Source organism: Bacillus nitratireducens (assembly GCF_001884135.1).
Taxonomy (GTDB): Bacteria; Bacillota; Bacilli; order Bacillales; family Bacillaceae_G; genus Bacillus_A; species Bacillus_A nitratireducens.
The window spans coordinates 57,546-115,216 of the sequence record NZ_MAOC01000022.1 but is presented as its reverse complement, the minus strand read 5'-3'; the positions used below and the strand labels follow the sequence as shown (position 1 = coordinate 115,216).

The 57,671-nt window shown below is 33.8% G+C and carries 53 protein-coding genes, 4 pseudogenes, 1 riboswitch and 2 other annotated features (2 of these 60 cut by a window edge); of the genes and pseudogenes, 14 read left to right on the top strand and 43 right to left on the bottom strand.

The genetic code is table 11. The annotated features are described in order from the left end of the window. The 5 genes from BAU23_RS09185 to BAU23_RS09165 all read right to left on the bottom strand — a co-directional run. Positions 1–404, bottom strand: the 5' portion of a protein-coding gene (locus BAU23_RS09185) for an alpha/beta fold hydrolase (RefSeq protein WP_071734191.1). It extends 325 nt beyond the left edge of the window; only the first 404 of its 729 coding nucleotides appear in the window; it begins with the start codon at positions 402–404; the stop codon falls past the left edge of the window. Positions 405–516: 112 nt separating this feature from the next. Continuing rightward, positions 517–666 carry an aspartyl-phosphate phosphatase Spo0E family protein gene (locus BAU23_RS09180; RefSeq protein ID WP_000424364.1) on the bottom strand — a complete coding sequence of 50 codons (150 nt, stop codon included), beginning with the start codon at positions 664–666 and terminating at the stop codon, positions 517–519. A gap of 391 nt (positions 667–1,057) precedes the next feature. Then, the gene (locus tag BAU23_RS09175) at positions 1,058–2,008 is read right to left on the bottom strand and encodes a hypothetical protein (RefSeq protein WP_071734189.1); all 951 of its coding nucleotides are present in this window, start codon (positions 2,006–2,008) and stop codon (positions 1,058–1,060) included. Positions 2,009–2,053: 45 nt separating this feature from the next. Next, on the bottom strand, positions 2,054–2,344 hold the full coding sequence (locus BAU23_RS09170) for an ArsR/SmtB family transcription factor (protein ID WP_000153203.1): 291 nt from the start codon (positions 2,342–2,344) through the stop codon (positions 2,054–2,056). A 175-nt stretch (positions 2,345–2,519) separates the two neighbouring features. Further along, positions 2,520–3,137 (bottom strand): helix-turn-helix domain-containing protein, encoded by a 618-nt coding sequence (locus tag BAU23_RS09165; protein ID WP_001275930.1) that lies wholly within the window; start codon positions 3,135–3,137, stop codon positions 2,520–2,522. A 114-nt stretch (positions 3,138–3,251) separates the two neighbouring features. Here BAU23_RS09165 and BAU23_RS09160 point away from each other — a divergent pair, with 114 nt between their 5' ends. Next, a complete protein-coding gene (locus tag BAU23_RS09160; RefSeq protein WP_016129400.1) occupies positions 3,252–4,142 on the top strand; it encodes a DMT family transporter in 891 nt (296 codons plus the stop codon). Positions 4,143–4,293: 151 nt separating this feature from the next. Here BAU23_RS09160 and BAU23_RS09155 read toward each other — a convergent pair. From BAU23_RS09155 to BAU23_RS09120, 8 genes and pseudogenes are all read right to left on the bottom strand, one after another. Next, positions 4,294–4,434, bottom strand: a pseudogene (locus tag BAU23_RS09155) (DUF2935 domain-containing protein); the annotation flags it as partial. Positions 4,435–4,453: 19 nt separating this feature from the next. After that, on the bottom strand, positions 4,454–4,966 hold the full coding sequence (locus tag BAU23_RS09150) for a GNAT family N-acetyltransferase (protein WP_000405227.1): 513 nt from the start codon (positions 4,964–4,966) through the stop codon (positions 4,454–4,456). A gap of 189 nt (positions 4,967–5,155) precedes the next feature. Beyond that, the gene (locus tag BAU23_RS09145) at positions 5,156–6,082 is read right to left on the bottom strand and encodes a GNAT family N-acetyltransferase (RefSeq protein ID WP_071734185.1); all 927 of its coding nucleotides are present in this window, start codon (positions 6,080–6,082) and stop codon (positions 5,156–5,158) included. Between the two features lie 51 nt (positions 6,083–6,133). After that, positions 6,134–6,661 carry a GNAT family N-acetyltransferase gene (locus tag BAU23_RS09140; RefSeq protein ID WP_071734183.1) on the bottom strand — a complete coding sequence of 176 codons (528 nt, stop codon included), beginning with the start codon at positions 6,659–6,661 and terminating at the stop codon, positions 6,134–6,136. Between the two features lie 182 nt (positions 6,662–6,843). Further along, a pseudogene (locus BAU23_RS09135) lies at positions 6,844–8,049 on the bottom strand (Ger(x)C family spore germination protein). Beyond that, positions 8,033–9,136: a spore germination protein gene (locus BAU23_RS09130; protein WP_000605761.1), complete on the bottom strand. Its 1,104-nt coding sequence runs from the start codon at positions 9,134–9,136 to the stop codon at positions 8,033–8,035. Before BAU23_RS09130 ends, BAU23_RS09135 begins: the two are co-directional and overlap by 17 nt. Further along, positions 9,133–10,713, bottom strand: a complete 1,581-nt coding sequence (locus BAU23_RS09125; protein ID WP_016129395.1) for a spore germination protein — start codon at positions 10,711–10,713, stop codon at positions 9,133–9,135. Before BAU23_RS09125 ends, BAU23_RS09130 begins: the two co-directional genes overlap by 4 nt. Positions 10,714–11,149: 436 nt before the next feature. Beyond that, positions 11,150–13,384 carry an MMPL family transporter gene (locus BAU23_RS09120; protein WP_071734181.1) on the bottom strand — a complete coding sequence of 745 codons (2,235 nt, stop codon included), beginning with the start codon at positions 13,382–13,384 and terminating at the stop codon, positions 11,150–11,152. A 120-nt stretch (positions 13,385–13,504) separates the two neighbouring features. On the opposite strand from BAU23_RS09120, the gene BAU23_RS09115 reads away from it, so the two are divergent. Beyond that, the gene (locus BAU23_RS09115; RefSeq protein ID WP_000436009.1) at positions 13,505–14,122 is read left to right on the top strand and encodes a TetR/AcrR family transcriptional regulator; all 618 of its coding nucleotides are present in this window, start codon (positions 13,505–13,507) and stop codon (positions 14,120–14,122) included. Positions 14,123–14,254: 132 nt separating this feature from the next. On the opposite strand, the gene BAU23_RS09110 is transcribed toward BAU23_RS09115, so the two are convergent. Both BAU23_RS09110 and BAU23_RS09105 read right to left on the bottom strand, forming a co-directional pair. Then, positions 14,255–14,908: an MBL fold metallo-hydrolase gene (locus BAU23_RS09110; RefSeq protein ID WP_000401483.1), complete on the bottom strand. Its 654-nt coding sequence runs from the start codon at positions 14,906–14,908 to the stop codon at positions 14,255–14,257. Positions 14,909–14,974: 66 nt separating this feature from the next. After that, positions 14,975–15,382, bottom strand: a complete 408-nt coding sequence (locus BAU23_RS09105) for a GNAT family N-acetyltransferase (RefSeq protein ID WP_000850343.1) — start codon at positions 15,380–15,382, stop codon at positions 14,975–14,977. A 545-nt stretch (positions 15,383–15,927) separates the two neighbouring features. Between BAU23_RS09105 and BAU23_RS09100 the strand changes: the two genes are divergently transcribed. Together BAU23_RS09100 and BAU23_RS09095 are read left to right on the top strand one after the other, a co-directional pair. Continuing rightward, complete coding sequence (locus BAU23_RS09100) at positions 15,928–16,368, top strand: MarR family winged helix-turn-helix transcriptional regulator (protein WP_000182278.1); 441 nt, start codon at positions 15,928–15,930, stop codon at positions 16,366–16,368. 43 nt (positions 16,369–16,411) lie between these two features. Next, the gene (locus tag BAU23_RS09095; protein ID WP_071734179.1) at positions 16,412–17,233 is read left to right on the top strand and encodes a class I SAM-dependent methyltransferase; all 822 of its coding nucleotides are present in this window, start codon (positions 16,412–16,414) and stop codon (positions 17,231–17,233) included. A 157-nt stretch (positions 17,234–17,390) separates the two neighbouring features. On the opposite strand, the gene BAU23_RS09090 is transcribed toward BAU23_RS09095, so the two are convergent. Genes BAU23_RS09090 through BAU23_RS09080 form a run of 3 tightly spaced genes read right to left on the bottom strand, consistent with a single transcriptional unit; the run spans position 17,391 to position 19,196 of the window. Then, entirely contained in the window at positions 17,391–17,702 is a 312-nt protein-coding gene (locus tag BAU23_RS09090) for a hypothetical protein (RefSeq protein ID WP_071734177.1), read from the bottom strand. Then, positions 17,684–18,706: an anti-sigma factor gene (locus BAU23_RS09085; protein WP_071734175.1), complete on the bottom strand. Its 1,023-nt coding sequence runs from the start codon at positions 18,704–18,706 to the stop codon at positions 17,684–17,686. Before BAU23_RS09085 ends, BAU23_RS09090 begins: the two co-directional genes overlap by 19 nt. A 1-nt stretch (position 18,707) precedes the next feature. Continuing rightward, positions 18,708–19,196: a sigma-70 family RNA polymerase sigma factor gene (locus BAU23_RS09080; protein WP_071734173.1), complete on the bottom strand. Its 489-nt coding sequence runs from the start codon at positions 19,194–19,196 to the stop codon at positions 18,708–18,710. 637 nt (positions 19,197–19,833) lie between these two features. On the opposite strand from BAU23_RS09080, the gene BAU23_RS09075 reads away from it, so the two are divergent. Then, positions 19,834–20,304 carry a DinB family protein gene (locus tag BAU23_RS09075; RefSeq protein ID WP_001091989.1) on the top strand — a complete coding sequence of 157 codons (471 nt, stop codon included), beginning with the start codon at positions 19,834–19,836 and terminating at the stop codon, positions 20,302–20,304. A 447-nt stretch (positions 20,305–20,751) separates the two neighbouring features. Here BAU23_RS09075 and BAU23_RS09070 read toward each other — a convergent pair. The 6 genes and pseudogenes from BAU23_RS09070 to BAU23_RS09045 all read right to left on the bottom strand — a co-directional run. Continuing rightward, positions 20,752–21,068 (bottom strand): annotated as a pseudogene (locus BAU23_RS09070) (GNAT family N-acetyltransferase); the annotation flags it as partial. Between the two features lie 81 nt (positions 21,069–21,149). Further along, positions 21,150–21,323: pseudogene (locus BAU23_RS09065) on the bottom strand (alpha/beta fold hydrolase); the annotation flags it as partial. A gap of 91 nt (positions 21,324–21,414) precedes the next feature. Continuing rightward, a complete protein-coding gene (locus BAU23_RS09060; RefSeq protein WP_000579020.1) occupies positions 21,415–21,885 on the bottom strand; it encodes a DMT family transporter in 471 nt (156 codons plus the stop codon). A gap of 19 nt (positions 21,886–21,904) precedes the next feature. Beyond that, on the bottom strand, positions 21,905–22,597 hold the full coding sequence (locus tag BAU23_RS09055; RefSeq protein ID WP_000369001.1) for a Crp/Fnr family transcriptional regulator: 693 nt from the start codon (positions 22,595–22,597) through the stop codon (positions 21,905–21,907). A gap of 18 nt (positions 22,598–22,615) precedes the next feature. Next, complete coding sequence (locus BAU23_RS09050; protein WP_000676024.1) at positions 22,616–23,041, bottom strand: DMT family transporter; 426 nt, start codon at positions 23,039–23,041, stop codon at positions 22,616–22,618. Between the two features lie 178 nt (positions 23,042–23,219). Then, entirely contained in the window at positions 23,220–23,705 is a 486-nt protein-coding gene (locus BAU23_RS09045; RefSeq protein WP_071734171.1) for a DUF2798 domain-containing protein, read from the bottom strand. 229 nt (positions 23,706–23,934) lie between these two features. Between BAU23_RS09045 and BAU23_RS09040 the strand changes: the two genes are divergently transcribed. Continuing rightward, positions 23,935–24,537 carry a DUF2441 domain-containing protein gene (locus tag BAU23_RS09040; RefSeq protein ID WP_001005799.1) on the top strand — a complete coding sequence of 201 codons (603 nt, stop codon included), beginning with the start codon at positions 23,935–23,937 and terminating at the stop codon, positions 24,535–24,537. 15 nt (positions 24,538–24,552) lie between these two features. Further along, complete coding sequence (locus BAU23_RS09035; RefSeq protein WP_033656579.1) at positions 24,553–25,494, top strand: nucleoside hydrolase; 942 nt, start codon at positions 24,553–24,555, stop codon at positions 25,492–25,494. A 167-nt stretch (positions 25,495–25,661) separates the two neighbouring features. Here the strand turns inward: BAU23_RS09035 and BAU23_RS09030 are convergent, their stop codons facing one another. Continuing rightward, positions 25,662–26,528 carry an MBL fold metallo-hydrolase gene (locus BAU23_RS09030; RefSeq protein ID WP_001184094.1) on the bottom strand — a complete coding sequence of 289 codons (867 nt, stop codon included), beginning with the start codon at positions 26,526–26,528 and terminating at the stop codon, positions 25,662–25,664. Between the two features lie 154 nt (positions 26,529–26,682). Between BAU23_RS09030 and BAU23_RS09025 the strand changes: the two genes are divergently transcribed. Next, positions 26,683–27,420 (top strand): ZIP family metal transporter, encoded by a 738-nt coding sequence (locus tag BAU23_RS09025; protein ID WP_071734169.1) that lies wholly within the window; start codon positions 26,683–26,685, stop codon positions 27,418–27,420. Positions 27,421–27,501: 81 nt separating this feature from the next. Beyond that, positions 27,502–29,202, top strand: a complete 1,701-nt coding sequence (locus BAU23_RS09020; RefSeq protein WP_071734167.1) for a pyruvate oxidase — start codon at positions 27,502–27,504, stop codon at positions 29,200–29,202. A 44-nt stretch (positions 29,203–29,246) separates the two neighbouring features. Here BAU23_RS09020 and BAU23_RS09015 read toward each other — a convergent pair whose 3' ends face one another. From BAU23_RS09015 to BAU23_RS08995, 5 genes are all read right to left on the bottom strand, one after another. Next, positions 29,247–30,248, bottom strand: coding sequence for an ABC transporter permease (locus tag BAU23_RS09015; RefSeq protein WP_000267758.1), 1,002 nt, complete (start codon positions 30,246–30,248; stop codon positions 29,247–29,249). A 1-nt stretch (position 30,249) separates the two neighbouring features. Beyond that, positions 30,250–31,116, bottom strand: a complete 867-nt coding sequence (locus BAU23_RS09010) for an ABC transporter permease subunit (protein ID WP_033656737.1) — start codon at positions 31,114–31,116, stop codon at positions 30,250–30,252. Positions 31,117–31,172: 56 nt separating this feature from the next. Then, positions 31,173–32,435, bottom strand: coding sequence for an MFS transporter (locus BAU23_RS09005; RefSeq protein ID WP_000661736.1), 1,263 nt, complete (start codon positions 32,433–32,435; stop codon positions 31,173–31,175). 161 nt (positions 32,436–32,596) lie between these two features. Continuing rightward, positions 32,597–34,480, bottom strand: a complete 1,884-nt coding sequence (locus tag BAU23_RS09000; RefSeq protein WP_071734165.1) for an ABC transporter permease — start codon at positions 34,478–34,480, stop codon at positions 32,597–32,599. A gap of 11 nt (positions 34,481–34,491) precedes the next feature. Next, positions 34,492–35,259 carry an ABC transporter ATP-binding protein gene (locus BAU23_RS08995; protein WP_000106431.1) on the bottom strand — a complete coding sequence of 256 codons (768 nt, stop codon included), beginning with the start codon at positions 35,257–35,259 and terminating at the stop codon, positions 34,492–34,494. Between the two features lie 377 nt (positions 35,260–35,636). Here BAU23_RS08995 and BAU23_RS08990 point away from each other — a divergent pair, with 377 nt between their 5' ends. Together BAU23_RS08990 and BAU23_RS08985 are read left to right on the top strand one after the other, a co-directional pair. Then, a complete protein-coding gene (locus BAU23_RS08990; protein ID WP_000815885.1) occupies positions 35,637–36,119 on the top strand; it encodes a DUF2975 domain-containing protein in 483 nt (160 codons plus the stop codon). Between the two features lie 10 nt (positions 36,120–36,129). After that, a complete protein-coding gene (locus BAU23_RS08985; RefSeq protein WP_000974631.1) occupies positions 36,130–36,348 on the top strand; it encodes a helix-turn-helix domain-containing protein in 219 nt (72 codons plus the stop codon). Positions 36,349–36,512: 164 nt separating this feature from the next. Here BAU23_RS08985 and thrS read toward each other — a convergent pair whose 3' ends face one another. The 4 genes from thrS to BAU23_RS08965 all read right to left on the bottom strand — a co-directional run bounded on the left by thrS (position 36,513) and on the right by BAU23_RS08965 (position 41,671). Continuing rightward, positions 36,513–38,432 (bottom strand): threonine--tRNA ligase, encoded by a 1,920-nt coding sequence (thrS, locus tag BAU23_RS08980; protein WP_000663072.1) that lies wholly within the window; start codon positions 38,430–38,432, stop codon positions 36,513–36,515. A gap of 44 nt (positions 38,433–38,476) precedes the next feature. Next, positions 38,477–38,699 (bottom strand) — a binding site (T-box leader). Between the two features lie 37 nt (positions 38,700–38,736). Beyond that, positions 38,737–38,960: a binding site (T-box leader), on the bottom strand. 121 nt (positions 38,961–39,081) lie between these two features. Continuing rightward, entirely contained in the window at positions 39,082–39,789 is a 708-nt protein-coding gene (locus tag BAU23_RS08975; RefSeq protein ID WP_001222156.1) for a pseudouridine synthase, read from the bottom strand. Positions 39,790–39,975: 186 nt separating this feature from the next. After that, positions 39,976–40,596 carry a YdbC family protein gene (locus BAU23_RS08970; protein ID WP_071734163.1) on the bottom strand — a complete coding sequence of 207 codons (621 nt, stop codon included), beginning with the start codon at positions 40,594–40,596 and terminating at the stop codon, positions 39,976–39,978. Between the two features lie 262 nt (positions 40,597–40,858). Beyond that, positions 40,859–41,671 carry a hypothetical protein gene (locus tag BAU23_RS08965; RefSeq protein ID WP_001137355.1) on the bottom strand — a complete coding sequence of 271 codons (813 nt, stop codon included), beginning with the start codon at positions 41,669–41,671 and terminating at the stop codon, positions 40,859–40,861. 229 nt (positions 41,672–41,900) lie between these two features. Between BAU23_RS08965 and BAU23_RS08960 the strand changes: the two genes are divergently transcribed. Both BAU23_RS08960 and BAU23_RS08955 read left to right on the top strand, forming a co-directional pair. Then, complete coding sequence (locus BAU23_RS08960) at positions 41,901–42,476, top strand: hypothetical protein (RefSeq protein ID WP_071734161.1); 576 nt, start codon at positions 41,901–41,903, stop codon at positions 42,474–42,476. 226 nt (positions 42,477–42,702) lie between these two features. Continuing rightward, positions 42,703–42,822, top strand: a riboswitch (glycine riboswitch). Positions 42,823–42,929: 107 nt separating this feature from the next. Further along, positions 42,930–44,297: an alanine/glycine:cation symporter family protein gene (locus tag BAU23_RS08955; RefSeq protein ID WP_000451031.1), complete on the top strand. Its 1,368-nt coding sequence runs from the start codon at positions 42,930–42,932 to the stop codon at positions 44,295–44,297. A gap of 49 nt (positions 44,298–44,346) precedes the next feature. On the opposite strand, the gene BAU23_RS08950 is transcribed toward BAU23_RS08955, so the two are convergent. Continuing rightward, positions 44,347–44,877: a DinB family protein gene (locus tag BAU23_RS08950; protein WP_000656392.1), complete on the bottom strand. Its 531-nt coding sequence runs from the start codon at positions 44,875–44,877 to the stop codon at positions 44,347–44,349. Positions 44,878–44,891: 14 nt separating this feature from the next. Continuing rightward, the gene (locus BAU23_RS08945; RefSeq protein ID WP_000577306.1) at positions 44,892–45,659 is read right to left on the bottom strand and encodes a DUF3891 family protein; all 768 of its coding nucleotides are present in this window, start codon (positions 45,657–45,659) and stop codon (positions 44,892–44,894) included. 205 nt (positions 45,660–45,864) lie between these two features. Between BAU23_RS08945 and BAU23_RS08940 the strand changes: the two genes are divergently transcribed. Beyond that, a complete protein-coding gene (locus BAU23_RS08940; RefSeq protein ID WP_071734158.1) occupies positions 45,865–46,137 on the top strand; it encodes an HU family DNA-binding protein in 273 nt (90 codons plus the stop codon). Between the two features lie 37 nt (positions 46,138–46,174). On the opposite strand, the gene BAU23_RS08935 is transcribed toward BAU23_RS08940, so the two are convergent. The 7 genes from BAU23_RS08935 to BAU23_RS08905 all read right to left on the bottom strand — a co-directional run. Beyond that, positions 46,175–46,717, bottom strand: a complete 543-nt coding sequence (locus BAU23_RS08935; protein ID WP_000959130.1) for a hypothetical protein — start codon at positions 46,715–46,717, stop codon at positions 46,175–46,177. A gap of 35 nt (positions 46,718–46,752) precedes the next feature. Continuing rightward, entirely contained in the window at positions 46,753–47,502 is a 750-nt protein-coding gene (gene sfp / locus BAU23_RS08930) for a 4'-phosphopantetheinyl transferase Sfp (RefSeq protein ID WP_000970683.1), read from the bottom strand. A gap of 64 nt (positions 47,503–47,566) precedes the next feature. Next, positions 47,567–49,009, bottom strand: a complete 1,443-nt coding sequence (locus BAU23_RS08925; RefSeq protein WP_000644786.1) for an MDR family MFS transporter — start codon at positions 49,007–49,009, stop codon at positions 47,567–47,569. Further along, a complete protein-coding gene (locus BAU23_RS08920; RefSeq protein ID WP_000184071.1) occupies positions 49,009–49,233 on the bottom strand; it encodes an MbtH family protein in 225 nt (74 codons plus the stop codon). Before BAU23_RS08920 ends, BAU23_RS08925 begins: the two co-directional genes overlap by 1 nt. Then, on the bottom strand, positions 49,230–56,387 hold the full coding sequence (locus BAU23_RS08915) for an amino acid adenylation domain-containing protein (RefSeq protein WP_071734156.1): 7,158 nt from the start codon (positions 56,385–56,387) through the stop codon (positions 49,230–49,232). The genes BAU23_RS08920 and BAU23_RS08915 overlap by 4 nt, the downstream gene beginning before the upstream one ends. A gap of 33 nt (positions 56,388–56,420) precedes the next feature. After that, entirely contained in the window at positions 56,421–57,314 is an 894-nt protein-coding gene (locus tag BAU23_RS08910) for an isochorismatase family protein (protein ID WP_071734154.1), read from the bottom strand. Positions 57,315–57,344: 30 nt separating this feature from the next. Beyond that, a protein-coding gene (locus BAU23_RS08905; RefSeq protein ID WP_071734152.1) for a (2,3-dihydroxybenzoyl)adenylate synthase crosses the window boundary here: on the bottom strand, positions 57,345–57,671 show its end. 1,290 nt of this gene lie beyond the right edge of the window; 327 of the gene's 1,617 nt are visible here — the last part of the coding sequence; its start codon lies beyond the right edge, outside the window; it ends in the stop codon at positions 57,345–57,347.

The window sequence follows — 57,671 nt, the reverse complement described above, 5'->3', positions numbered from 1 at the left end:
TCCATCAACTGTTGATGACACTTTGCTTCATACTCCTGAGACTCTTCCCAATTATCTCGCTTAACTGGAAAAACACCTGAAAAGGTTAATGTCCTCACTTTATCTGGATATTTTTTTGCAAATAATAAAGCGGCTAATCCCCCTAGTGAAACACCCGCTATATGACAACTATTAATTTGCAAATGTTCTAGCGTATCATTTAAATCATCTGCAGAGCAAAGAAAATAATTATCTAATGTACCTCCTGATTCGCCATGTCCTCTTAAATCAGGACGAATTACTTTAAAATGCTTTTCTGTAAAAAATTCTACCTGCTCTTCAAACTCTACTAAACCTGTCATCCCACCAGAATGTAAAAGCACAATTGGTTCCCCTTCGCCTGAAATGTGCGTATGTAAAATCATTTATTCTCCTCCTACTATAATGAATATTCTGTTTATTGATTGTATATCGAGTACCTTTCTATTACTAAATAATAAAGAACTATAACATATTCAAATCACGTCATAGTTCTTTCTATTTTAAAAACATAAACCAGTTAATTAATTTGTCAATTTCTTGGCTGAGCTCTATTACTTTTTCATGTTGAAGTCCATAATTTGAGACTAGATTCAATAATTCTTCTTTTTTCAATTCAATTACTTTTTCTAACTTTACTAATTCCATGTCGTCTATATTCGCTCCAATTTCAAAATATATGTATTTTAGTATAGCCTACTTACATAATAAGTAAAAGCCTCATACTCATGTAAAATCTTACATATTTGAAAAAATAATATACTACTAACAAAAAAGAGACTTATACTAAGTCCCTTCTTGCAAATCACACCAATTATCTACCATACTTACTATGCAATACTTCCTTACAATTATCCCATTTAGGAATCGTATCCTGCTTTTTCCCTTTAGACGCATTCTAGTAACAGAAATAAACATATTCTACATCCTCTCACGTAAAATATAATAAGTTATTACCAAAAACTTTCGTATTTTTATAAATATGTTACTGAAGCTTATGAATATGTACCAATTACTATTAATTTAAAGTTAGACACTTTTACTCATTAATAATAAAACAGAAGTTCTCAATTGTTTTATTTTTATATTCCGGAACCCTTGTTAAGTGATCAAAATAACTATATGAAAATTTAAATATGTGCCCAAAATCCCAATTAAATTCACTATAGTCTTTAAGCCAGAATGCATTATCTAGCGGAAGTGTATCAACTTGTTTTGCATTTGTGAGAGGTAAACGATCTACAGGAGAATTCAATATTATTTGAGCATTCGACATTAAATTGCGACTTTCTCTAAGTACATAAACTAGCTTTAATAGTGGTTTTATTCCTCGTTGAAATAATTCTATATGCCCTAAGTCATATAATATATTAACCGCATGTGAAAAGGTAAGCATATGGCCAATTAAATCGTGATGTGATTCCGCCTTATATATAACATGAAATTTTGATAACTCATTTAAAATAAATTTAGATAATTGCTTTGGGTTTTTAATTTCACTTTGAATCTCATCATAACTTATACTTAATTGTTTTACTTCTTTAGTTGTAAAACCAATCCAAGACCTACCGGGAATTGTTTTTTGAAACGATAAGATAAGGTTTGCTATATTATTAATATCTTGATTACTCCCCCAATGACTCAACTCCTTAATGGCTAATAAACTTAAAGAAGCGTAAATTACATTGTGACCGACCCAATGGAGTTCATCAATCGTTTGTTTCAAAGATTTGATTATCATTTTTTCAGCACTTTGAAAATCGATACCTTGTTTATTATCAATTGTTTCTCCTAACATTTGCTTATGGAGCATCATTTTCGCTTGAGAATAAATGTTACATGTTGTTTCTTCATCAATGCTATTATCTTTAGCAAAAAAATAACTAGCAATTGCAGCTGCTCCAAAATGCGCATGCCAAATATCATTTGTTTCTTTTTTACATTGAGATATAATTGAAAGCCCACCTTTTAATACACTTATATTTTCCATCTCTATTATCCTCTCTAACCCCTAATAAAAATGGATTTTTAGCATCTATAAAGTTGCCAAAAAGTCCGGTAAAAATTCTTGAAACATTTCTTCCTTTACTGTTATAAATTTAAGTTGCCCCTGTCGTTCTACAAGAATTAAATCTGCTTCTAACAATATTTTGAGATGATACGATCGATTTGACTTATTCGTTCCTAATGCACTCTCAATTTTTCCACAAGTATGTTTGTTTTGATTACGAAATAAATAACGAACAATCTCGATTCGTTTCCCCTCTGCCAAAGCCTTAAAAATTTTCACTCTTTCTTCATCTGAATTATTTTGTTTGATAGTCATGGAACTACCATATTTTTGTTTTTTCTTTTGTCAAATCTCTCATCTTATTTAACATAAATAGTGAAAATCAAATGTGTATGTATTTATAGAAAGGCTTTTATTATACGCGCGAATCTTTACGTAATTCATATTTTCTATTATGTTACCACTTAGTATGTATTCTTAAGTTACTCTCTTAGCTTAAGGAAGGTGTTAGCACAAATAAGATATGATTCATCTCATCACTCTTATTCAAAAATCTATGCTTCACATTCGGTGGAATACGCACAACGTCTCCTTCTTCTAAAAAGTATTCACGCCCTTCTAATTCCACATACACTTCCCCCTTCATTACAACCGCAATTTCTTCTTTATTTTCGTGAGAATAATGACTTTCTGTTGTATTTGCGTGTTCATTTAAATCCATCATTAGCATTTCAATGCGAGCTTTCATAAAATCTGGTGTTAGCACATCATAAACAATATGATCATTATTTTCTCGATATACTTTTTTTCGATCTTTCTTCTTAGAAATAAGTGAGTCTGTATCAATATCATTAATAAAAAGAGTAAATAGCGGGACATTTAATGCTTTCGCAATTAATTCCAATACATTTAAAGAAGGATTGGCATTTCCTCTTTCAATTTGACTAATAAGTGAAGTACTAATTCCTGCATAATCAGCAAATTCACGAATTGTCATATTATTTTTCTTACGATAACTTAAAACAGTTTGACCCAGTCGATAATGAATCATTGTTACAACTTCCTTTCGTCCATCATAATACATCTTTTGTTCCTTTTGTGCTGACATACTAAACAGGAGCAATAAATCCTTCCTTATTTCACCTAAGGCTTATATACTAACTCTTGTACATTATATTATATATTTTTCATTATAATAAACAACATAACGGAGGGACAAACTTTGAAATCACCTATTCTTTCATATTTCACCTTATTTTTCGGCGTGTTCGCCTTATCTACTTCAGCTATCTTTGTAAAAATAGCTGATGCCCCTGCAGCAATCACTGCTTTTTATCGATTATTGTTTGCTACGGCAATTCTTTTACCATTTCTAATATTTAATACAAGTAATCGAACCGAACTTCGCTCATTATCAAAAAAACAATGGGGATTTGGACTCTTATCTGGATTATTTCTAGCAGGTCATTATGTCCTCTGGTTTGAATCATTACAGTATACTTCTGTAGCAAGTTCTACAGTTATCGTAACGTTGCAACCTTTATTTTCAATGGTCGGTGGTTATTTTTTATTTAAGGAACGGTTTACAAAAGGTGCGATTATAGGCTGCCTTATTGCAATTTCAGGAAGTGTCGTGATCGGGTGGCAAGATTTTCAGATTAGCGGAGAAGCTTTATACGGCGATATTTTAGCTTTTATTGCTGCTGGCGTTATAACAGCTTACTTTTTGATTAGTCAACATGTTCGTAAAGACCTCTCCCTAATACCGTACTCGGTAATTAGTTATGGCAGTAGTTCTTTATTTCTCGGCATATTTGCTTACACACAGCAATCATCTTTCTTACATTACACTTCACAAACATGGTGGTCCTTTATAGGTCTGGCATTCATTGCAACGATTTTAGGACAAACAATTTTCAATTGGTTATTGAAATGGATGAGCGCTACGGTTATCTCGATGAGTATTTTAGGAGAAACAATTGGAACTTGCATTCTAGCCTACTTCATTTTAGATGAAACAATTTCTTTACAGCAAGGATTAGGAATTCTACTTATTTTCAGTGGATTAGCATTATTTTTATTACAACCGAAACAATTGGATCACAATTTATAAAGTGAAACTTTAATCAGTAGGTTTTTTGTTCACCTCCCGCTGATTATTAGGCCTCACCAATCGGGCGTTTACAGGCAGTAAAACTCCCACAAATAGCGGGATAAACAAGAAAAGCATGACAAACTAATGTCATGCTTTTCTTGTTTATTTATTATTGCGGAGATTGTTCTACCTGCTTTTGCTTTAGCCTTTGCTCCAATACATGAATCATGAAGAGGAAATGCTCTGCCTCTCTTGTAACATGATCAGCAAGCAACGGATTAATAACATTCCGAATTTGGCATGTCGATATTTCCGTTCAATTTACACCTCTATTTATTATGTACAATCAAACCATTTGGTCTAAAACGACTCATTATGATTTCGTTAACAAATTTCCCATGCGCCTTCAAATTCCCAACCTTTACACCCTCTTCGATAAATCCAAATTTTTCATATAATACTTTGGCTCTAGGATTCGTTTCTAATACACCAAGTTCCACTCGTTCTAACATTAGCCAATTATCAGCTAAATCCAGCATTTTTGTAAGAAGTGCTTTTCCAATTCCCTTATTGTGATATTCACTATCTACTCCGATGAATAAATCACCCGAGTGAGATCTTCGTCCTGGGCTTTGGGTTAAACCGACAAATCCAACAACTTCTCCATCATATTCTGCTACAAATTCAAATTGATTCTGCGCTAAATTTCGAATTCTATTCTCCATTGCATCTACACGCATACTAGGTAGAAAAACCATATATGGTAAAACATCATTTTGAATGCATATACGATGAATTGCTCTAGCATCTTGTATTTCTACTGCTCTAACGTTAATCTCCATCTTTCTCTCCTCCATTCAAGTATCATTATTCTAATATCCAACCGGAAAATCCTACCTACCCTTATTTCTTTATGTTATTTTTATATAATTATTCCGATATAATATCCATTTTTGAACATCATCTCTTATTCATTATTCATACTCGTTCAAAATAAAAAATCACTTAGAAGACACTAAGTGATTTTTTATTTAACTTTTTACTTGATTATACAATTCAAGCAGCTCTTCTACTGGAATACCGTTTATTTTCATACCAGTTATATTACAATTTTCTATTTCCGCGTTTTCAAGATTACTATTACTTATTATACATCCTTCCAAATCACATCGTTCAAATGAAATAGGCTCCTTTTCAGTTCCAAGATTTGTATTCTTGAATTGCACTCCACCTAATGTCACCAAGTTAAATTTACTACCTGAAAGATTTAAATCTGTATATGAGGAGTTCCTCAAATTTATATTTTTAAACTTTGATTGACTTAAATTACAATTGCTCAAATTAATATTCATTACATTGCTATAAACAAATGAACTACCTTTTAAATTCACTTGATAATACTCTGTATTTACCAAATTACAGTTTTCGTATTGCCCATTTTTCATATCATTATTATTAACTAAGTTTTCTTCGCTTGAAGCTTTCTTTATTCTTTTCACATAACAATATTCATCTTCCGTTTCAAAAATTGTTTCAAAGCCCATTTTTTTATAAAAATGGTGGTTATTTATTTGTCTACTAGATGTCTCAAGATCCCAAATTCTTACGCTCGGAAACTCTTCTTCTATAAAATCGATAACCTGTGATCCGATCCCTTTTCCTTGATGTTTGGGATTTACAAAAATACGATCAATTCTGCCGTAAGACTTACCAGAAATCGTAACTATAATTCCACCGACAATTTCTTCGTCCATTATCACTTTAAAATAATCTAATTCTTCGATCGAATATATAGTCATCTCAACTGAAGAATACCCTGGTGGTTGAATGTTATAATCAATTACCCCCTCTTGGTCACACAACCATCGTTTTGCTTCTTCATCGAATGTCCTTTTCATTATTTCTGTTAACTTTTCAGCATCTAAAATTGTAGCTTTTTCAATAGATATTATCGTCATTTTGTTTTCCCCTTAAATGTTATAAACCAATAACTTATATGTACAACAAAGTTATTTATTCACTTTTGTCTTTAATACTTTTCCCATTATTACATAAGGAACATCATCTTTACTTGGATGAAATGGTTCCAATACATTTACCCAATCTAATTTTCCATATAAAGAACGCGCTTTTTCATTGTTTATTTGTGTAGTTAAAACACTTGTTCTATTTGGAACCCATTCTAATAATTCATTATGTAATTTCGTTCCAAGACCCTCATTTCGATATTCCGGATGAACTGCTAACTCTACAAATTCAAAACAATCTTCTAACCATTGGTCTACTTGTTCCAAATTCAATGATTTTCTCATTAATTGATTATAGTAGTATCCTTCCAAAGAACGATAACCATAAGTAAAACCAATAACTTCATTTTCATCATTTATTGCTAATACTCCTTTAAAATCTGTATATCCCATATGTCTTGTAATTCGTTCTACCATTTCATCAAAATTTCTTTTATCAAACACTTTACAATATAGTTTTGCCATATTAATAATTATGGCCTCATCTTTTCGTATAGGTAATATTGTCATTTCATCACTCCTATTTTTAGTGATTATATTTACTAACACTTATAAATAATTATAAAATAAAGAATATTAAAACGGAATATATATCTTCTTATTCATTTACTAAGTACAATAAAAAGCTCTGGAGCATTTTTATAAAAAAATTCATGCTTCAGAGCTTTTGTATATTTTTTGTTGTTTCTTTGTTATGCACCTTCCGTACCATAATCTTCAATTGTTAACTTTACATTATATTTAATTGGAGTCTTACTAAATACTTTATCCCAATCTTTTTCAACTTTTTTCCATACTTTTGGATACTCGATTTTCAAACTAGTGTTAAAGCCAGCAACGTCAGTTTTATATTCCTTTTGAATTTTTTGCAATGTATGTTTCACTAATCGCCTCACTTCTTGTTGGGCAGATTGCTCCACTCTTTTGAGAAATGCATTTTTAAAAGCTTCCTCTGACTCAGACCAGTTTTCGGATAACCGGCCCACAGACTGAACATTGACATCGAAAGAGAGCTTATCCCCTTTAACATGAGGCGTAATTTTACTTTTCATAGATTTCACTTCATACATAACTAATTTTCCCGTCTTTTTATCATAACTTTTCACCAAGCCACTTTTCCCTTTTGCAGTTATCCACATTCAGCCCTCTAATTCATTCTCGTTCAAAAAGCCACGGAGTTTTTTTGTACTTCCTTTCATAACAGCAGCACCTACATATTTCACTTCTCCGTCTATAGAAATCACGTTTGGCAAAAGAAAACTCGCTCCAGATTTCACCTTTCCTGGTAGTTTTGCAAGTGGCATCGGCGGTAAAATTCGTGAGGATCTATATTGGTTATCTTCGATTTCAATCAAGCGAAATGCTGGAATCTCCCCTGATTCTTTTGATTTTAACACATCACTAGCTACCCCTTTACTAACCATAATAAAGCAACTAGGTCTCATTTCATTATCACGAACATAAATGTCCAATAACTGCGTTAAATTATATGTTCGTGCAATACTTTCACTAACAACTATTACTTTTGTATGGTGAAAAATGATAGGCCTTTGCCTTCTTAATGCAACTTCACGTATTGATTGATGAACAGAATCTCCTGTTTCTGCAACATTCATATAAGCCTTTTGTTGTGATACTCCACCTTTTCCTCCGTCTGATGATGATTGTGCTTTAACAAACTGATAGGTGGTTGTTATTAAATTCTTCTTTTTATATCCGCCGCCCTTTTCTACAATCTCTTTCTCAATCTTAGTTTCTTTTCCTTTATCTATCGCTAAACCTACGGCGAAACCTAACTCCTCGATTTCATGACTACTCCAGCATCCTGTAAGTAATAAGAGAAAAACTATTGACGTTATTCTTATAATAAATTTTTTACCTTTAACATTTTGATTCATGCCTGTTTTTCCTCCCCTTTGCTATCATAAGGAGAAGAAACGGGAGAATACCAAATAATATAATCGCTGCGTTACTAATCAAATTTCCAAGTTCAAATAATTCATTTATGTTTTTAGGAATTGCCGCAACGATATATATTACCGGAAGTAATCCATATAAAAAGGAATGAATATTTTTATTAAAGAGCTGCGCTAACCCTAAAGCAGCTGCATAATAACAAATTGTATATGTTGCAAAGATTTGCATAATCCATATCACTAGTAACAAAGATTCAAACCGTTCAAAAATTAAGCCTTGAATTTCAAAACTTCTCATAAGGTCAATTGTAGGCCATGTTCTCACCAACACACCATCGATAGAAAACGCTCCTATAACCATTACAACTGTAATGACATAAAAAAGTAAAGGAATCATAGTGCTAATTATTACAACCCTTACACCTTGAGATGGCTTCTTCATAAAGGCTAAAAGTATTAACATAATTTCAGCACCCGAATATGCCATAGTTGTTGTTTTTAAGCCTTTTAATACCGGAACAATCCCTAATCCTAATACAGGACGAAGATTATCCAGTTCAAATATTCCAATACTCATAAAAGATGTCACTAAAAAAATAAAAACTGTAATTGGAAAAATAATTTCAAATAAACGTGCTATCGCATTTATTCCGCCTAGATTTAAATAAAGACTTATCCACATGAATGGTATAAGAATAGCCCAGTCAGGCGTACCTTCTAATAGAAAGAAACTTGTTATACATTCCAACGTTCTAAGTTCAAAGGAAGAAAGTGTTAAAAAGTAACCGATAATCAACAAACTAATTAACACTCCAAGCCATTTCCCTACAAGTTCTTGGCTATATTGATAAAATGTTTTTTCAGGAAATTGTTGACTTAACTTCACGATAATTATACCTGCAACTATCGCAATTAATCCTCCTAAAATAACCGTTATCCAAACATCAGGAGTTTGCACTTTCTCAGCTGCTGTTCTAGGTAAAGTGAGGATTCCGATAGCAAGTATATAATTGATAAGAATCACAGCTGCCTGTGAAGTCGGAATTTTGTCCTTTGAGTTCATAATCATTCCTCTTCACTTCCTTTCCGTACATAGTCTTTTAAATTCAACATTTTCGGACGTCGCTTCATCATCTGAATTGGCATACGAACAATAAAATCCTTCCAATCGGTAACTTGATATAAGACAGCCGGGCTAGCATAAGGTACACCAAAACTTTTAAGCCTTGCAATATGACTGCATATAAATAAGAAAAATAGAATAACTCCATATAATCCGAATATAGAAGCGGAAAACATAGCTACAAAGCGAAGAATACGTAATGGAATTGCTGTACTATAATGAGAAAGTGCAAAAGAAGAAATAGCCGTGGCCGCCACAACAATTACCATGATTGGACTCACAATTCCAGCTGATACAGCTGCTTGCCCAATGATTAATCCTCCTACAATTCCCATCGCTGAACCAATCGGCTTAGGTAGTCGTAGCCCTGCTTCTCGTAAAATTTCAATAGCAATTTCCATAAATAATCCTTCTATAATTGCAGGAAACGGAACGCCTTCTCGCCCTCCTATAATTGAAATGGCTAACTTAGTTGGAATCAGTCCAGGATGGAATGAAATAAATGAAATGTACAGAGCGGGAGCAAATAGAGAAATAATAGCTGTTCCAAAACGCAATAAACGAATCAGTGTACCTGGTATCCAACGCTCATAATAATCTTCAGGCGATTGCATCATCATGCTAAATGTAACTGGAACAATTAATGCAAAAGGTGTTCCATCTAATAAAATTGCAACCCTTCCTTCCATTAATGCAGCGATAACTTTATCAGGACGTTCCGTACTCTGTACTTGGGGGAAAGGACTAAGATAATTATCTTCAATAAGTTGTTCTATATAACCTGACTCTGGCACATTATCAATATTAATTTTCTCAATTCTTTTCTTAACTTCTTCTACTAACTCTGGATCAGCAATCTCTTTCATAAAGGCAACAACCAAGTCTTTCTTAGCCCGTTCTCCTACATGAAATTTCACTAATGATAATCCTTCATTTTCACCGTGTAACCGCAACAAAGCAGTATTGTCCGACAAAACTTCTGTGAAACCTACCCGTGGACCCCTAACCGATCCCTCTGATATTGGCTCTTCAACATTACGTGTTTTTCCTTTTTTTGTATTAAGTATTAATACATCTGATAATCCATCAATTAATAATGCCGTTGAACCCATTAACACTTTTGGCATCATTTTTTGTATGGATTGTACTTCATCGATTCCACTAATAGAAAGAACCTGATTTCTAATATACTCTTTTGAAATACTCTCTTTCGCACTAGATGATTCATCTTTATACTCATCAAAAAAATTACCCATTAATGATTTCAAAATGTGCGTATCAATAAGATCTTTATCTGAAAGCCCTTCTACAAAAACAAGAACTGCCCGGATGCTAGTCCCACCGATATTAAACTCTCGACAATAAACGTCCGAGTTATCAAGAGCTTCTTTTTTTATAACCTCTAGATCTAAGTTGAAATCACCTGTAAAATAATCTTCAGAAACTGTTGTTGCGTTATTCTCATATGTATTTCCTTGTTCTTGGCTTTGGTTAACGATTGAATCCTGCGCTTTCACCTTCATCACTCTTTCTCAAAAAACTTCCTATACTAATCTTCTTAACATATCAATATTTATCCTCACTTAAGTCCTCCGTATGGTTCGTTATATTATTCTTTTTCTAGTGCGCGAATCCAACTAAAAAATCTTGAAATTATAAATGGAATGAAAAGTACGAAAAAGGCGTGTATAAAAACTTTCCACTCAGGTACATAAGAAACAATCGTGCCCCACATTTTCATCATCCTATTACAATACATAATTTTAGAAATTCCTCACTCAATTGGAATTTCTTACGAATTATTATGTCTGATAAGAAAAATTTTGATGCACTTAGAACCTCATGTTACATTTCCTCTATATTTTTCGTTGCATATTCAAAATGGTCATTCTTTATCAAGCAAACAAAAAAGAAGGCTGCCTAAAAATCAGTTTTACTGACTTTATCGGCAACCTTCTTTTATAAAGTATCTTCTTTTTGTAATTGCTTTTCTTCTTTCCAAAGCTTTCCTGGCCAAAAAGCAAATCGTCCTAAAACGACCGTAATCGCAGGCACAAGTAGTGGTCTTACAATAAATGTGTCTAGCAATACACCAATTGCTGTCACAATACCGAATTGAACTAAAACTTGAATTGGTAACGTACCTAATACTGCAAATGTTCCTGCTAAAATTAAACCTGCTGATGTAATGACACTACCTGTTTGTATAACACCATTTTTCACTGCATCTAGATGATTTTGTTTCTTTCTGTTTTTCCATATTTCTGAAACCATAAAAATATTATAATCTTCCCCTAAGGCAACTAAAAATACGAATGCATATAACGGTATCGCACCTTGTATTGCTGGAGCTCCCATACCAAAATGAAGTAATATCCATCCAGCTCCTAATGCAGAGAAGAATGATAAAACGACAGTTACAATTAAGTAAATCATCGCAACGATTGAACGTAAATACACAAGTAAAAGTAATGCGATAATACTAATCATAACCGGAATAATAACCGCTTCATCACGTTCAGTAATTTGCTTGGTATCATATAATGACGCTGTTTCTCCGCCAATCCACAATTGATTTTCAGCATTACTAATCCCAGCATCTTTTAGTACTTTTTCTACACTACTTTTCAATTTAGGGATTTGATCTAATGCTTCAATTGAGTAAGGATTCTCCGCTAAAGAAACTTCATACATTTGTATCTGTTTATTGTCTTTTCCCTCTTTTGGCTCTTTCACTGTATTTACAAAAGAAAATTTCTCAATTTCTTGCTTAATAGGAAGCTCTTTTCCTTTCGTATCAACAACAATTTTTACAGGTGCTAGTTCACCAGCCGAAAAATGATCACTAATCAACGTAAACCCTTCACGTGAAGGCATATCTTTTGGAAATGATTCTAATAGGTCATAAGTGTATTGAATGCGCGGTACGAATGAAGCTAATCCACCTAATACAAATACGGTTAGCATTATAATTGTCCACGGTCTTCGTACTACAATATCTCCAAGCTTTTTACTAAATAGGCCTTTTGATTTTTTGACTTTTACTACTTTCTTTTTCTTTCTTGCAAACTCTTCATTCATCGAAGTCGTTCTCGGTATAAACGGGAAGAATGCAACTCTGCCGAAAATTAATAAAAATGCCGGAAGAATTGTTAAAGCAGCAATCCCCATTATGAATACAGCAACACTAAATGGTACTGCAAATCGATGAAAGGCACCATACTGAGCAAGTAATAATGTTCCTAATCCAAGTACAACAGTTAAGGCACTCATTATAATTGCCCCGCCAGATGCTTTAATCGCAAGTTGCAGCGCTTTATATTTACTTTCTTCTTCTAACAAGTAATCTCTATATCTCGAAATTAAAAATAAACAATAGTCCGTTCCAGCACCAAACAATAATACTGTCATGATTGATATCGCTTGGGCATCTACTTTAATCCATCCGTGATCGGCTAAAAAACCAAGTGTAGGACTAATAATACCGTATGCAAAGCCCACAACAAGTAAAGGTAAAATTGCTAAAATTGGTGAACGATACAATAAAATTAATAAACCTAATACGAGTAATACGGTAGCAACTAATAATTTCACATCTGCTTGACTAAATAAACTAACCGCATCCGTTTGAATACCTACAGGTCCAGATAATCGAACATGTAAACCAGAGCTGGTAATCTTTTGTTTAAAAGGATCTCCGTCCACTTTGCTATTCACTATTTTTCGTAACTCTTCTAAATTACCTTTTAATATATCCGTTCCAGCAGATTTATTAAAGAATACCGGTGTAACAAATGATGTACCATCCTTTGATGCGCTTTTTGATAATACTTGCTCTGGAATTGTATCAAATGGTGGTAATGTTGATTGTTCTTTTAAAGGACTGGCCTTTAATTCTTTATAAACGTCTTGTATGAGTTTATAATCCTTTGACTGTAATCCACCATCTCTATGCCATACTACTAACAACGGATTTCCTGCATTATTAGGAAATTCTTTTTTCATAAGTGTTTCAGCTTGCTGTGACATAGCTGTTTCAGGTAAATTTTTCGGATTCGGTTCTTTCATACTGTTTACTTGTGGCAACGTAAATGAAAGTACCAATGTAATAAGAATCCATACCGATAATGTTATCCATTGCGTATTCTTCCCTGCTACAATCTTCCCTAACATATGTAACGGGTGCTTTTTCATAAAAACCCACCTTCCTTTTCCCTCCAATATTAATTATATATACTGGTCAGTTAATTAATCAAGTATGATTAAAAATTATGTTATAATTATCTCAATCATAAATGTCAGGAGCGAATGTAGTTGGAACAAAAACAACGTCCTCTCGGAAGGCCTCGTCAAAATAAAAATACAAAATCTACAAAAGAAATCATTTTAGAAGTTGCAACTAGGTTATTTCTCACTCAAAATTATCAAGTTGTTTCGATGGATGAGGTCGCGAAAGAATGTGGTGTTACAAAAGCAACCGTCTACTATTACTATTCAACAAAAGCGGATTTATTTACCGCTACTATGATTCAAATGATGGTACGAATAAGAGAAAATATGGAGCAAATCCTCTCTACAAATAAGAATTTGGAAGAAAGATTATTGGACTTTGCTACAGTATACTTACACGCAACGATGGATATTGATATGAAGAACTTTATGAAAGATGCAAAACTATCTTTATCTGCAGAGCAATTAAAGGAACTAAAAAATGCCGAAGATAACATGTATGAAGTATTGGAAAAATCAATTGCTAATGCGATGCATATTGAAGAAATACCTAATGGGAATCCAAAATTAGCTGCCCATGCTTTCGTAGCTTTATTATCAATCGGGAATTTTAAAGATGAGAATAACAATCCTATTCTTGCAAATATAGATGAATTAGCAAAAGAAATCGTTTCTTTTTATTGGAATGGGTTAAGTCATTAAAATTAAATTGATTATATTTAATAAAGAGCATGTTTGAAATTTCTTCAAACATGCTCTTTTATAATTTAAGGGTTTTATTTATATACTAGCAATTAGATTGTACGTTAGCACTGATTAACAATACATTCTTGTCTACAGCTTTTGAATTTGTGCATTTATATCTCCCTTACTTAATCCCCCATGGTAACAAACTACTGATTCAATATCTAGATTTGAATACTTCTTCAAAGACTGCTGTGCTTCCTTAACATTTAAAGTTGTTGGGGCATGAATTCCTCCTAACATTCCATTCACACTGTACATTGAATCCCCGGCAACAAGAGTTTTACTTTGTTTCAAAAATAAACTGATATGACCCGGAGTGTGCCCTGGGGTATGGAGAATACGAATGCCACCGCAATACGGAAGTTCTTGACCGTCAATCAAAGTATCACTCACCTTTCCTTTCGGAGGATTCTGTACTTGTGCATCCTTCAATAAAGGTAACTCCCCCTCGATATATGGCTTATCTAGTTCGTGAGCATAAACTTTTATATTACTTCCAAGGTTTTGTAATATTTCAGGAAGACTACCTATATGATCTATATCCTGATGCGTCAAAATTAGGACTTTTAGCTTATCAAATGATACCCCAACCCTCTCCATCTCTACTTGTATATCTTCAAATTGTCCAGGGAAACCAGTATCTATTAAAACTGCCATTTCATCATCCCATAAAAGAATTGGGTGAATAATAAATTCTTGAAATTCAAGGTGTAGCATTTCTACTCCTTTAGCAATCTCCATACAGCAATTCTCCTTTATAATGAAGTTTGAAAATATGTACGAGTACACAGAAAATATAAAGCCCGGCTATCTTATAATATGTTTTGTCATTCCAATAGAGAATGCCTCAAACCCTATAGATTCATAGTAAGATTGCAGATTTTCTACACACATAAGTTGGGGAATAACTTTGTTTTGTTCACAGTGCTGGATTAATCGTCCCACTATTTCTTTTCCAATGCCAATGGACTGATATTCTTGCAATACACATACACCGCAAATAACCCCCGTTATTACACCATCGGATATAACACGCCCCATACCTATTAATTGGTTCTCTTTAAAAACATATATTACATACCAACTTTGTTTACACATTTGTTCCAATTCATTAACCGTTAATTTTAGAGAATTCCATCCTAAAGATTCATATAAAGCTAATAATTCATTGAATTTTGTTGGATGTTCAATTGTGTAGCTTATTTTAGTTTTCATAAACCCTCCCTATTCTCCTATTTATTTGTATCTTCTTTTACATTACTCTATTAAAAATTTCAGACCGTCATCAACTTAACTTGAACAAACTTCAATAACAAAAATAGAATTCCTTCTTAACATAAAAAAAAGTTACCTCACCTGAGATAACTTCTTTTATATAAAACTATCATTATATTATCAACCAAAAATCATACAGCTACATACGATAAGAATAAATAAAACTAATAAACTATTTGAGAAATAACCCATAGTATACTACCCCTTTATTTAATTATGTAAAAGATTTTACCATAAAATTATTAATAGTATAATGACTGAAAAAGACATTGGCTTCATTAGTTTTTTATGTATAAAGTAATATTTTATAATCTTTCTATTCACCTCTCATAAAAAAACTTTAATTTTTTCTCTACTGTATCTCTCACGATTTAAATAACATTGATATTAGTAAATGAATATTTACTAATATCAATGTTATTATTTGATTTTAAGTGAAAATAGTAATAAAATAATTACTAAACCGATAAAGGACGCCGAAAATAATGACTAATAAAGAATTAATAAACGAATACATGAATTTATTACTAAATATGTCAGGTACTTTCAAATTATTATCAGAGAAATCCACTGAATTTACACATTTAGAGCAACACATAGTTGAGTATATTGCCCAGCAAAAAGTCGCTGTAAATTTAAAAATGATTGCTAGTTATTTAAACATACCTAAACAACAATTAAGTGTAACCGTTCGTAATTTAGAGCAAAACGGATACATTATAAAAAAACAAGATACAGTAGATAAACGAGCTGTTTTAATCTCCCTAACAGATAAAGCTGAAAAAGCACATTATGAAAGATGGAAACAAATTTATAATAATTTCACTAGTAATCTTGAAAAACTCAATGAAGAAGATCAACGTGATTTAACTTACGGACTGTATAAAACAAATAAAATGCTATCAAAAATGCTAAATAACGACTAATCATATATAAAAATATTTTTTATTATTAAACGGAGGACATTTCATGGTTAAAGAAATAGATTTCCAATCAGTTCAAGGTACTATGCTTATCCCCCTATGGGGACGAGCATATGGTAGTGAGAAAAATAAGGATATTTTAAATGATACGGAAGCAATTCGTATTATTAATGAATGCGACTTTGATTTCTCTAAAATAGCAGATACATTTGGCGAATACGGATGTATCACTTACATTACCCGTGCAAGAAAAATAGACGATACTATTAAACAATTTATTATAAAATATCCGAATGCTACTATAGTAAATATCGGTTCTGGACTAGACACTACTTTTTCAAGAGTTGATAACGGTACAATACAGTGGTATAACCTTGATTTGCCTGATGCGATCGCTTTTCGCAAAACATTAATTGAAGATACACCACGAAATATAAGCATTGCCAAATCATTTTTTGATACTTCTTGGTTTGACGATATTAAGTTTAACGAAATGAATGGTATCCTTTTTATATCTGCCGGTGTTTTTTATTACTTTAAAGAAGAAGATCTGAAGGAGATAATTGTCGCTATGGCAAAACGTTTTCCTGGAGGAGAGTTATATTTTGATGCTGAATCAAAGTTCGCGCTGACACTTTCGAATGCTACTGTAAAAAAATCTGGTAATAACGGCGCTATGATGTATTTTCACGTAAATAATCCAAAGGCAATAGAAAAGTGGTCTTCTAACATAAAAATATTAAGCTGCTCCCCTTTCTTTAAACATATACCTACAAATAAAGATTGGGATGGAAGTACACGAATTATGATGCGGATTGTAAATTTAATAAAGATGTTGAAATTCGTTCATTTGCGGTTTGAAAAATGATAAATCTATAGCTTATACGTGAGCGGAAAACATATCAACAAAACCACAGCCTAGATGCATAGTGCTCTCCTTTCAAATTTGATAGGTTCTTCTCTTATCTATTTTACTTTTTACACATTAAAAAAGAGCGAATCTACATTCGCTCTTTTCCACATATTTATGGCGTAAAGCTTATCATCCAACCTAACATAAATCCAAATACAGCAAACAGTATCATAAAAACAAATAAACTACATGCCCACAATGCATATTTTCGACTTTTGCTTTTTGTGAGCATGCCTACGACTGAACACATCAATCCAGCTCCAACTATTTCTCGAAAACCTTCGCCAATAAATATTTCTTGAATAAGCAATGTAATGTTCAAATACAATAACGCTAGAAAGGCAATAATTAATGAAATAATCCCCATCCACGTTTCCTGTTTATAAATATGACTCTTTCTTTTTTTTAAGAATGCCAATTCCATAATCTCGCTTCACCTACTTTCAAGTTTCTAACTTTTTCATGGCTCATCAATTTTTCAACTTCTCCTTTAGGTCCAGTTACAACTGCCCCGTATGTTTTTACCCCATTTTTTTCAAGGAAAGAAATACGCTTTGACAACTCTAATGTTTTCGCTCTAGATAGCTTCGCCGCTAAATCTTCATGCTTCCGTAATGACTTTAACACATCAATAAATTGTTCCTCATGAGGTGAGTCACTTAAAAAAGGACCACTTAGACTTGAAATCAGATCTGCTGGAAAGCCAATTGGGGCAACATACTGACCCTCATCATTCTTTTGCTTCTCCTCTAATCCTGTATTCACGGCATACCAAACAATATCAATAGTAGGAAACATGTTCTTTACCTCTTGTACACTTAATAATTCTCTAAAAGATACAAATGCTTCTACAACAGATTCTTGTGGAAGACCTTTTAATACCTGAGCTTCCTCGCTACTATTATAAGACACATTATAATTATTAGGATGAGATAATACTTCATTATCTATATATAGGACTTCTGGAATTTTTTCATCTATTGTATATTCACGGCTTACTTTCGTTGCTTTACTTAATAAATAATATGTTTTCTCTTCGCCTATTCGAATATCTTTCTTTCCTACCCTTTTATACAAATCAAAATGCAATTGTAAACTAAGCGGTAACAATGTTTGCTCCATGTCCCTTTCTTTCATAAATACATTTGGTTCCGTTACACTTAACGTTTGTTTTACTACATTCCGTATCTCCATTGCGTTTGTAGGTGCAAATGCATAGTATGCGAGTGTAGATACATATAAAATAGGTTGGATAAGTAATAAAAAAGTAACTACAATCAAAACATTCGTGATACGTGCTCTTTTTTTTCCTATTTTCAACACTTGCTCCTGTTTTCCATCAGGAAGAGAAGCAGGCCTTTGATGAAGAGCTTCTTGTAACAATTCTTTATAACCTTCTTCTTCAGAATGAGGTTTATCATTTGTCATTTTAACTCTTTTCCTCCTTTAACAATTGTTTTAATCTCTTTCTCCCACGAAGTATGTGACTTTTATATGTGTTTAACTTTAAATCTAATACAGAAGCACCCTCTTCGTACGTTAATTGATGTACGTCATATAATAAAATAGCTTGTGCCTCTACCTCAGGTAAAGTATGAATAATCTGAATTAATTTTTCGTAACTATTTTTTGCGACTACGTACTCTTCTGTAGATTCACCTGCTTGTATTTTCTCTAATTCCTCCGTTCCTACAAAAGCTACTTTTTTCTCTTTCCTAACAAAATCAATAAACGTATGATATGCCACTTTAAAAAGCCATGATTTTACCTTTTGGTTTTCATAGTCTTCTAGATAAAGATACGCCCGATAAAAAGTCTCCTGCATCAAGTCCTCCGCTACGTGATGGCTACGAGAAAGGGAAAATAAATACCGGTACACATCGTTTATATAAACCTTATATATTTCTTCAATTTCCATCCCCCTCCTCCTTTCATATATAACACGAATAAGCGCGTTATAAAGTTGCATTATTTTTCCTTTTTATATTTTTTATTTATTAAAAAAGAAATAACATTTATACATCTTGATAACTATTTACAATTATAAACAAAATATGAGATGTTATAACTGTAAATTCCTTAAAAAAGAAAAACGACCGCGAAGTTAAAGATATAAAACTACAATTAAGTATTATAAGTAAAAGCCTCTATCGAAAATTACTAAGTAACTTTCGATAGAGGCTCCTATTATTTAAGTCGCTCTATATTCATCAAAAAAATTGAATACTACTTTACAGGGTTCATCCAGTATTTAGGGAAAAATCCACGCTAAGAGCATGCAAGATTTTATACATTTTTACGGCTCATTCAGTAACAAACGAGAACCCTAAAACCGCACCATGATAGGAATGTATAAAAAGATGAATAGGGTTATAGAAAAAGAAAAAGGCGAATTCCTCTTGAAAGTAGGGATTCGCCTTTTTCTTGCTACCGATAATGTTGCGTTATGTTAACCTTATATGAATACTATATTCATGGGTAAGAACAAATGTTTGTCATTCGTTTAGAAAATTTAGTAAACTTGTTTATGAGGCTAAGTGAGAGGAGAAATATAAATGAATACAATTGATTTATTGTTATTAAACTTAACAGAAGTTAGAAGACGGAGTATAAAAATATGGAAAACGATTCCTAGCGATAAATTGGATTGGAAACCAGATGAAAAAGCTATGACTTGTTTAGAGATGATTCGGCATGTACTGGAATCAGAGCATTATTATCATCTGGCTATTGAAAATAGGGGAAGTCTGAAAGAGTATAATTCTCCATTTGAAAACAGACCTTTTTTATCTGTCGAAGATGAACTGGATTTTGCTGAGATATATCACAAACAATTTTTAGATACTGTTCGTTCTTTTTCTAATGAAGATCTAAATACAATTAAAATTGATCGTTCAAATGTAGGGTATATTCGTTCTTTAGGGGATATGTTAATGCGTATAGCATATCATGAGGGTGTTCATACAGGACAAATGTTAGATTATATGAGAACAATGAAAATTGAACGACCAAATATATGGGATTAATAATTTCACTACCAATAACGAGAATTATGTAAATAAGCTGTCCATACGGACAGCTTATTGTATTTTTGTCTTAGCGAAGAGGTTTTCAATCGCCTCTTGTTTCTTAACAAATTGTAGGTCTGGAATATTTGACGCTTACGCTTATACAAATAAGATCTCATATAAAAAAGGGCTTTTTGTTCCTATTTTTTAACTAAGCTGCTTGCTAACTCACGTTTGTATCGAATAGATGTGAAATCTTCGTTTACAGGAAGCCCATATGAAGGTCTTTCATTTCATCTTGATATATAAAACCAACTGCTTCATAAAGTGAAACTTTAATCAGTGGGGGTTTTGTTCATCCCCCACTGATTATTAGTTGAACCAATCGGGCGTTTACGGGCAGTTGATCTCCCACCTAACTTCTTTGTTCCAGCCGAATTTTGAGGTGGGAGTTTTACTGCCCGTTAATGCGGGATAAAACGGGATTCCCATAAAATTATCTTTTGCAACTGAAACCCATTGTTCCTTTGCACCCCGTTCAATTTGATCATTTGTAATAATAGAAAGTAATTCTGTGCCAATACCTTCTCTTTTTCTATTTGGATTTAAATATATTACAAATAACTCTGCTGTTTCTTTACCAGTGAAGCCACCTCCACCAGCACCTAGTATTTCTCCATTATCACTTGCAACAAACCTGGGTATGTATTTCTATAGCCATCTGAACACACTTTAATAATCCCCTGCATATCTTCTAGTCTTGCTTTTCTATATTCAATCATATTGCATCCTCCCCATCTATAAATAATTCACACCTTATATAACTCAATATTCCAATAATTAATCCTCTCTTTGTTTTTATACTATATTTCTAAAAACTCTATAATCGCTTCACATACATTATCTGTTTCTTCGATATCTGGAAAATGTGCACTATTTTCAAATATAATAAGTTTACTATTTTTCATATGACTCGTTATCCTTTTACTCATTTCCACACCAGTATTATAGTCATACGCTCCAACAATGACACGTGTACTGAATCACTTATTTTCTCTCCTTATCGCTCATTTACTACTATCTAAATGTATATGTTCTAATTATTAACACCTATTTCCTTTAAATTCTTTAGGCCCTATCCTCACTTATAGTACTAACTTTCTTATCCGAAAAAAGATTTTTAAAAATTCCAACCCCTACAATTAATAGACCTATACCAATTAATTTATTTATTTGTATAGGTACTCTCTCCATTCCAAACAATCCTAATGTATCAATGCATAACGCAACAACTAATTGAGTAATAAGGCTAATGAGCACCGTATAAGCTGGACCTAAACTCTTTATTGCACCCATTATACAAATAATTAATCCGATACCAAACAATCCACTTATATAAAATAAATAATTTGTAGTATAAAAGTTAACTCTTATACTTTTCTCTGTAATGATATAAAATAAAACAGAACTTATGAGACCTATTCCAAGAACACATGTAGTTGTTAACCACTGTCCTACATTTTCATTCACTTTCGTATTAAAAACAGATTGTAAGCTAATTAATATTCCAGCTAATATAGCTAAACTAAATCCAATCATAATCCTTCTCTCCCCTTCATTACTCATATATATTATCTTTAGCAACTTCCTTCATTCTAGAAAAATCTTTAATTACAATAACTCCATTATTCTTTTCAATTAATTTTTCACTATAAAATTTTTGTAAAACTCGAATTACATGCCTATAACTTACCCCTATAAAATCTGCAATACTTGATACAGAAGTTGAATCTAAATCCTCTTTATACATATTCCCATTACTATCCGTTGAAATCGAAAGTAAATAACTAGCTACACGTACTTCTACCGGATAAAGTAAATTTAGAGCTGTAAAACGAGTCGATATTTTTAACGTGTTCGCAATGTTTTCAAGCAAGAACATCATAAATATAGGATCATGTAATAACTTATTTCTAATAACTGTATTAGTAATGGAGATTGCTACAACATCTGAACAAGCTTCAACAACATTATGTGCTTTGCTATTTTGTATTAATTCAATATCACCAACAATTGCTAATGGATTGATAAAGCGAAGGATTAGTTTCTTTCCTTCTGGTGTAATCGTGTAAACTTTTACTTTGCCTTTAACAACAAAATATAAACGATTAATTTCATCATCTTTATCGCAAATAAGCTTGCCTTTTTCAAAATGATTTACTTGAAAATTGTCAGTACTTATTCCTGAAAAAATTCCAAGCATATTATAAGCTTTCAAATATTGAATTATTAAGTCTAATTTATTATCCACTTACAGTCCCTTCTTTCCTTACATATTAAACACAACAATACCTAAAATCATTACTATTGTTCCCACAATATGGTGTCTCTCCATTTGTATCTTTTTTATATGAAATAATCCTTTCATTTCAATAACAGTAGCTGTTAATAATTGAGCAACCATAAGTGTTCCAGCTGTTAATGTAACTCCCATTGAATATATCGCCATTGTTTCTGCACAAATAATCAAGCCACCTAGTGCACCAGCTGCTAAATATACTTTTTTTACACTCTTTAAATCCGTTACTTTCTCTTCTTTCTTTAGCAAAAATATAGTTGTTGCAATGAGAAATCCAATTAAATGCGTCATAATACTCGTCGACCATATACCTATATCTGAACTAAGTTTCGCATTAAAGGTTCCTTGAAGTGTTATAAATACACCCGCAAAAACAGCAAATATAATACCTTTCAAAAAATCATCTCCTAATCTTTTATTTCTGACTTAATTAAAAGCTATAATCCTATAAAGGCAAAAGGACAAATGTCACATCAGTTTGAAAATAACTAGAATCAACAAGAAAAAACACATCTCAAAATATGTGAGATGTGTTAAAATGTTTTATTTATATATTATATTTTAATAATTAAAACTATGCTACATTAACACCTTTATTCTTCAAAACAAACTTTCCAAATAAGAAACGCACAAGTGGCCCCATAATCATTAATTGTAATGGATACGCTACAATAAAGTTCCTCATAAAGATTGAAAAATAAATGGAAACAAACGAATCTCCGTGTAGTCCACCATGTAAATACATCATAGCCATTCCGTAAAATGACATAAAGAAAACCATCCCAATTACCATTACTGTCGCCATCGCAACGATAGTATTTATTTTCTTTGATTTATCAAACGGTAACGCGAATACAATTTTTTTCGCACAGGGCCCAACAATACATATTTCAATTAATAGCGCAATAATAAATCCAATAATTAGTTCTAATGCGATCTCCTTAAAATGAATTGGCCCTCCTGCTCCATTCATTAATAAATTGTAAAATGTCATTACGATAACCATCCCTAGGCACATCATCATGCCAAATTGGAGGTTTTCCTTTCTTGTTGTTGGCAATTTTCATCATCCCTTCTCTTCGAGTCTTTGTCATTATATCGATATTGGAAACCTCTTCGTAAGTGAACATTTTGTGAACTTTTTTAAAACGCTCCTATGTACTTTTTTCACTCTTCACTCAAATCCCCCTACTTTATAGCTCTTTACTTATAAAGGTTTTATATATTTCAATGTTGAATTAATAAATTTAACATTACAATATTCGATAATTACTACTAGGAGGATACCCATGAATGAATCAGAATTTTACGCATATCACATCGTTACAAGGAAAGAAATGAAAATCGGACAAATCATTCAATTCGATACAAATCAAACTAATACTCTATATCACTTCTTTTTTGAAAGAGAACAATTAAATTCTAACGGTGAAGATGGCATAAAAATTTTAAATAATCATTATAAAAGTGACGGATTACATATAAATAATGAAAATGCTCAAGTAGTTATGAATTATATGGATCAAACAATAAGAGCGGTTAGAGAAACGATTGTAGAAATGGTTAGGCTGCAAGAATATCCTGAATACCCTTCAAGGTTGTCTTGCTTATATGCTTCCAAAAGCTATGAAGATGCTTTGAAATGGAAAGCATTATTTGATTCTTACAATCGAGAAGTTTTACAGATTGTTAAACTACGAGTGATTGGTAGTTCTTTTGAAGGTGACGGAACTCTTTTACCGAAGGAAGATGGTATCTCTTTCTCTCAAAAAATCGAACAAGCTAAAGAGTATTGGAAAGGAAATGTTAAAAATGATCTTCCTGAACTACTCATTAATGGGGAGATTGAAGTGGTGGAAATTATTGATGATTTTTCATCAATTAAAATTTAAAGAATGGAGATTAAAATGATGAAAAAAGTGTACTTCAATCATGATGGTGGTGTAGATGATTTAATTTCATTATTTTTATTACTTCAAATGGAAAACATTGCACTTACTGGTGTATCTGTTATCCCAGCAGATTGCTATTTAGAACCAGCAATGTCTGCAAGTCGTAAAATTATCGATCGCTTCGGCAAAAGTAATATTGAAGTAGCAGCATCAAACTCTCGTGGGAAAAATCCATTTCCAAAAGACTGGCGGATGCATGCATTTTATGTTGATGCTTTACCCATTTTAAATGAGTCTGGAAAAGTTGTAACACCTGCAGCTGCTAAACCTGCACATCATCATATAATAGAAACTCTTCTACAAACTGATGGAAAAACAACTTTATTATTTACAGGGCCCCTAACTGATCTTGCTCGTGCATTGTATGAAGCTCCCATAATCGAAGATAAAATTGAACGTCTCGTTTGGATGGGCGGTACATTTCGTACTGCAGGCAATGTACACGAGCCGGAACATGACGGAACAGCCGAGTGGAATTCATTTTGGGATCCCGAAGCAGTAGCTCGTGTTTGGAATGCTAATATAATCATTGATTTAGTAACTCTAGAAAGTACAAACCAGGTTCCGCTAACTATAGACATACGTGAACAATGGGCAAAAGAGCGTAAGTATATTGGTGTTGATTTCCTTGGTCAATGCTATGCAATGGTTCCTCCTCTTGTTCACTTTTCAACTAATTCTACTTACTATTTGTGGGATGTATTAACTGCTGCATTTGTTGGGAAAGCTGATCTTGCAAAGGTACAAACGATTAATAGTATTGTTCATACATACGGACCTAGCCAAGGGCGTACAGTGGAAACTGATGATGGGCGACCTGTAAATGTCGTTTATGATGTAAACCACAATAGTTTTTTCAACTATATAACTGAATTAGCAAAGAAAGCTTCTACTTGAAATTCTATCTATACGAAAAATAAATAAAGTCGAATAACTTCAGATGATGGGCCTACAAAAAAGCTTCAAATTGGCTGCGGCTTAATATTTACTTATTAAAAAGAGTATTGAAGTAAACTTCAATACTCTTTTTGTGCAGTTTAATGCTATTTGATTAGAGTTGCGTTTTACAGGTTAATCATTTCATAACCGTTTACAAAAAACGTTATTGTTTCTAGTTCCTCCTCATTTAATTCTCTATCTAGCTCTCTTTTATACGCTACCTTTATCTTCTCTTCATCGCCTTTATGAGCTTCTGTATAAGTTCCAATTGTTTTTAGTAAATGAATTTCTTGTAAAAATTCAGCCCGGTCTATAGCTTCTCCATGAGAAAGAATATAAGTTTCAGCATCAAATTTCTCTAATTCTTTTATTAATGTAAACGTTCGTTTTGTCGTATAGTTCCATTTCGAAGAAAAAATATCTGCATATATACAGTCTCCTAAAAATAAAATCTTTTCTTCTTTAACGTACATAACAACGGAATCATGTGCATGATCTCCGCCCACATGCTTTAACACACATGTCACTTCACCAAGGTCTAATTCAAGTTGGTCCTGGAACGTTAAGGTCGGAGGAATAATTTTAATATTTCTTGGTTTTTCACTGAACTCTTTTTTGATACATTCCGCACAAAATTCAATTTCAGTACCTTCTTTTACTCGTGCATCCAATGCGTCATCTGTCCATTCATATGAAACTAGTGTCTGCATCTCTTTTTTCGTTTCAGAATGTGCAATAGTTAATGTATTTTGTAGTACAGGCAATCCAAAAATATGATCCCAGTGCCAATGCGTTAATGCTACAAAATCAGGATTTGATACATTCTGTTCTTTTAGCATTTCTAAAAACAATTGTGCATGTTCTTCTGAATTCCCTGCATCAATCATTAAAGTTTTTTCTTTTCCAACGACCATTCCTAATATTGGTCTATCTGTTTCAGAAACAGGTGTCATATACCAAAATGAGTTTCCTATTTTTTTAATTTGCTGCATAATCAATTCCCCTTTTCATCTTTCCACTTAAATTCAATATATAAATTATAACGAATTGCTAGTTTTTTCTCTATAACCAAACACAATTACTTGGACTAATCTAACTTTCCTTTTCGTAAGCTAAAAATAAGTGGAAGAATCGGAGTGTGATACGATGGAACGATTATGGATTCCAATGATTGTTACGTTTTTTTCATTCGGTGGGTTACTATTAGGAGGCGCTGTTGGAGTTGCAACACGTCAACTAATTGAAGAAAAGATGCATCGCTTATACGCATTATGTGGTGGGATTTTACTTGGCTTATTATCACTTGAAATTATTCCTGAAACATTTTCAAGCTATGAAATAATAGGTCCTATACTTGGGATAGCTATCGGTATTTTAGTTATGAGCTTATTAGATAACTATTGCCATCATCCGAATATACATAAGAAAGATCAACAAGCATGGCAGACTTTCCTTTTTCTCTCTTTCGCTATATTTATTCATAATATACCGAGTGGATTTGCGCTAGGAACAGCTTTTATAAATCATAATGACTCTGCCATTCCCTTTTTAATAGCAATTGTCGTTCACCATATTCCAGAAGGATTAGCTTTAATTATCCCCTTCCTCTTTACAAAGCATAAATATATTTCATTTCTATTAACAACTTTATTACTTTCTCTTATTCTCGGGACCGGTACGGTTTTTGGAATTTTGATGGAAGGAAAAGCTCTTCATTTACAAGGACTCATTATGGGAAGCGCTATCGGTTCACTTGGTTATGTCACAATTCACGAAATGCTTTGGAAAGCTAAGAAACAGCTCTCTTTCCTTACATTTCTAACGTGGGCAATTAGTGGATTTTTACTAATAACAGTATTTACACTATTCGCCGGTCATCATTAAAGATAAAAATTTTATCATTTGTATATTTTTCCTTTTTCTCCAAAACATAATGTTATCTACCTATTATGAGGAGGAACAATTATGTTTGGAAAAACAGCTGGTGAAGCATTAGTTGATTTATTAATTGACTGGGGAGTAGAACACATATATGGTATGCCTGGAGATTCCATCAATTCAATAATTGAGGCTTTAAGAAAAAAACAAGATAAAATTAAATTTATTCAAGTTCGCCATGAAGAAGCTGGTGCGTTAGCAGCGGCAGCCTATGCGAAATTAACAGGAAAACTTGGTGTTTGTATGGCTATTGCAGGACCTGGGGCTATCCATTTATTAAACGGTTTATATGATGCAAAACTCGATCAAGCTCCTGTACTAGCAATTTCAGGACAAGTAGAAACCGATTTACTCGGAACGGATTTTTTCCAAGAAGTAAACTTAGAAAGAATGTTTGATGATGTTGCGGTTTATAACCAACGAATAATGTCAGCTGAACAACTACCTGCTGTAGTGAATCAAGCGATTCGTATGGCATATACGAAAAAAGGTGTATCCGTTCTTACTATTCCAGATGATGTTCCGAAATTCGAAGTAAAAAATGGTGCTCGTGTTACAAACACTTCTTTTACATTGCCTGAGCTATTTCCGCAAAAAGAAGATTTAGATGCAGCGAAACTCGCAATAAATGAAGCGACAAAACCTGTTATTTTAGCTGGAAAAGGAGCTAAACATGCGAGAGAATCTTTACTTGCATTCGCAGAACATATTGGCGCTCCAATCGTACTTACATTACCAGCTAAAGGAATTGTTCCTGATGAACACCCTCTTTGTATCGGTGGATTGGGATTAATCGGGACGAAACCTTCTTATGAAGCGATGAAGCATACAGATACTTTAATTATGGTCGGTACTTCTTATCCGTTTACTGGTTTCTTACCCGAAAAAGCAAAAACACTTCATATTGATACAGACCCCGCACAAATCGGGAAACGTTATACGACAGATATCGGCTTAGCTGGTGATGCTGATAAAACATTAAAATGGTTAATTGAAAATGTAGAAAAACACGAGGACCATTCCTTCTTAAAGCACCATCAAGAAATGATGAAAAAGTGGGAGGGAAAATTACACACCCAAGAAGAAGACTCTTCTACTCCAATTAAACCACAACGAGTTATGCATGCACTGCAGAAAGTAGCAGAAGATGATGCAATTCTTTCAGTAGATGTTGGAAATGTAACAGTATGGACGGCAAGGCACTTCCGTATGACAAACCAGAAATTTATCATTTCTAGCTGGCTTGCAACACTTGGCTGCGGTTTACCTGGTGCACTTGCTGGACAAATTGCTTTCCCGGATAAACAAGTGTTTGCAGTTTGTGGTGACGGCGGATTCGGAATGACAATGAATGATTTCGTAACAGCTGTTAAATATAAACTACCAATCGTTGTTGTTGTATTAAACAATAATAAAATTGCTATGATTAAATTCGAACAAGAAGTTATGGGGAATATTGAATTTGGTACAGACTTAACGAATCCTGATTTCGCAAAATACGCAGAGGCGTGCGGTGGTATTGGATACCGCGTCGAACAGTTAGATGACTTACTTCCTGCCTTTGAAAATGCGGTAAAACAAAGTAAACCATGCATTATTGATGTAGTTGTAGATGTAAATGAAGCACCAATGCCAGCAAAAATCACATTTGGTCAAGCAGCTGGTTATACGAAACATATGATAAAAGAATTATTTGAAGAAGGTAAGATTGATTTACCACCACTTTAAACAAAAAAGATAGCTGAAAACAATTTGTCTTCAGCTATCTTTCTTTATTTTTGTACCTCTTTATAGAAAGAAAAATCATTTATAGCAGGTTGTACTTGCTTCTCTACTTTCACTTCTTTATCCTTCCTCTTCGGCATTCTTACATTTCCTAGCTTAATCGCATCTTGCATACTATTACTAATCAGATTTCCTGACAAAATTGTCATACTATAGAAAGCGATTGGTATAAGTACAATCCATGTATGAGTAGTTAAGTGACGGAAGTTTTGACCAATTAGGCCAGTCCATTCCTTTGTTACACTATCTGCATCTGTACCAAAAATTATTGTTCCGCCAAAAAATAATTCTAACAAACCAAGATGCAAGAGGAGTAATAAAGTACTTACAAATTGCTGGGCTACTAATAAAAGAAATGATGGTAGCATATGCGGCCATACATGGCGTTTCAACCTCTGCCATTTACTCCCGCCGAGCACAGTGGCCGCCAACATAAATTCTTCATTCTTAATACGTTTTACTTCTTGCGCTACATACAACATAACAGTTGGTACAGCAAGACAAGCAAGAACTATAATTTGAAACGCAACCCGCAAATGTAACGGAGCAGCCTCCTCTCCACTTTCAAACATTAAAACTTCATTTAACATAAAATAGGAAATCATAATCATCGGTACAATACTAAACGGATCAAAAAAAGATGAGATAACTGGAAATGAACGTTTACTGTACATACCAAGTAATAAACCAATAGTTCCGCCAATTACTACACGTAAAATTGCGATAACGATACTGGCACCAACTGTCCATTTCGCTCCTTCAATTATTAACTGGAACAGGTCACGGCCTTTCTCATCAGTTCCAAACCAAAATTTACTCGACGGTGAAAACGGAGCAGCCTCTAATTCTCCTTTTTCGTTATACATCATCGTTAGTTCACGAATATTCCCATCGAAAAACAGCGTATTTCCAATACTAACAATCATTAGTACACTCAAAAAAGTAACACCTAGCCAAAATCTCACATCTCTTTTTACAAGTTGCCACATGTTACACACGCTCCTTTATAATATTTTGTAAAAGCGTATGTAATAAACGAAATAGTATAAAAAGCGGTACGTATAATATAACTAAACTAACTGTAAATATTTCTAATTTTGGATTTTCTTTCACGAAAACGAACATACCGTACGTATTAAACAGCCATTCAATAATATATAAGTTTGATAACATAAATAAAATATTCGTTTTTGCATAATAGACTGTTGTTAACAAGACGTTTCTTGAAATATGGTGCGTCAAAACATGTCTTAAACTTAGTCCTTTGCTCTTTGCAAATATACTATAATCTTTCTCTAATTCTTCTCTGAAACGTAATAGTAGTAACTTAATAAATAATAATGTTGTAGGTAAAGTAAGGCATATTATTGGTAACAGGCGAGCCCTTTCCTCTCCAAGTCCTGCAAATTTCACTGGCATAAAACCTGTCTTTTGAAAGATTATTACTACTAGAAGTTGAGATAGTAAGATTAATAAAATGTCCGGAATACTTTCAAGTGCGACGAAAACCCCATTCCACATACGTTGCTTTGATTGAGAGCGCTGTAATACCCACACAACGATAAGATACGCAATGAGTAAAGATAGTATAAATGCCGAAATAAATACAAACATTGTCTCTACATAATGAATCCATATTTGTGGAAATAACTTTCTTGAATTCCGAAATCCATACGTAATTTCACCTGGTTGAAGTAACTTCTCTCCAAGAAACACAACTGTGTTCCAAAAACCAATTAAATCAATTTGTAATCCCTTAAATAAACGCGGTAGTGCCCCTAGGCAGATTATACATAAGATTGCAGCTAGTAGTTGTAAACAAGTAATCCCACACCATTTAGCAACTCGCATCACTATCACTCTATCCCCCCTTACAATCCGAAAGAATATTCAGAAATAAAAACCTACATATGTTACATCTCTTCAGCTATACCCTGCACTTGCTTCTTCCCACTAGGTAAAATAGCTTGATATAAACACGTAACAAATAATAATAAACCAAATAAAATAATATACAATGTATCTGCACCAATCCATTTTGGGAACAACATTGCTATCGCACCGAGAGATAGCAGCTGGAATCCTGTCGTTAATGGACTAAGTAAACTTTGAACACGTCCCATGAATGACTCTTCTACAATTTCATACATCCAGCCCGATATTGCAACATTAATAAACGGTAAAAAGAAAGTCGCAAAAGCGATACATACATAGAAAGACCATACGTGATTTACAAAGTAACACATACCGAAGAAGACCCCAGAGCCCGCCATCCCAAATACAATAATAGATTTTGGTGCATATTTCTTACCTATACTCGTTGCTACTATACTTCCAATTAGTAGTGAGATTCCTCCAACTACTCCACCAACCATTGCTAAGCTTTCATATGTTGCTGGCGCTAATTTGTATTTTAATATGTAAGTAGTGGATACGCTTAAAATACCATTTAGTAGTCCAAATACGATAAATCCTAAAAGTAATTTTTTTAAAGTTTCATTTTGGTATATATATCTAATCCCCACTTTAAACTCTGTTATTAACATCTTCAAATTAACTTCTTTCCATTTTGTTCTACCGTTTGGCAAACGAACTTTTTCTGGAATTGAGATCGTTTGAATCAAAATACCACTCGCAATAAAGGTGAACGTATTTACTAAAATGCTCCCGTAAATTCCAAATGTCCAATATACCATCGTCGCAATCCCTACACCAAATAAAGCATATAAACTATTTACCATTTGATTAATACCTGCCGCTGCACCGTATTGGTCTGATTCTACTACTCCCTGTATCATTGCCTGTTCTGATGGAGAAAAAAATTGGATACATGCATTTTCCAAAAATAAAAATATAAAGACTAGTATGATCATCCCGTAATAAAGCGAAATTAGAATTCCGATATTGCAAATTGAACAACATATATTACTTACCGTACAAATACGTTGTCTATCAAATCGATCCACTACTGTCCCTACTAATAAAAAAAAGATTAGTGCAGGTAATGCAATCATAATTTGCGTCATCGTTGCGTAAACTGGTTGTTTTCCGTATTGATCTAACAAGTAAAACATTAAAGAAATTCCGGCAATCATAGAACCTAGTCTCTCTAAAATATTTGCTAGAAAAAAACGTGCATACACTTTGTTTCGAAATAACTGTAGCATTTCTTTCATACGTAATATCCTTTCTATCGACAAAATAGTATTATTTCAGTAATTTCTCGGAAGTCTTATTATATTTTTTTCGACCATTATCCAATATTTTCCTTCTTTATAAAGAACATCCTATTGAAAAAGCCCTTGTTTTCATACAAGGACTTTTCCATTAAACTATTTTATTTCGCTACTTCTTCTTTCGGCATTACCATACCTTTATAAAGTTGAACAGTAATCCAGTAATAAATGAAATAAATGACTAAGAAAATCCCAATTGGCACCCACACTTTCACAAACGGGTCAACTAATATAAAGCTGAATAAGTTAAGCCCTACTAACACGTGGGAAATACCAATGATCGCTGGGAAGATAAATAAATATGAGATTTCTTTATATATACTTTTTGTTAACATACTACGTCTCACACCGATTTTTCGTAGCATTTCATAACGGCGTACATCACGAGAAGCGCCTGTTAATATTTTGAACATTAGAGAACTCGCCATCATTGCTAAAAACGCAATTCCGAGGAAAAATCCCATAAACATTGTTCCACTCATGAAACTGTTCATAAACTGATAAATTGTCATTTTTGTATATAGTTCTACTTTTGCGCCTGTTGTTTTTTCAATTAATTCTTTTTGTCTCTTATCTATATCGAGCAACAATGGTTTATATTTTTTCATATCATCTACTTTTGCTAATGTTACAGTATGTTCTGTTCCTTGAATTCCTTTATAACGCTCTTCATCTGCAATTCTTACAGGTTTTCCGTTAAATTGATTATGTGTAATTTGTATCTCTCTTACAACCACATCTTCCCAATCTTTTGGCATACGAGGAAGCTTATTCGCTACTTCAGGAGCGTCCAAAGCAGAATAGACAGGTTCAGTTAAAGGTTCAGCCACACGTTTACGAGCAGGTTCTTTCAAAGTCTTTGTATCAAAGTGATCAGAAACAAGTGGCGGTTTCACAGTTAAATCGTTACGTAAATAATAAACTGCTTCACCATCTACTTTATACTTATACTTACTTTCTTCAACAATTTCCATTTCTTTTAATGCTGCTTTATCTTGTTCATTTGGATCATGAATTACGACATCATATACACGTGAGAAGTCTGTCATAATGCCTACGTTCTTTTGAAACGCCATACCTGCTGTCATTGCACCTGCACCTAATGCAATTAACATCGCTACAGTGCCTAGTACTCTCGATAAACTAGTTACTCGAAAACGTAACTGTGCATAAGTAAAACTATTTAATCCCGTTTCATTCCGTTTTTTATTCCCCTTAATTTTCATCACGAAAAATGGGAGCAATGAGCTAAAAATGAAATACGTCCCTAATGTTGTAACGATTGTCGCTATTATAAATCCTAGTTCAGCAAACATTTTTATATTTATCATAAAATAATATCCTGTACTTACAAGTAACACACCTAGTACTGTCATAATAACAATTCGAGTTTTACTTTTCTTCACTTCATCTTGCGTTTCATCTTCACGTATTAACTCTAATTCTGTTTTACGTAATAATCGGAAACTATTCATTAAACCAGTAATGAAAAATAATATTAAGAAGAATATAGATGTAACTAATATAGCTGGTGTGTATACAGATGCATAATTACCTTTTGCTGAAATTTCCATTCCATTCATTAAAAAATTTCCTGCTACACTAGCGAGTACTATTCCTACTAAAATACCGATAATAATACTGACAATCCCCATACCAAAAGTCTCAATAAATAATAATTGTGCTACTTTTTTCTTTTTTGCTCCAAGCATCATGTACATACCTAGTTCTTTTCTTCTTAATGTAAGTAAAAAAGAATTGGCATATATGATGTAAAAAACTGTAATGAAAGAAAGCAATATTGCACCAACCCAGAAGACAAGCCTAATACTACTAATGAGACTATTATCTTTCGTAAATTCACTATTCATCGCCATCGTTTGGAACATGTAGAAAATACTAATACTAATAACGAGACCAATAAGTAAAACCATATAATCTTTTAACATCTTTTTCATACTATGACGTGATAATTTGAATAACATAGTCTCGCCCCCTACTTAGACTCAGCAGCTGAGCCCATATGAGCGAGCACACCTAAAATGTCTTGATAGAAATTTTCTCGCGTTCCTTGACGCTTTAACTCTTTATAAAGAAGACCGTCTTGAATGAATAAAATACGCTCACAGTAACTTGCACTAAACGCATCATGTGTGACCATTAAAATACTTACATTGTGATTTTCATGTAAATCTTGCATCGCTTCTAATAAACTTTTTGCATTTTTACTATCAAGTGCTCCTGTCGGTTCATCTGCTAATACGATTGCCGGATTATGTACTAAAGCTCGTGCTGCCGCTGTTCTTTGTTTTTGTCCACCAGAAACAGCAGTCGGATATTTTGTTAAAATTTCAGTAATCCCTAATTTCTTTGCTACTCCATTTACCTTCCCCGTAATCTCACTTGACGGTACCCCTTGCAAGGAAAGTGGTAAAGCGATATTTTCATAAATTGATAAGTTTTCTAGTAAGTTAAAATCTTGAAAAATGAACCCCAATTTTTGAGAACGAAAATCTGATAATGCATTACCCTTCATAGAAGTAATATTTGTGCCAGCTATTGTTACACTGCCACCTGTCGCTTGATCAAGTGTACTAATTACATTAAGTAATGTCGTTTTTCCAGATCCGGAAGGACCCATAATCCCTACAAACTCTCCTTCTTTAATACTTAATGAAACACCCCTTAATGCTTTTGACTGATTCTCATTTCTTTTCCCATACGTTTTTTCTACACTTTCTACAGTAACTACATTTGTTGACATCTCTTTCACTCCATCCCTTTTGTATAAAATTAATTTCTCACATATTTCTTATCTTTTTCTCATGTAAACCCTTAATATTTTTTTAATTTTTCTAACAAAATTATATATATAAGTAGAATGAACCTATTTCCTCTTTCATATTCTCACTTTTCTAAAACTCGTTCCTTCGATTTCCCTTACATTTACCTTACATTTTTGTAAGGTAAACAAGAAAACACACAACTTCATAAAAGCATTTCTTTGTAATGAGAAATGCTCTTTCTTTTTGTCAAAATTAAAAGCTCATCTTAATAAAAGTGAAAACAATATAATTTTATTGTAAAACGATAAATCTTATGATAAAATCATGTTGTTATTACATAAGCGAGGTGCTTTTTATGAAACAAGTTACAACACTCTTTTTAAAGCTAGCTATTATTTGTATAGGAATCCCAGTTCTTGCATTGTGTATATTTTTGGTGCCTAAGATCGGGAGTTTTGCTGGAGAATTGTATCCAGATATTGCTTATATGAAATCTCTCGTTTTAATCGATATGTACGCGTCAGCGATACCTTTTTACTTTGCTCTGTATCAAGCTTTTAAACTTTTAAGCTATATTGATAAGAACCAAGCGTTCTCGGAATTATCGGTAAAGGCATTAAAGAATATAAAATACTGTGCCATCACGATCAGTACCTTGTACTTGCTAGGTATGCCACTCTACTATCTCATGGCGAAAAAAATTGACCCTCCAAGTTTCATACCAATCGGATTGACCATCATTTTCGCCTCTATGGTGATCGCCGTTTTTGCTGCTGTTCTCCAAAGACTTTTACAAGAAGCTATTAATATAAAATCAGAAAATGATTTAACGGTCTGAGGTGGAGGATATGGCAATTATTATTAATATTGATGTGATGTTAGCAAAACGAAAAATGAGCGTAACGGAGCTTTCGGAGAGGGTCGGGATTACGATGGCGAATCTTTCCATTCTGAAAAATGGGAAAGCAAAAGCGGTTCGTCTTTCAACATTAGAAGCGATATGTAAGGCTTTGGATTGTCAACCGGGTGATATTTTGGAGTACAAAAGTGACGAATACACTCAATAAAACATACAACAACTTTCTTCAACCAATGGGATTAGATAGTGAAATTAAGATGAAGGGATAGCGATTAAGCTATCCCTTCTCTACGTTTATTATTGTTATTTAATATATCTTTAATTACTTTAAATTCAGTATTACATATTAATGTTGTGTTTTATTATCAATCTCTATTTCCTATTTTTCATTTCCTCTTTCATACTTTCCACAAACGCATCTAGTTCAACAATTTTTGACTCCTCTTCACCATATTTTCGTACATTTACAGCTTCGCTTTCCATTTCCTTATCCCCAATAACAAGAACATATGGAACTTTTTGCATTTGTGCTTCTCTAATTTTATACCCCAATTTTTCATCACGTATATCTTCTTCAACACGAATCCCAGCTTGTGCTAATTTATGTGCAACTTCATTTGCATATTGTACATGTACTGCATTTGAAACAGGAATTACTTTCACTTGAACTGGTGCCACCCATACTGGGAACGCGCCTCCAAAGTGCTCAATTAATATTGCTAAAAAGCGGTCTAAAGATCCTAAAACTGCTCGGTGAATGACAACTGGTCTTCTCTTTTCATTCTTCTCATCTATATAGTTTAGGTCAAACTTCTCTGGCATTTGGAAATCAAGCTGGATTGTACCGCACTGGTGACTTCTATTTAAAGCGTCTTTAATGTGGAAATCAATTTTCGGTCCGTAAAATGCACCGTCACCTTCATTTAGTCGATATTTATAATTTAATGATTGTAATACATTCGCTAATGCTGCTTCTGCTTGCTCCCATAACTTATCATCACCCATTGAATCTTCTGGACGAGTAGAAAGTTCTACTTCATACTGGAATCCAAAAGTTTTATATACGTAATCAATTTGCGCCATTACAGATTTAATTTCATCTTCAATTTGTTCTGGTGTTACAAATAAATGAGCATCATCTTGGCAGAAAGTACGAACTCTTAATAATCCGTTTAATGCCCCGCTAAATTCATGTCGGTGTACTTGACCGAATTCACACATGCGAATCGGTAATTCGCGATAGGAATGCAATTTATTTTTAAACATAAGCATATGGCCAGGGCAGTTCATTGGCTTTAATGCAAAACTTTTATTGTCTACTTCTGAGAAATACATGTTGTCCTTGTAATGTCCCCAGTGTCCTGATTTCTCCCATAATTCTTGGTTCATCATAAACGGAGTGCGTACTTCTTGATAATTGTACTCTTTTTGAATTTCTCTTAAAAATGCTTCTAATTCATTGCGAATAATCTGTCCTTTCGGCAAGTAAAACGGCATTCCTGGTGCCTCTTCTGAAAACATAAATAACTCAAGTTCACTACCTAACTTACGATGGTTTCTCTTCGCAGCCTCTTCAACAAAATGCAAATACTCTTCTAATTCTTTTTGAGAAGCAAATGCAACGCCATATATACGCTGAAGCACTTGATTATTACTATCACCTCGCCAATATGCACCTGAAACGTGAGTTAATTGAAATGCTTTTAAATAGCCTGTTGACGGTAAATGTGGCCCCCTACATAAATCTACAAATTCACCTTGTTTATATAGTGTTACACTTTCTCCATTAGGGATTGCTTCTAAAAGTTCTAATTTCAGGTGATCGTTCATTTCTTTAAACAGTTTTTTTGCCTCTTCTCGTGAGACCTCAACTCGTTCTATTCTTACATTTTCATTTATAATCTTTTTCATTTCTTTTTCGATTTTCGGTAAATCTTCTACGTTTACACTACTCGGAAGATCCATATCATAATAAAATCCATTTTCAATAACCGGCCCTACACCGAGGTTTACATTACCATAAATTCTTTTCACAGCTTGTGCTAATATATGTGCAGCAGAATGTCTTGCAATTTTTACCCCTTCATCTGAATCCATAGTAACGATTTCAACTTTCGCACTTTCTTCAATGTTTCGTCGTAAATCAAAAGACTGATCATTAACTTTTCCTGCGACTGCTTTCTTTTTTAAACTACTGCTAATGGATCCTGCAATTTCTTCTAAAGTAATTCCTTTTACAAATTCTTTAACGCTACCATCTGGAAATTTAATTTCAATCATCTGTTCTTTCATTTTTCATCTCTCCATTTCATAATAAAAAGCACACTTATCCCTAAAATAGGGACGAGTGTGCTTTTACCCGTGGTTCCACCCAGATTCCCATCGTAAACATACAATGGCTTCTTTTACGGTAACGTCGTTTACACGGCACTAGATACTTCATTTCCCTAGTGCAGCTCTAAGGTGGTAAGTTATTTTTCTGCGTTAGGAAGTTCTCAGCTTTCCTTCCTTCTCTGTATAACCGGGTAAAATAACTCGTGTCCTTTTCTTCGCTTATTATAAAATTGAATGCAAAAAAGCATATTCATCCCTAGTAAATAGGGACGAATATGCTTATATTCGTGGTTCCACCCAGATTCCCATTACAAAAAACATAATGGCTTCTTTTGCGGTAACGTCGCTTACACGGCACTAGATACTTCATTTCCCTAGTGCAGCTCTAAGGTGGTAAGTTATTTTTCTGCGTTAGGAAGTTCTCAGCTTTCCTTCCTTCTCTGTATAACCGGGTAAAATAACTCGTGTCCTTTTCTTTGCTTTTATAAAACATCCATTTATTGTTATTTAATATATCTTATTCATTTTATTTTTGCAAGTGTTAAATAATATTATTTATTTTATTTAAAAAAGTGAAACCAAAAAAATTTGGTTTCACTTCTCAATTTTACCAATCTTGTGGTTCGTAATTTAAGTCTGAAAATAGACGTCGTTTCTCTTTCTTCGATAAATCTCTCCACTGTCCGACAGGTAAATTATTCAATTCAATATTCATAATTCTCGTACGTTTTAACGTATATACTTGATAACCTAAAGCTTCACACATACGACGAATTTGGCGATTTAGCCCTTGTGTTAAAATAATTTTGAATTCATATTTTGATAACTGTGTGATCTCACAAGGAAGAGTTTTTGTATCTAAAATTTTAACACCCGCTGCCATTTTTTCTAAAAATTCCGGTGTAATCGGCTTATCTACTGAAACGATATATTCTTTCTCATGCTTGTTTTCAGCACGTAAAATCTCATTAACAATATCGCCATCATTCGTTAACAAAATTAAACCGTCTGAGTCTTTATCGAGACGCCCGATGTGATTAATTCGTAAAGGATGATTCACTAAATCGATAATATTACCTTTTACTGCTTTTTCACTTGTACATGTAATACCTACTGGTTTATTTAAAGCGATATATACGTGATCTCGAGCGATACGAAGTTGCTCTCCATTTACGCGCACATCATCACCTGGATTTACTTGGTCACCAATTTTTGCAACCTTACCGTTAATAATTACTCTTCTCTCATTAATTAATTTATCTGCTCCACGTCGAGACGCTTTTCCAGCTTCACTAATAAATTTATTGATACGCAAATTAGGCACATCCTTTTCTAAAAAAAATTTCAAGCTCACACTGCTTCTACCGTACAATACAAAAGGGTAAGCCTCCTATTATAACTTAAATATATTAACATGAAAGGGTATATAACGTCTTCTATTAATTACTCATTTATAAGAAAATATCTTAATTATACATTCATTTATGCACGTTTTGTACACTTAATATACAAGCCACTCTTCCTTACATACAGCTTGTTTTCCTTTTATCTCTTCTATATCTTCATGAACATTAGCTGATTTATTTAACTCAGGAAAAATCTCTTCCACATAATTTTGATGCATCTTTTCATCTTTCCAATAAGTTAACACGATGTAACGATTTTCATTTTTTAAAGACTTCCCAACTACCCCACCTAACATCCCTTTTGCTTTTTCCATTCCTTTATTCCAAATTGTTTCTTGCTTATGTAAGAATTGCTTTTCTTTTTCTTCCTTTACATCACATATGGCAACTCTTGCGAATGATCCTTCTGTAACTACGTTTTTCAAAGGCTTATCATTTATATCATACAACATTTGAAATAGTTCAATTTCACATGAAAGAAACGTACCCTCTTGATTACTATTTAAATAAATTGTATCGTGAGCACCATTCATAAATGATTGATATGCATTTCTATCTGCCCATAAAGTAAATACACATGCTTCCTCTTCACTCCATCCACCAAATTGTCCATTAAATCCATCTAAATGCTGTATATCACGCCATTTTTCTTGAGCATCCGAAAACATCTCCCTTTTCTCTTCTTCCACTTTGCAAAATATTGTTTTTAGTAACATTTCTAGTTCCCCCTTATAATACAATCCATTTCCCGGCCGCAGCCTCTTCTGGTATACCAAAATAATCTGCAGAATCACGAGCATCAAAATTATTCATTTCTATTGCTATAAACTGCATTTCCCCACTCGAAATTTGATGATAAATCATAAATACCGCAAGTTGATTCTCTGTATATTACCTTGTGAAAGGACATCTACAATATAAAAATCCACATTCCTTGCCTATCTTACTTCATTCAAAATATCAGTTTACATAAAAAAATTATAAATAACTAGAATTCCCCTCTGCTCTTTCTATCAACCATTCACCAAACGTATTTAAAAATAATAAAATTTCATTTATATCATTTATCGGTTCAATTACATATTGTAATGCCCTTCTCATATTTTTTTCTTGTTCGGGAAAATACTTACTAAATAACACATATGCAGGATATAAGTCTCTGGAGTAGACCCCTTCTCTATCAATGGTTAATGCAAGACCTGCTCTAATTATTATCTTCATAATCCAACGACAACAATCCGCTATATCTTCTACGCCTTTATTATGTATTAACTCTTTGCGTGCTTGTCCAATTTGTTTCCGCAATTGAATAAGGTGTTCATAAGCTAACTCCTGACTTACTTTATATTTAGGTAAAGACAATTTTACGTCTTCACCAAATATGCATATACCATGCGTCCGTATCATAAAGCCTATAAAAGAAAAACTTTTGGAATTCACTACCTCTTTTTCACTGTGGAAACTTAACTCCACTCCCGATATACAATTAAACTGTTGTAAACTTTGAACTTCTAACTTCTTTCGCCAGCTTAAGTCTATTAAGTTAGGATCCTTGCGCACTAATATAATCACATCTATATCTGCAATCCCTTCAATTCCAATCCCTCTTGGAATTGAACCTCTTATATAAATACTGTGCAAATCATCCTGTAACATTTCACAGCAAGTATTTTTTATTTCTTGTATTACCTCCATAAATATAGGTTGAATTTTATCAATGTGTGCATCATTTATAATATATCCTTCATCATCTATAGGACAAAAACGCCCTATTTTTTTTATTCTTGGCAATTTATCAACTCATTTCTACATAAAATATTATTTTATTCCCACACATCATAATTATAATTCGAATAATTCAGAATCAAAAACCTGAAAGTTCTCTTTCTACGTATATTTTCTTCTACATTTTAATTATAAAATCGTAATTCAAATCAATTTTAGTCAATTTACTCTACTTAAAATAGCACAATTATTATATATTATAATTATAAGTTTTAAATTTTGGAGGCGTTACATATTGAAGAAGTTATTTTTTAATAAATGGACGGTTGTTTTTTCTATTCTTATCATTGCTAGCACAATTTTCTACACAATTAAAGATAGAAATAATAAAGAAAGCGCAACTGTAGAAACAGTGGATACAAAAACTTTCAAAACTAAATTACAACCTAAAATCAATGAATTAACTACTAATTATAATGACATAATTGAGAAAGATTGGTTGCCTGCATGGGAAGAGATTAACACTAACGGAGATTCAGTAGATAGAAATAAATTATTAGTTACAATGAGTGCAGTTTCTAAACAATATGAAACAATTATGAAAGAAATAGACACAATGAAAATTGAAGAAAACATAACAGATATACATATACAAGAACAACTAATCCAATTCACAACTCAGTTTAAAGCTGCATCAAACTTCATGAAAAATGCAGCAGATTTAATTATAGACGGATACAACAATTCTACTCCAACCAATGAAACAATTGAAAATACAAAGCATGCTTTAGGGCTTGCAGATCAACATATTGTAATCGCTTTGTCTACTTTAAATGAAATAGAAGATAAATTAGGAATATCAAAAAAATGAATTTATTTACTATTTCAAAATAAAAAATGATTGCAATTCAATTATTGTATATCTATAATATTTTTATTGATTATGTATTTTTATTTACGATCAATGCGTTTATGTTTTGAATTTTATAATTCGGATGAACCATTCAGGAGAAGGTCTATCGATCTACCGACGGGGCAAAAAGTTGCTGAACCAACTTTGAAACTCTCAGGTCTTGTTTACAAGTAGAACTGCATGGGGACGAATCTCTGGAGAGACTCCCTCTCGCTTTATATAGCGCGGAGGAAAACGAGCACCGAAGGAGCAAATCCGCTAATCTAGCGGATAATCTCTCAGGTAAAAGGACAGAGACAAGCGAAAGAAAATGCCGATTTGTATCGGTTTATTTTTCTATCCCTTGTTTCTCCAGAGACCATTTCATTTCCTTGAAGTGGTTTTTATTTTTTCTAAAAAAGGAGAATACAGATGGAGACAGTAAGTAAAGTATTAGAACAAATTAATCAGTATGTGTGGGGGTTGCCAACTTTATTGCTACTCGTTGGAACTGGTATCATTCTCACAGTGCGCTTAAAAGGTTTACAGTTTAGTAAACTAATATACGCTCACAAACTAGCTTTTAAAAAATCTGAGGATACATCATCTTCTGGAGATATTAGTCACTTCCAAGCACTGATGACGGCTATGGCTGCAACGATTGGTATGGGAAATATAGCAGGTGTCGCAACTGCTGTGACGATCGGTGGACCCGGTGCGATCTTTTGGATGTGGATTACCGCGTTGTTCGGTATGGCAACAAAGTATGCTGAAGCAATTCTTGCGGTGAAATACCGTGTTAGTAATGAAAATGGAGAATACTCTGGTGGACCAATGTATTATTTAGAACGTGGTTTAGGGAAAAAGTGGCTGGCTGTTTTATTCGCTATATTTGGCACAGCTGCTTCTTTCGGTATCGGTAATATGGTTCAATCTAATTCAGTTGCAGAGGCAATGCGAATCAACTTCTCTTTCCCTCCTGCATTAACTGGTATATTCATGTCATTCTTAATCGCTATCGTTATTTTAGGCGGCGTTAAAAAAATCGGGAAAGTGACAGGATATATCGTTCCTATTAAAGCTTTCTTTTATATCATTGCTGGTCTTATTATTATTTTCTATCACTACGATCAAATTCCAGAAGCATTTTCACTTATTTTTTCTGGTGCATTTAATGGTACTGCAGCTGCTGGTGGTTTTATTGGCGCAACAGTTGCATCAGCTATTCAAATCGGAATGGCGCGTGGTGTATTTGCGAACGAAGCTGGTTTAGGTAGTGCGCCTATTGCAGCTGCTGCAGCAAAAACAGATTCACCTGCAAAGCAAGCATTAGTTTCTATGACTGGTACTTTTCTCGATACATTTATTGTATGTACAATTACTGGTCTTGTATTAATTACTACAGGTGCATGGAAATCTGGTAAAACTGGCGTTGAAGCTACAACATTAGCATTCCAATCTGTTTTTGGTACTGCTGGTAGTATGATTCTCGGTATCGCCATTATATTATTCGCCTACTCTACTATTTTAGGCTGGTCGTATTACGGCGAGAAATGCGTGGCTTATTTATTTGGAGAAGGTGCTGTAAAATATTATAAAGCAATCTTTATCGTTATGATTGCTATTGGAGCTAATTTAAAGTTAGGTGTTGTATGGACATTTGCCGATATCGCAAATGGGCTTATGGCGATTCCAAACTTAATTGGCCTAATTGGATTAAGTGGTGTAGTTGTCGCTGAAACAAATCGGTTTTTACAAGCAGAGAAATTAAAAGAAAGTCATAAAAAACAGGCAAGTTAATCACTAAAAAAAGGAATAGCTCATTTATAATAAGCCATTCCTTTTTTCTCTATTTCAATTCCTTTCCCTCCTGAACCATATGTAAATAAAGTACAAAATCCATCATTGTAGATGAATAACCAAGTTGACGGATCATTGCTGTTATATTCCCTCTATGATATGTACCATGATTTACGACGTGTTGCACTAACTCTAAAATGGAAGTGTCTAATGCACCTGCATATGGGTTCTCAATAACAAATACAGTATTTACGTCTTGTATTGTACTTAAAAATTCTTTATATTGATTTGCCATGTTTTCAAACATTTTTTCTAATTCATGTAACGATTTAGTTTCGATTTGTTTTCGTAATTTTTCTCGATCTTGTATTACTTCACTCATACTTTTACCATGCAATATGTGTAACCACACTTGATCTGTAATATAAATATGCGCAAAAGTATCCTTAATTGATGGAAATACACTCTGTATCTGTTCATTAAAAATTGTCTCATAGTTTGGTAACTCTTTTAGTCGATTGAATAATCGTGTATTAGCCCAAGCATGGTAATCAAACTGTTTTAACATATAATCTTTCAATTTAAATCGCCTCCTTATTGTATGAAACGAATGTTTTGTTCCTTCATTTCCGATTCTCTATCAGCTTTTACAATCCCTTTTTCATTCATTTCATGTTTATTTATAGTTTTATATTTTACGTACGTATGAAATTCCGTTTTAAATGGAAACGGTGTAATTTGAATTGTTTCTTCATCCACCCATTCAGCTTGAATAGGCTTCTCCCTCTTACTATTAAACATTTCTGTTCCTTCAAAACCCTCTTTAAATAAATCAATTTCATCTTTCTTTTTTACACCAGGTTTATTCATACATACATATAAAGAAAGTTCATCACAAAACTTTAATAATCTATAATGTTTATCGAACATCGCATATTGTTCTTTTGTTAACGTTTTCAAAATTCTTTTTTGTCGTTCCAATTCATGTTTATAAAAAGACATCATCTCTTCATTTTCCTCATTTAATGGAAATGATAAAAAGTGCTTACTACAAAGTAGCGCCCCGTATGGATTAGAATCTTCAATTTCATTCAAACCAATCGTATAAAAAACAAAGCGTAATGAACTTGGACAATCCATAAATGTATATGGAATATTTTTAGCATCATTCAAAATTGGTACTTTATCAAGTTCTATCCATCCTCTATCATGTTCATATATTGCATCAATTGTCTCTTTTAAGTATCTTTTATCTTCAAAGAACTCCTCTTTTATATAACTTGCAATCTCACCAGCTAAAAAACCATGATCATGTTGACGAATTAATATACTTTGTTTCTCATTCTTTTCACGAAAAATCATCCGTATACTCCCCCTCATCTTCATATTATAGCTTGTCGTATGCATCAATTCTTAATAAATCCCTTTTAATTTGCAGGGATTCAGTTTCTTTCAACGAAATTAACATAACTATATAGCATTCTTTCTAACAATATAAATAGCTTTATCTTTATTATCCATTATACTAAATCATTCATTCCAAAAAATTTTTTTATGAGGTGAAAACATGAACAAAACAGAATTAGTTAAAAACGTGGCACAATCCGCTGATATTTCTCAAAAGGAAGCTTCTGCAGCTGTACAATCTGTATTTGACACAATTGCTACTGCATTACAATCTGGCGATAAAGTTCAATTAATCGGCTTTGGAACTTTTGAAGTGCGCGAAAGATCTGCTCGTACAGGACGTAACCCGCAAACTGGCGAAGAAATTCAAATCGCTGCTGGTAAAATTCCAGCATTTAAAGCAGGTAAAGAGTTAAAAGAAGCTGTTAAATAAACAAAAAACCAGCCATTTTATAGGCTGGTTTCTTGTTTTATTTAAGTAATTCCTTTATATTCTCAGCATGATATACTTCACAAATATAAAATATGCATTTGCAATTACTTACAATTTGATATTTTCTAGTTGGATAAACATTCGCCGTAACAGAGCATCCATCAAACAATTCAATAATATTCCCAGATGGCTGATATCCTTCGTATAATACGTTTCTTCTTACTTCCATCTTTTCTATAAGTTTTTCAACTGGAATATTTCCACTCTCTAATTCACTCTTAATTGTATTTGGTAAAAACGAAGTGTCCGCAAAAATTAGATTTTCAGATAACACTTTTCCTTTATAACTAACATTGGATACACGGTAAAGAAATGTTCCGTTTTTATCAAAGAAATTCTTTGCTTCTTTCGGGATGTACTGTCTATCAATTACCTCTTGTTCGAGAACATCAAACTGAACTGTATCATTCAAAAGCTTCTCTAAAGCATGAATAGATGATGTATCTTCAGAAAATAAAATATTTTTAATTGCTTGTACATTATAAGTAAATTCACTTTTTCTATTTTCCGCTACTAACATTAGGAACACCTCTTCTATAAGATTTTTTATTTAACTTATTTATAATTTAAAAGCGCTACTGCGTCTAACTGTGTAATTTCAGTTACTTCTTTACTAAATATTGCAACGGAAGCCATATAATCTACACTTGGCCTTATATCCTCCATCATTGTATTTTCTACTAACTCTTGCCTATCCTTAAAAACCAACAAATTTGGAGGATCATTTGGAGCTGATACAATAATACCTACTGGTGGAATCATTAGACCTTCACCTGTCGCTTTGAGTACCGCTTCTTTTCGAGTCCAATATGTTAAAAAACCTTCTATTTTCTGTTCATTAGGTAACTTCATAACTTGCGCTATTTCAATGTCTGTTAATACGCCCTCTGCCATTTTCATAACATCTACATTTGGATTCATTTGTTCAACATCAACGCCTACAGGTGCAGACTTTGTAAATGCAACAACAACCCACTCACCCGAATGTGAAACAGATATTTGTGGCATACCTTCTGGTAATTGTGGCCTACCATGTTGTAACTTACATACTGGGCACATTCGATCAATCGGCACTTGAACGGGTGACATAGAAAGTATCTTTCCAAGGACTAATCTACTAATTACGCAACCTATTATAAAACGTGCACGATCTGCCGAATGATGATATGAATTTGCTTTCTCTCGTTCAACATCATTTAGTAAATTGTAATGCCATGATTGTAAATCTGAAATTCTCGCCCACCATATTTGACAACTATTCTCATTAAGAGTTGGTACAGAATCTACAACTTTACTCTCCATCATGTAAACTCTCTCCTTTTAAATGCCAATATCACTTTATTTCAAAAGAGTATTAGCATGCTACAACTTATTCATTTACAACTTCTTTCTCTTTTTGTAATACAGATAACGGCTTTTTATTCTTCTTTGACATTACTTCTTTATCAGAAATACGTAAAGAAAATAGTAATGCTATAAGTAAAAATATTGCTGATCCAATTAATGCAGCTTGATATGGTAAGAAATCTGACTGTGCATTATTCTGTATTTCATTACTTCCAAATCCAGATAATATGCTAGCTAAAACAGCAACTCCTATCGCTGAACCTAAACGGTTTTGCACATTGAATATAGTAGTCGCTCTCCCCATAGAAGGTGGTGCGATATTGTTAAATGCAGAAAATTGAACTGCTCCAACAGACTGGCCTAAGAAAATACCGATACCAAACAATAATGCCCGAATTTGCCATGGGTTCGTATCGTGATTTACAAAACTTAATAAAACAAAGATAATCGCCGTACAAATTAATCCAATAGAAATTACCTTTCGAGCTCCTAATTTCTTATATGACCATGGCACAATCTGTGACGATATCATTAACCCAATCGCCTCCGGGAATGTCGTAAGACCTGATTCCAATGCGGAAACTCCTATTACATTTTGATACATAAGTGGAAAAACAAATAACATTCCTAGTAAACCAGCGGATGAAAACAATGAAATAAGACTCATTTTTCTAAAGACTGGTTCTTTTAATAAGCGTAAATCTAACATCGGTTGCTTTACTCTAAGTTCTACAATGATGAACAAAGTAATGAATACAATCCCAGCTATCCCAGTACTCATAATTTCTGGAGAAACCCAGCCTTTTGATGCTCCTTGGCTAAGTGCATAGATTAGCATCGCAAATCCTGGTGCTGAAAGAACAAAACCTAGAGAATCAAAGCGACCAGCTGATTTTTCAATATGCTCTTTTAAAAATAGAAGACCGAATAGTAACGCTACGATTCCAAACGGTAAATTAATATAAAATGCCCAGCGCCAAGACATTTGATCTACAAAAAAACCGCCAATAATTGGTCCTACTGCCGGTGCTACAGCAATTGGCAACACAATAAACCGTGAAATTTTCGGCCTTTCCTCTGGTGAAAATGTTCGGAATAACATCGCCATCCCAACTGGTGTTAAAAGCCCCCCGCCAGCACCTTGCATAATACGAAAAATATTCAATGAAGTAATATCGTTCGCTATTCCACATAATGCAGACGCAGTTGTAAATACGAAAAGAGCGGTTAGAAATACTCTTTTCGTACCGAAGCGATCTCCTAACCAACCAGAAATCGGAAGGAAAACAGCTAAGCTAACTAAATACCCAACATTAACCGTCCCCATTGCAGATGGAGGCACTTGTAATTCTTTACTTATCGTTTGCAGTGCTACATTCACAATTGTTGCATCCATCGCAGCCATAAACATCGCTGTTATATATACGATACTTACAACTACTTTTGGATTTATTTTTGCCTTCATTATCGTTTTCCTACTAATATTTTTTCGCCAACTTGATTACTTTTTGGATTCAAATCTTTCCAGGTATTTTCAACATATTGTAAACAATCATTCCTACTTGCCTCTTCATGTACGACATTCCAACCAATAGGTACATCAAGAAAGACAGGCCAGAGAGAATACTGGCCCTCCTCATTTTTTAATACCTTATATGTGTAATTATCATTTTCAAATGGATTCGTCATACTGTACTTACCCCTTTCTTATTCTGCAAATATTTCGCTAATACTTGTCCAATTTCTGTAAGTGGTCCTGGTTGACATAAATCTTTATGTCGACAATCAATATCGTGTTGCACAATTTGCCCATCTAAATAATTTAGCCACGTATTTGGAGAAATAGGATCAAACCAGTCTGGTATAACAGTAGATCTAAAGAATAAAATATCTCCGTTATAAACTTTCGGTACATATTTCCCTAACAATCCTACCGAATTTATATATGTTTCTTTCAAGTTCAAAATAGTCTCTTCTTCCAGACTTGCTAATGCACTTCCATCTTTACGAAGTATTTCCATCGCACTTTCCATAGTAAGTGGTTTCCCATCCATGTTATCTGGATCGTATCCCCCTAAAGCAAGTAATGCGATTAACGCTTCTTCTTCAGTAGGTGCTTCCGTATTCGGTAAGAAGTGACCAGGATAAGAATCTAGCATAACGAGTAATTCTACTTCTTCCCCTTCATTTTGCAGTTGCGCCGCCATTGCATGCACAACATTTCCTCCGAGCGACCAACCGAGTAAACGATAAGGTCCGTAAGGCTGTACTTCACGAACGTGTTTTAAATAATCGGCCGCCATCTCCTCTAAACTTTTTGGAAGTTCTTCATTTTTAGCGATACCACGTGCTTGAACACCGTAGATTGGATAATCTGTTCCTAAAGATTTCATAAGTCCTGCATAGCACCAACTTAATCCACCTGCTGGGTGTACACAAAATAGTGGTAATTGGTCTCCGCTTGCTCGTAATGGAAGCAACACATCGAGTGCACTTTGTCCATTTCCCACTTCAAGTCTTTCAGCAAGACCTGCAACAGTAGGTGCTGCAAATAAAGTTCCGATATTTAGTTCCACCCCAAGTGCTTCTTTAATACGGCTCATAAGCTGCACTGCAAGAAGTGAATGGCCACCTAGATCAAAGAATCCGTCATCAATTCCAATTTGAGACACACTTAAAACTTCTGTAAACAAGTCACATAACATTTCTTCTTGCGGTGTTCTTGGTCCACGACTAGAAGATGATGCGATAAATTCTGGAGCTGGCAATGCCTTTCTATCTAATTTACCGTTTGGAGTTAAAGGCAACTCATTTACTACTACAAAAGCGTATGGAACCATGTAATCTGGTAAACTCCCTCCAGCATACTGACGCATTTCATTCGTATCAATCGTTTCATTATTTGAAGCGACGATATAAGAAACTAATCGTTTATCCCCTGGTTGATCTTCCCGGACAATAACGGCTACTTGTTCAACTTTATCGTGTTTCATTATGACCGCTTCTATTTCCCCTAATTCAATTCGGAATCCACGAATTTTAATTTGATGATCTGCACGTCCTATATAATCTAACGTCCCATCTTGACGCCAGCGTGCTAAGTCTCCAGTACGATACATTCTTGTACCTGGCTTACCAAATGGATCTGCGATAAACCGTTCAGCCGTTAATCCTGCTCTTCCTAAATATCCACGAGCTAGTCCGGCACCTGCAACATACATTTCTCCAACTACTCCAGGTGGCACTGGTTGTAAATAGTTATCTAATACGTATACTTTAAGGTCAGGTATACTGCACCCAATTAAACTATTTGCTCGTAAAGAAACGATACTCTCATCTAACTCAATATAACTAACATGTACCGTCGTCTCGGTTATACCGTACATATTAATAAGCTTCGGTGCGTTATGAGGATGACGACCATACCAATCTTCTAATCGACTTAGTTCAAGTGCTTCTCCTCCAAAAACAACATATCGTAAAGATAATTTTTGACCAACCTCTTCATTTTCACGATCTGCTTGCATCAATTGATAGAACGCTGATGGAGTTTGGTTTAATACAGTAACCTTTTCCTTAACAAGAAGCTGTAAAAATTCTTTCGGCGAGCGACTTACAGTATGTGGTACTACGACTAAACGCCCTCCGTATAATAATGGTCCCCAAATTTCCCAAACCGAGAAATCAAAAGCGTATGAATGGAACATCGTCCAAACATCGTCTGCGTCAAATTGGAACCAATGATCAGTTGCTCCTAAAAGTCTTACTACATTTTGATGAGGTATCATAACGCCTTTCGGTCTACCAGTTGAGCCTGACGTATAAATAACGTAAGCAATATGTGAAGGAGATAATGGTTTAATGCGCTCCATTTCATCAATATTGTCTTCACTATATTTCTCAATTTCTTCTATTACTTTCACATCATCAACTAAAATCTTTAGTGCCTCATCACATTCAATTTCCACATCTGAATTTGTTAAAACACATGATGGTTTCGCATCGTGGAGCATAAATGAAATACGATCAGACGGGTAATCTGGATCTAACGGAAGGTATCCCGCACCAGCTTTCAGAACAGCTAGTAAGCTTACAACCATATTTAAAGATCTCGGCATCGCTAAAGCAACGAGTTGATCAGGGCCTACTCCTTTTGCTATTAACGAACGAGCTATTTTATTCGCTTTTCTATTCAACTCTTCATAAGTTAGCTTTTCATCTTCAAAGACGACAGCAATAGAATTTGGATTTACATGAGCCTGCTTTTCAAATAATTGTGGCAATGTCATTTCAGGTACAATTTGAAAACCGCCATTCCACTTTTCTAAAACTGTATTTCGCTCTGCTAAAGTTAATATTTCTAATCTACCAATTGATTGATCCGGATGTTTCGCTGCATCATCTAATAACAGAATAAATCGTTCTATTAGTTTTTGAACTGTTTCATGTTTATATAAATCGGTACTAAACTCTAACAATCCGTGTAAGCCGTTTGGCGTACCATCAACTCCGTTACTCTCGCTAATTTCAAATGTTAAATCAAATTTTGCAGAGCCAACACTTTGAATTTCAAGGCTCGCTTCTATATCCGGTACATTAAACGTTGCTTCTGGCGTATTTTGGAAAGCTAACATAACTTGAAACAGCGGATGACTATTTCGAGTTCGTACTGGATTTAACACTTCAACAAGTCGTTCAAATGGAACATCTTGATTTTCATAAGCTGCAAGGTTTACCTGCTTCACTCTATCCAATAATTCTTTAAAGCTTGGATCTCCTGATGTATTTGTACGTAAGACTAATGTATTTACAAATAAACCGACTATGTCAGAGAGTGCATCATCGTTTCTTCCAGCAATTGGACTTCCGATCGGTATATCAGTACCTGCACCTAATCTTGTAAATAGCGCACTAAGTCCTGCTTGCAACACCATAAACAAACTAACTCCATTTTTCCGTGCGAGCTCTACTAACCTACTATGCATACCTTCATCTATATGAAATTGAATTGTTTCCCCGCGATAACTCGTTTCAATTGGACGCTGGTAATCTGTAGGTAACTCCATTTGATCTGGTAAACCTTTTAGCTCTTCTTTCCAAAAATCTAATTGTGTTGAAATAAGACTCTCTTGTGTAGTTTCATCACCTAGTAGTTGCTGTTGCCAAAGTGAATAATCTGCGTATTGAACTGGAAGAGTTTCTAATTGAACACTATCACCTTGACATCGTGCTTTATAAGCTACTGTAAAGTCTCTCGTTAACGGTTGTAATGACCAGCCATCTCCTACAATATGATGTAAAAGAATTAGTAATACATGCTCATTTTCACTTACTTTAAAAAGTTGTAAACGAACTGCTGGCTCAACATCAAGGTTAAAGCTATATTTTACCGCCTCTGAAAGTACACTTTCTAATTCATCTTTACATGTTTTTGTTATAATCATTTCTAGATTTAAGTCTTCCATATTTAAAATTTTCTGATAGGAACTACCTAATACATTAGGGAAAATTGTTCTAAGTGTTTCATGTTTCTTCACTACATCATAAAAGGCACCTTGCAATGCTTCCTCATTCAATTTTCCAGACATACGAATGACTAACGGAATATTATAAGTAGGACTTGGACCTTCTAAACAATTTAAGAACCATAACCTGCGCTGTGCAAATGAAAGTGGAACTTCATTTGGTCTTCTTACTTTCTTAATTGCTGGTCTTGCAGTTTTTGCTTGATCCAATTGCTTCGCTAGTTCAGCAACAGTTGGCGATTCAAATAGTTTTCCAATTCCTAATTCGACACTTAACGTTTCACGAATTCTTGCCATTAAACGAGATGCAAGAAGTGAATGACCACCCATTTCAAAGAAATTATCATCAATGCTAATGCGAGAAACATCAAGTATTTCTGCAAATAAATCACATAATATTTCTTCTCTCGGATTTCTAGCAACTCTCTCCTTGTTCATTTCATTAAAATCAGGAGCAGGTAATTTCTTTCTATCAACCTTTCCATTTGGTGTTAACGGTAATACTTCTAGCACAACAAATGCTGATGGTACCATATAATTCGCTAAACTTTCTGAAACATAAGAACGAATTTCCGCAAAGTTAATTGTTTCCTTCTCTTCAGCAACGATATACGCAATAATTCGTTTATCATTTGGGCGATCTTCTCGTACCATTACTACCGCTTGTTGAATATTTTCATGTCGTTGTAATACCATTTCAATTTCAGCTAATTCAATTCGGAAACCACGAATTTTAATTTGATAATCTGCGCGACTAACGTACTCTAATACACCATCGTTACGCCATTTCACCAGATCACCTGTGCGGTACATGCGCTTCCCTGGTTTTCCATAAGGATCTGCAACAAACCGTTCAGCCGTTAACTCTGGTTTTCCTAAATATCCGTTCGCAAGCCCTTCCCCTGCAATATATAGTTCACCAATTACTCCAGGTGGTACTGGTTGTAAACCTGCATCTAATACATACACGTCTGTACTCCAAATTGGCTTTCCAATAGGAGGTATACCAATTCCATTTTCATCAATGTTCATGACAGTAGACCAAATAGTCGTTTCAGTTGGTCCATATAAGTTTGTAATAGAGCAACCTAATTCTTTTAATGTATTTGCTAAATGGGCTGGAAGTGCTTCACCACCAACGAGCGCTTTTAGCCCTTGTAGTCTCTCTGGATATTCCGTTACTAACGCCTGCCAAAGCGTCGGTGTAGCTTGCATAATTGTCGCTCTTTCTTCTTGTAAAAGTGCAGTTAACGCAGTTGGTTCTTGAATTACCTCTTTTTGTGCGATTGTTAAACTTGCACCACTAATAAGAGGTAAATAAATTTCTAGTGCAGAAATATCAAATGCAAACGTTGTAACTGCTAATAAATGATCGTTTTCATGTAATGAAAACATATCGTCCATAGCCAATAAAAAGTTACTTAAAGCTTTCATAGGAACAATTACACCTTTTGGATTTCCGGTTGATCCTGAAGTGTAAATTGTATACGCAGGCTTTAGAAGTGATTCATCATTTCTAAATGGTAGATTCATATGAGAATATGCTTTTAATGCTAGTTCTGTTTCTTCGCGATCTAATTCGATTTTTTTCATATCATTTTCTATAACTAAATTAGATGAAACAGATGAATGTGTGATGAAACAAACTGGTTTTGCATCATTTACTATATAATTTATTCGCTCAGCTGGGTATTCTGGATCTATTGGTAAATACGCTGCACCTGCCTTTAAGACTGCTAGCATACTAATTACCATTTCTATTGATCTTGGAAATACTAAAGCCACAAACTGATTTGGCCCTATTCCTTCTTCTACTAAATAGTGCGCCAGTTCATTCGCTCGCTCATTTAGCTCTTTATACGTAAGGTCTACTCCGTTACAAGTAACCGCTATTTTATTTGGATTTTTTTGTACTTGTTTTTCAAATAATAAAGGTAGATTAATTAGCTCTTCAGCTTCCTTCGTTTCATTCCATTTCAATAAAACTTTATGATTTTCTTCAGGAAGAGTAATGTTTATTTTTCCAATCGACTCGTTTTTCTCATAATTATTTACTACTAACTCGAATAGATTCATAAATCTTTCTTTATGCAATGCTAGTTCCGTATCGCTATATACTTCCGGATTCGCATCAAAATGAATCATTAGCTCATTTTCATCGAAACGTTTATAAACATTTATCGATAAATCATCGACAGGTCCTGCTGATAAATTATGTGTAATACCACGATTCCCAGCAAAGTTAAGCCCATAATCAAAAGGCATAACATTCACTAACGGCCCAAACAACCTTTGATTTTCACCTAGTAACTTTAAGTCTCTTCTTAATTCCTCATGACGATATTTATGATGACGACGTACGTCTCGGATTTCTTTAGAAACTTGCTGTAATAATTCCGCAAGAGTTATATTTGGAGTTACAGTGAGACGAAGTGGTACTAAATTCATTACCATGCTCGGTGTATAAATAGATGCAGAACCGAGACGCCCCATCATTGGTAAACCTAAAACAATATCATTTGCACCTGTTAATTTATGCATGTAAATACTTGTTACGGCTACAATAAATTCGGGCCAACTCGTTAACGAAATGTTTATATCTTCTAGTAAAGTTTTCGTACTAGCATTTGATAAATAAGCAGTTTCTCGTAAAAATCCATTTGATGTTCTCGGCGCTCGTTCTGCCAAACTTACAACTTCCGGTTCATCTGCAAACTTCTCTAACCAAAAAGTACGATCTTCCTGAAATTGTGTAGATTCACGATACTCATTATCTTCTTGTACAATTTTTGCAAGAGAGCCAAATGACTTTCCATTCTTATTTGTTTCTTCTATAAGTGATGTATACTCATTGGCTACCTTTTGGCTAAGAATAGAAAACCCATAGCCATCCATCACAATGTGATGGATGCGCTGATACCAAAAGAAACGATTATTTTCAACTTGAATAAGTACTTCAGTAAATAATTTATCTGTTTTCAAATCGACTGGCATAGATAAATCATTTTTCATCCATACTTTAGCGGCCTCTTCAGGATTTTCTTCTTTACGAACGTCAATAAAATGCATATGAAACTGTAATTCTTCAATAACTTGCCATGGACCAATTTCATCCTCTTCGAAACGAACATGCAGTGCTTCTGCTTCCATTACAACTTTACGTACTGCTAATTCAAAAATATCTTGATTAATATTTCCGTTTATTTCTACATATTCCCCAGTATTATAAATTGGATTCAGCGGATCTAATTGCTGTGCAAACCACATACCAGTCTGCGCAGATGATAACGAATGGCGAACCTTTTGACTATTAGGCATTCTTTACTACCCCTTTATTATGTAGTCTATTTGTTACAGTACCTGTGCTGTCTGTGAAGATAGTAAACTGTACCAATCTGAAACAGTTGGACGTTCTGCTAAATCTGCAAAAGTTATTTCTTTCCCTTCGCGACGCCACTTCTCTACTAAACTCATAATTCTGACCGAATCAAGTCCTCTATTTAGTAAGTCCTCATCAATATCAATACTCTCTACTGGCTCACGAAGTAGTTGTGCAACTAGTTCATGCACTTCCTGTATAGTGATTCCTTCACTCTCATCACCTTTTACACTTTGTAAATTTTTTAATAGTAAGTTTGTTGATGTCGTTACTGCACATCTACTAGATGCATACTCTAATGCTTGTTTATGATGCTCTTGTGAAAAATCAGCAACTGCATCTGCTATAAAGAACGGCTCTATTCCATCCATAAATGCTTCACAAGCTGTTAAAAGGCAGCCAATATGTGCATAAATACCGCAAATAATAAGTTGATCTCTTCCCTGTTCATTTAAAATTTCTAATAGATTTGTCTTTTTAAATGCACTATATCTCCATTTTGTTAAGAATATATCATCCTCATCAGGAGTAAGTTCATCGACAATTTTCTTTTTATCTGGTCCAGCAGGAATACCGTCCCCCCAGAAATCTTGTAATAACCCCCGTTGTTCTAACGTTTGTCCACCTGGTTGTGCTGTATAAACTACTGGTATACCAAGTTCCTTACATCTTTCTCTTATCACCTTAATATTTGAAATGAGTTCTACTTTTGGTGATTCTTTATCGCTATATGCATCAAGAAAATATTCTTGCATGTCATGGATTAGAAGAACCGCACGCTTCGGATCTGGTGTCCAGTTCACTTTATTTTTTGGTAGTTCTGATTCAACTGGCATTTTGTATACTGAAATAGATGGGATAGCCATCTAATCACTTCCTTCCAATTTTTATATTTTTTATCGTTTTGCCGTAATAAGTTTTTCAGTAATGACTTTACGTAACTCTTTTTTGCTTACCTTTCCAACACCTGTTTGCGGGAATGATTCAATAAATTCAATTCGATCTGGAATCTTATAAGCTGCTATACCGCGTTCTCTTAAAAACATTTTTAATTCGCTTACTGTTGGAGCTTGTCCTCGAGCTATAACAAAGGCACAAGTACGTTCTCCTAAATAATCATCAGGCATCGATACAATCGCTACATCATGTACCGCATCATGTGCTAATAGATGATTTTCCACTTCTTCCGCAGCAACTTTCTCACCACCACGGTTAATTTGATC

Excerpts from the sequence above, each read along its gene's own strand:
- BAU23_RS09030 (WP_001184094.1), bottom strand. The coding sequence starts at position 26,528 with ATGCAGCAAATTAAAAAAATAGGAAACTCATTTTGGTATATGACACCT.
- BAU23_RS09130 (WP_000605761.1), bottom strand. The coding sequence starts at position 9,136 with ATGATTATGAACTCAAAGGACAAAATTCCGACTTCACAGGCAGCTGTG.
- BAU23_RS09105 (WP_000850343.1), bottom strand. The coding sequence starts at position 15,382 with ATGAAAACTAAAATAAGCTACACAATTGAACATCCAACAAAATTCAAT.
- sfp (WP_000970683.1), bottom strand. The coding sequence starts at position 47,502 with ATGATGGAGAGTAAAGTTGTAGATTCTGTACCAACTCTTAATGAGAAT.
- BAU23_RS09145 (WP_071734185.1), bottom strand. The coding sequence starts at position 6,082 with ATGACGATAATATCTATTGAAAAAGCTACAATTTTAGATGCTGAAAAG.
- BAU23_RS09180 (WP_000424364.1), bottom strand. The coding sequence starts at position 666 with ATGGAATTAGTAAAGTTAGAAAAAGTAATTGAATTGAAAAAAGAAGAA.
- BAU23_RS09170 (WP_000153203.1), bottom strand. The coding sequence starts at position 2,344 with ATGACTATCAAACAAAATAATTCAGATGAAGAAAGAGTGAAAATTTTT.
- BAU23_RS09040 (WP_001005799.1), top strand. The coding sequence starts at position 23,935 with ATGAATGAATCAGAATTTTACGCATATCACATCGTTACAAGGAAAGAA.
- BAU23_RS09005 (WP_000661736.1), bottom strand. The coding sequence starts at position 32,435 with ATGAAAGAAATGCTACAGTTATTTCGAAACAAAGTGTATGCACGTTTT.
- BAU23_RS09075 (WP_001091989.1), top strand. The coding sequence starts at position 19,834 with ATGAATACAATTGATTTATTGTTATTAAACTTAACAGAAGTTAGAAGA.
- BAU23_RS09085 (WP_071734175.1), bottom strand. The coding sequence starts at position 18,706 with ATGACAAATGATAAACCTCATTCTGAAGAAGAAGGTTATAAAGAATTG.
- BAU23_RS09090 (WP_071734177.1), bottom strand. The coding sequence starts at position 17,702 with ATGGAATTGGCATTCTTAAAAAAAAGAAAGAGTCATATTTATAAACAG.
- BAU23_RS09175 (WP_071734189.1), bottom strand. The coding sequence starts at position 2,008 with ATGGAAAATATAAGTGTATTAAAAGGTGGGCTTTCAATTATATCTCAA.
- BAU23_RS09100 (WP_000182278.1), top strand. The coding sequence starts at position 15,928 with ATGACTAATAAAGAATTAATAAACGAATACATGAATTTATTACTAAAT.
- BAU23_RS08995 (WP_000106431.1), bottom strand. The coding sequence starts at position 35,259 with ATGTCAACAAATGTAGTTACTGTAGAAAGTGTAGAAAAAACGTATGGG.
- BAU23_RS09150 (WP_000405227.1), bottom strand. The coding sequence starts at position 4,966 with ATGGAGATTAACGTTAGAGCAGTAGAAATACAAGATGCTAGAGCAATT.
- BAU23_RS09015 (WP_000267758.1), bottom strand. The coding sequence starts at position 30,248 with ATGTGGCAACTTGTAAAAAGAGATGTGAGATTTTGGCTAGGTGTTACT.
- BAU23_RS09035 (WP_033656579.1), top strand. The coding sequence starts at position 24,553 with ATGATGAAAAAAGTGTACTTCAATCATGATGGTGGTGTAGATGATTTA.
- BAU23_RS09080 (WP_071734173.1), bottom strand. The coding sequence starts at position 19,196 with ATGGAAATTGAAGAAATATATAAGGTTTATATAAACGATGTGTACCGG.
- BAU23_RS09140 (WP_071734183.1), bottom strand. The coding sequence starts at position 6,661 with ATGACAATATTACCTATACGAAAAGATGAGGCCATAATTATTAATATG.
- BAU23_RS09095 (WP_071734179.1), top strand. The coding sequence starts at position 16,412 with ATGGTTAAAGAAATAGATTTCCAATCAGTTCAAGGTACTATGCTTATC.
- BAU23_RS09125 (WP_016129395.1), bottom strand. The coding sequence starts at position 10,713 with ATGAAGGTGAAAGCGCAGGATTCAATCGTTAACCAAAGCCAAGAACAA.
- thrS (WP_000663072.1), bottom strand. The coding sequence starts at position 38,432 with ATGAAAGAACAGATGATTGAAATTAAATTTCCAGATGGTAGCGTTAAA.
- BAU23_RS08940 (WP_071734158.1), top strand. The coding sequence starts at position 45,865 with ATGAACAAAACAGAATTAGTTAAAAACGTGGCACAATCCGCTGATATT.
- BAU23_RS08945 (WP_000577306.1), bottom strand. The coding sequence starts at position 45,659 with ATGATTTTTCGTGAAAAGAATGAGAAACAAAGTATATTAATTCGTCAA.
- BAU23_RS08925 (WP_000644786.1), bottom strand. The coding sequence starts at position 49,009 with ATGAAGGCAAAAATAAATCCAAAAGTAGTTGTAAGTATCGTATATATA.
- BAU23_RS08990 (WP_000815885.1), top strand. The coding sequence starts at position 35,637 with ATGAAACAAGTTACAACACTCTTTTTAAAGCTAGCTATTATTTGTATA.
- BAU23_RS08910 (WP_071734154.1), bottom strand. The coding sequence starts at position 57,314 with ATGGCTATCCCATCTATTTCAGTATACAAAATGCCAGTTGAATCAGAA.
- BAU23_RS09025 (WP_071734169.1), top strand. The coding sequence starts at position 26,683 with ATGGAACGATTATGGATTCCAATGATTGTTACGTTTTTTTCATTCGGT.
- BAU23_RS09060 (WP_000579020.1), bottom strand. The coding sequence starts at position 21,885 with ATGATTGGATTTAGTTTAGCTATATTAGCTGGAATATTAATTAGCTTA.
- BAU23_RS08915 (WP_071734156.1), bottom strand. The coding sequence starts at position 56,387 with ATGCCTAATAGTCAAAAGGTTCGCCATTCGTTATCATCTGCGCAGACT.
- BAU23_RS09165 (WP_001275930.1), bottom strand. The coding sequence starts at position 3,137 with ATGTCAGCACAAAAGGAACAAAAGATGTATTATGATGGACGAAAGGAA.
- BAU23_RS09020 (WP_071734167.1), top strand. The coding sequence starts at position 27,502 with ATGTTTGGAAAAACAGCTGGTGAAGCATTAGTTGATTTATTAATTGAC.
- BAU23_RS08955 (WP_000451031.1), top strand. The coding sequence starts at position 42,930 with ATGGAGACAGTAAGTAAAGTATTAGAACAAATTAATCAGTATGTGTGG.
- BAU23_RS09000 (WP_071734165.1), bottom strand. The coding sequence starts at position 34,480 with ATGTTATTCAAATTATCACGTCATAGTATGAAAAAGATGTTAAAAGAT.
- BAU23_RS09120 (WP_071734181.1), bottom strand. The coding sequence starts at position 13,384 with ATGAAAAAGCACCCGTTACATATGTTAGGGAAGATTGTAGCAGGGAAG.
- BAU23_RS08970 (WP_071734163.1), bottom strand. The coding sequence starts at position 40,596 with ATGTTACTAAAAACAATATTTTGCAAAGTGGAAGAAGAGAAAAGGGAG.
- BAU23_RS08935 (WP_000959130.1), bottom strand. The coding sequence starts at position 46,717 with ATGTTAGTAGCGGAAAATAGAAAAAGTGAATTTACTTATAATGTACAA.
- BAU23_RS08920 (WP_000184071.1), bottom strand. The coding sequence starts at position 49,233 with ATGACGAATCCATTTGAAAATGATAATTACACATATAAGGTATTAAAA.
- BAU23_RS08985 (WP_000974631.1), top strand. The coding sequence starts at position 36,130 with ATGGCAATTATTATTAATATTGATGTGATGTTAGCAAAACGAAAAATG.
- BAU23_RS09110 (WP_000401483.1), bottom strand. The coding sequence starts at position 14,908 with ATGGAGATTGCTAAAGGAGTAGAAATGCTACACCTTGAATTTCAAGAA.